The sequence below is a fragment of the Pseudoalteromonas sp. CST2 genome (genome assembly GCF_028599385.1).
GTDB lineage: Bacteria > Pseudomonadota > Gammaproteobacteria > Enterobacterales > Alteromonadaceae > Pseudoalteromonas > Pseudoalteromonas atlantica.
The window spans coordinates 346,028-403,698 of record NZ_JAQREO010000003.1 but is presented as its reverse complement, the minus strand read 5'-3'; the positions used below and the strand labels follow the sequence as shown (position 1 = coordinate 403,698).

Annotated in this window: 44 protein-coding genes and 2 pseudogenes (2 of these 46 running past the window's edge); 34 read left to right on the top strand and 12 right to left on the bottom strand. The window is 40.4% G+C overall.

All coding sequences use genetic code 11. The features are described 5' to 3' along the window. Together PSH41_RS06605 and PSH41_RS06600 are read right to left on the bottom strand one after the other, a co-directional pair. Positions 1-1,634, bottom strand: the 5' portion of a protein-coding gene (locus tag PSH41_RS06605; RefSeq protein WP_273588424.1) for a TonB-dependent receptor. 1,483 nt of this gene lie to the left of the window's left edge; only the first 1,634 of its 3,117 coding nucleotides appear in the window; its start codon is at positions 1,632-1,634; its stop codon lies off the left edge, out of view. 330 nt (positions 1,635-1,964) lie between these two features. Beyond that, the gene (locus PSH41_RS06600) at positions 1,965-2,810 is read right to left on the bottom strand and encodes a S1/P1 nuclease (RefSeq protein ID WP_273588425.1); all 846 of its coding nucleotides are present in this window, start codon (positions 2,808-2,810) and stop codon (positions 1,965-1,967) included. 233 nt (positions 2,811-3,043) lie between these two features. Here PSH41_RS06600 and PSH41_RS06595 point away from each other — a divergent pair, with 233 nt between their 5' ends. After that, entirely contained in the window at positions 3,044-3,925 is an 882-nt protein-coding gene (locus PSH41_RS06595; RefSeq protein ID WP_004588735.1) for a hypothetical protein, read from the top strand. Further along, positions 3,918-4,862, top strand: a complete 945-nt coding sequence (locus PSH41_RS06590) for a hypothetical protein (protein ID WP_273588426.1) — start codon at positions 3,918-3,920, stop codon at positions 4,860-4,862. Before PSH41_RS06595 ends, PSH41_RS06590 begins: the two co-directional genes overlap by 8 nt. A gap of 41 nt (positions 4,863-4,903) precedes the next feature. On the opposite strand, the gene ushA is transcribed toward PSH41_RS06590, so the two are convergent. Further along, a complete protein-coding gene (ushA, locus tag PSH41_RS06585; RefSeq protein ID WP_273588427.1) occupies positions 4,904-6,526 on the bottom strand; it encodes a bifunctional UDP-sugar hydrolase/5'-nucleotidase UshA in 1,623 nt (540 codons plus the stop codon). A 296-nt stretch (positions 6,527-6,822) separates the two neighbouring features. On the opposite strand from ushA, the gene PSH41_RS06580 reads away from it, so the two are divergent. Next, complete coding sequence (locus PSH41_RS06580) at positions 6,823-7,581, top strand: peptidylprolyl isomerase (RefSeq protein ID WP_273588605.1); 759 nt, start codon at positions 6,823-6,825, stop codon at positions 7,579-7,581. A 48-nt stretch (positions 7,582-7,629) separates the two neighbouring features. Here PSH41_RS06580 and PSH41_RS06575 read toward each other — a convergent pair whose 3' ends face one another. Then, the gene (locus PSH41_RS06575; protein ID WP_004588731.1) at positions 7,630-8,049 is read right to left on the bottom strand and encodes an MAPEG family protein; all 420 of its coding nucleotides are present in this window, start codon (positions 8,047-8,049) and stop codon (positions 7,630-7,632) included. A 168-nt stretch (positions 8,050-8,217) separates the two neighbouring features. On the opposite strand from PSH41_RS06575, the gene PSH41_RS06570 reads away from it, so the two are divergent. Next, positions 8,218-11,109: an insulinase family protein gene (locus tag PSH41_RS06570; RefSeq protein WP_273588428.1), complete on the top strand. Its 2,892-nt coding sequence runs from the start codon at positions 8,218-8,220 to the stop codon at positions 11,107-11,109. 116 nt (positions 11,110-11,225) lie between these two features. Here PSH41_RS06570 and PSH41_RS06565 read toward each other — a convergent pair whose 3' ends face one another. Beyond that, positions 11,226-12,608, bottom strand: coding sequence for a Na+/H+ antiporter NhaC family protein (locus PSH41_RS06565; RefSeq protein ID WP_273588429.1), 1,383 nt, complete (start codon positions 12,606-12,608; stop codon positions 11,226-11,228). Between the two features lie 286 nt (positions 12,609-12,894). Between PSH41_RS06565 and PSH41_RS06560 the strand changes: the two genes are divergently transcribed. Then, positions 12,895-13,395 (top strand): GNAT family N-acetyltransferase, encoded by a 501-nt coding sequence (locus tag PSH41_RS06560; protein WP_273588430.1) that lies wholly within the window; start codon positions 12,895-12,897, stop codon positions 13,393-13,395. Here PSH41_RS06560 and PSH41_RS06555 read toward each other — a convergent pair. Genes PSH41_RS06555 through PSH41_RS06545 form a run of 3 tightly spaced genes read right to left on the bottom strand, consistent with a single transcriptional unit; the run spans position 13,392 to position 16,818 of the window. Further along, a complete protein-coding gene (locus PSH41_RS06555; protein WP_024031907.1) occupies positions 13,392-14,000 on the bottom strand; it encodes a PqiC family protein in 609 nt (202 codons plus the stop codon). The genes PSH41_RS06560 and PSH41_RS06555 overlap by 4 nt on opposite strands. Next, on the bottom strand, positions 14,000-15,655 hold the full coding sequence (gene pqiB, locus PSH41_RS06550) for an intermembrane transport protein PqiB (RefSeq protein ID WP_273588431.1): 1,656 nt from the start codon (positions 15,653-15,655) through the stop codon (positions 14,000-14,002). Before pqiB ends, PSH41_RS06555 begins: the two co-directional genes overlap by 1 nt. After that, a complete protein-coding gene (locus tag PSH41_RS06545) occupies positions 15,652-16,818 on the bottom strand; it encodes a paraquat-inducible protein A (RefSeq protein WP_273588606.1) in 1,167 nt (388 codons plus the stop codon). The genes pqiB and PSH41_RS06545 overlap by 4 nt, the downstream gene beginning before the upstream one ends. Positions 16,819-17,024: 206 nt before the next feature. Between PSH41_RS06545 and PSH41_RS06540 the strand changes: the two genes are divergently transcribed. Then, positions 17,025-17,711, top strand: a complete 687-nt coding sequence (locus PSH41_RS06540) for a substrate-binding periplasmic protein (RefSeq protein WP_273588432.1) — start codon at positions 17,025-17,027, stop codon at positions 17,709-17,711. A gap of 24 nt (positions 17,712-17,735) precedes the next feature. Here the strand turns inward: PSH41_RS06540 and PSH41_RS06535 are convergent, their stop codons facing one another. After that, positions 17,736-18,557, bottom strand: coding sequence for a thioesterase family protein (locus tag PSH41_RS06535; RefSeq protein WP_273588433.1), 822 nt, complete (start codon positions 18,555-18,557; stop codon positions 17,736-17,738). A 241-nt stretch (positions 18,558-18,798) separates the two neighbouring features. Here PSH41_RS06535 and dnaK point away from each other — a divergent pair, with 241 nt between their 5' ends. The 9 genes from dnaK (at position 18,799) to PSH41_RS06490 (ending at position 28,105) form a co-directional block, all read left to right on the top strand. Then, the gene (gene dnaK / locus PSH41_RS06530; RefSeq protein ID WP_273588434.1) at positions 18,799-20,718 is read left to right on the top strand and encodes a molecular chaperone DnaK; all 1,920 of its coding nucleotides are present in this window, start codon (positions 18,799-18,801) and stop codon (positions 20,716-20,718) included. A 201-nt stretch (positions 20,719-20,919) separates the two neighbouring features. Then, positions 20,920-22,062, top strand: coding sequence for a molecular chaperone DnaJ (gene dnaJ, locus PSH41_RS06525; protein ID WP_024031901.1), 1,143 nt, complete (start codon positions 20,920-20,922; stop codon positions 22,060-22,062). 300 nt (positions 22,063-22,362) lie between these two features. Further along, complete coding sequence (gene ybaK / locus PSH41_RS06520) at positions 22,363-22,824, top strand: Cys-tRNA(Pro) deacylase (protein WP_273588435.1); 462 nt, start codon at positions 22,363-22,365, stop codon at positions 22,822-22,824. Between the two features lie 120 nt (positions 22,825-22,944). After that, positions 22,945-23,349: a DUF1761 domain-containing protein gene (locus tag PSH41_RS06515; protein ID WP_054981852.1), complete on the top strand. Its 405-nt coding sequence runs from the start codon at positions 22,945-22,947 to the stop codon at positions 23,347-23,349. Between the two features lie 57 nt (positions 23,350-23,406). After that, positions 23,407-23,775, top strand: coding sequence for a response regulator (locus tag PSH41_RS06510; RefSeq protein ID WP_273588436.1), 369 nt, complete (start codon positions 23,407-23,409; stop codon positions 23,773-23,775). Positions 23,776-23,931: 156 nt separating this feature from the next. Then, complete coding sequence (locus tag PSH41_RS06505; protein ID WP_004588717.1) at positions 23,932-24,183, top strand: hypothetical protein; 252 nt, start codon at positions 23,932-23,934, stop codon at positions 24,181-24,183. A 186-nt stretch (positions 24,184-24,369) separates the two neighbouring features. After that, a complete protein-coding gene (locus PSH41_RS06500) occupies positions 24,370-24,636 on the top strand; it encodes a CBU_0592 family membrane protein (RefSeq protein WP_004588716.1) in 267 nt (88 codons plus the stop codon). A gap of 171 nt (positions 24,637-24,807) precedes the next feature. Further along, complete coding sequence (locus PSH41_RS06495) at positions 24,808-26,532, top strand: ATP-binding protein (RefSeq protein WP_273588437.1); 1,725 nt, start codon at positions 24,808-24,810, stop codon at positions 26,530-26,532. A gap of 154 nt (positions 26,533-26,686) precedes the next feature. Then, positions 26,687-28,105, top strand: a complete 1,419-nt coding sequence (locus PSH41_RS06490) for a coniferyl aldehyde dehydrogenase (RefSeq protein WP_273588438.1) — start codon at positions 26,687-26,689, stop codon at positions 28,103-28,105. A 71-nt stretch (positions 28,106-28,176) separates the two neighbouring features. On the opposite strand, the gene PSH41_RS06485 is transcribed toward PSH41_RS06490, so the two are convergent. Next, the gene (locus PSH41_RS06485) at positions 28,177-28,902 is read right to left on the bottom strand and encodes a tetratricopeptide repeat protein (RefSeq protein ID WP_273588439.1); all 726 of its coding nucleotides are present in this window, start codon (positions 28,900-28,902) and stop codon (positions 28,177-28,179) included. 597 nt (positions 28,903-29,499) lie between these two features. Here PSH41_RS06485 and PSH41_RS06480 point away from each other — a divergent pair. The 7 genes from PSH41_RS06480 to PSH41_RS06450 all read left to right on the top strand — a co-directional run bounded on the left by PSH41_RS06480 (position 29,500) and on the right by PSH41_RS06450 (position 37,631). Beyond that, positions 29,500-30,360, top strand: coding sequence for a DUF6279 family lipoprotein (locus PSH41_RS06480; RefSeq protein WP_273588440.1), 861 nt, complete (start codon positions 29,500-29,502; stop codon positions 30,358-30,360). Positions 30,361-30,777: 417 nt separating this feature from the next. After that, on the top strand, positions 30,778-31,797 hold the full coding sequence (locus PSH41_RS06475) for an XdhC family protein (protein WP_273588441.1): 1,020 nt from the start codon (positions 30,778-30,780) through the stop codon (positions 31,795-31,797). A gap of 1 nt (position 31,798) precedes the next feature. Next, a complete protein-coding gene (locus tag PSH41_RS06470; RefSeq protein WP_273588442.1) occupies positions 31,799-32,407 on the top strand; it encodes a nucleotidyltransferase family protein in 609 nt (202 codons plus the stop codon). Between the two features lie 194 nt (positions 32,408-32,601). Beyond that, the gene (locus PSH41_RS06465; protein WP_248443886.1) at positions 32,602-33,090 is read left to right on the top strand and encodes a (2Fe-2S)-binding protein; all 489 of its coding nucleotides are present in this window, start codon (positions 32,602-32,604) and stop codon (positions 33,088-33,090) included. Between the two features lie 12 nt (positions 33,091-33,102). After that, the gene (locus tag PSH41_RS06460; protein WP_273588443.1) at positions 33,103-35,394 is read left to right on the top strand and encodes a xanthine dehydrogenase family protein molybdopterin-binding subunit; all 2,292 of its coding nucleotides are present in this window, start codon (positions 33,103-33,105) and stop codon (positions 35,392-35,394) included. Positions 35,395-35,478: 84 nt separating this feature from the next. Beyond that, positions 35,479-36,450, top strand: a complete 972-nt coding sequence (gene moaA / locus PSH41_RS06455; RefSeq protein WP_273588444.1) for a GTP 3',8-cyclase MoaA — start codon at positions 35,479-35,481, stop codon at positions 36,448-36,450. A gap of 143 nt (positions 36,451-36,593) precedes the next feature. Further along, positions 36,594-37,631, top strand: a complete 1,038-nt coding sequence (locus tag PSH41_RS06450) for a GGDEF domain-containing protein (protein WP_273588445.1) — start codon at positions 36,594-36,596, stop codon at positions 37,629-37,631. A gap of 8 nt (positions 37,632-37,639) precedes the next feature. Here PSH41_RS06450 and PSH41_RS06445 read toward each other — a convergent pair whose 3' ends face one another. Continuing rightward, positions 37,640-38,578 (bottom strand): LysR family transcriptional regulator, encoded by a 939-nt coding sequence (locus PSH41_RS06445; protein WP_004588705.1) that lies wholly within the window; start codon positions 38,576-38,578, stop codon positions 37,640-37,642. 120 nt (positions 38,579-38,698) lie between these two features. On the opposite strand from PSH41_RS06445, the gene PSH41_RS06440 reads away from it, so the two are divergent. The 5 genes from PSH41_RS06440 (at position 38,699) to PSH41_RS06420 (ending at position 47,993) form a co-directional block, all read left to right on the top strand. Beyond that, positions 38,699-39,865 (top strand): efflux RND transporter periplasmic adaptor subunit, encoded by a 1,167-nt coding sequence (locus PSH41_RS06440; protein ID WP_138579069.1) that lies wholly within the window; start codon positions 38,699-38,701, stop codon positions 39,863-39,865. A 9-nt stretch (positions 39,866-39,874) separates the two neighbouring features. Then, a complete protein-coding gene (locus PSH41_RS06435; RefSeq protein WP_248443882.1) occupies positions 39,875-43,027 on the top strand; it encodes an efflux RND transporter permease subunit in 3,153 nt (1,050 codons plus the stop codon). Beyond that, positions 43,020-44,429, top strand: coding sequence for a TolC family protein (locus PSH41_RS06430; protein WP_273588446.1), 1,410 nt, complete (start codon positions 43,020-43,022; stop codon positions 44,427-44,429). The genes PSH41_RS06435 and PSH41_RS06430 overlap by 8 nt, the downstream gene beginning before the upstream one ends. A gap of 14 nt (positions 44,430-44,443) precedes the next feature. After that, positions 44,444-45,472, top strand: a complete 1,029-nt coding sequence (locus tag PSH41_RS06425) for a zinc-binding dehydrogenase (protein ID WP_273588447.1) — start codon at positions 44,444-44,446, stop codon at positions 45,470-45,472. Between the two features lie 265 nt (positions 45,473-45,737). Beyond that, positions 45,738-47,993 (top strand): acyl-CoA dehydrogenase, encoded by a 2,256-nt coding sequence (locus tag PSH41_RS06420; protein ID WP_004588700.1) that lies wholly within the window; start codon positions 45,738-45,740, stop codon positions 47,991-47,993. Between the two features lie 180 nt (positions 47,994-48,173). Here PSH41_RS06420 and PSH41_RS06415 read toward each other — a convergent pair. After that, positions 48,174-49,141, bottom strand: a pseudogene (locus PSH41_RS06415) (integron integrase). Positions 49,142-49,400: 259 nt separating this feature from the next. Between PSH41_RS06415 and PSH41_RS06410 the strand changes: the two are divergent. From PSH41_RS06410 to PSH41_RS06380, 7 genes and pseudogenes are all read left to right on the top strand, one after another. After that, positions 49,401-50,351 carry an acyltransferase family protein gene (locus tag PSH41_RS06410; RefSeq protein WP_273588448.1) on the top strand — a complete coding sequence of 317 codons (951 nt, stop codon included), beginning with the start codon at positions 49,401-49,403 and terminating at the stop codon, positions 50,349-50,351. 359 nt (positions 50,352-50,710) lie between these two features. Then, positions 50,711-51,666 (top strand): annotated as a pseudogene (locus PSH41_RS06405) (transposase). 292 nt (positions 51,667-51,958) lie between these two features. Then, the gene (locus PSH41_RS06400; RefSeq protein ID WP_273588449.1) at positions 51,959-52,918 is read left to right on the top strand and encodes an oxidoreductase family protein; all 960 of its coding nucleotides are present in this window, start codon (positions 51,959-51,961) and stop codon (positions 52,916-52,918) included. A gap of 144 nt (positions 52,919-53,062) precedes the next feature. Beyond that, on the top strand, positions 53,063-53,695 hold the full coding sequence (gene upp / locus PSH41_RS06395) for a uracil phosphoribosyltransferase (RefSeq protein ID WP_004586497.1): 633 nt from the start codon (positions 53,063-53,065) through the stop codon (positions 53,693-53,695). Positions 53,696-53,704: 9 nt separating this feature from the next. Further along, positions 53,705-54,943 carry a uracil-xanthine permease family protein gene (locus PSH41_RS06390; protein WP_273588450.1) on the top strand — a complete coding sequence of 413 codons (1,239 nt, stop codon included), beginning with the start codon at positions 53,705-53,707 and terminating at the stop codon, positions 54,941-54,943. Between the two features lie 136 nt (positions 54,944-55,079). Further along, a complete protein-coding gene (locus PSH41_RS06385; protein WP_273588451.1) occupies positions 55,080-56,825 on the top strand; it encodes an HAD-IIB family hydrolase in 1,746 nt (581 codons plus the stop codon). Then, positions 56,818-57,671, top strand: the 5' portion of a protein-coding gene (locus PSH41_RS06380; RefSeq protein ID WP_029771978.1) for a hypothetical protein. It continues 370 nt past the right edge of the window; the window shows 854 of its 1,224 coding nt (coding positions 1-854); it begins with the start codon at positions 56,818-56,820; its stop codon lies off the right edge, out of view. The genes PSH41_RS06385 and PSH41_RS06380 overlap by 8 nt, the downstream gene beginning before the upstream one ends.

Sequence of the window (57,671 nt, the reverse complement as noted above, 5' to 3'; positions counted from 1 at the left end):
GCAGCTGCATCGTTTGGATCGTTAGTCGCTGCAGCATTATTGTAGTAAACACGGTCAGCTAAGCCATCTTCAAAATCATCGATTGAATCAAAACGATATTCACCTTCAGTATGCTGTACGAATAAGTTAAATACGTCTAACTCTTCAAACTCATAACCAGCAGTAATTGTGTGTTGGTCAAGGTAGTAAGTACCCGCTACTTTAAATGTAGTGGTATCGTAATCTAAATCATTTGATTGACGAGAGTCATCTGGACCAATGTAAACCGTACCACCATCTTCTGTACGAATTTGCATTTCGCCAAAGCTGCTAGCAGCATCAAGTGACTGTACAGTTGCATCTAGTTCTGATTTACCAATACGAACTTCAGTTGAAAAGTCATCTGACCAATCTGAGTAAACAGAACCAATAATTGATGTGAATTCTGCACTTTGGTCGTAAAAGTGGTTAGATAATGAAACACGGCTAGAACCAGTATCAGACTGTGAAACCGTATTACCATCGTTGTAGTTATAGATTAAGTTTGCACGGTGATCTTCGTTGATGTTCCAATCTAATTTAACTAAGATTTTTTCATCTTCAACCGGCATACTTGAAGGCATACCGCCAACGTCATAACCATATACAGATTGAGCTACACTTGTAATACGAGCAATATCATCTGCAGTTACACTGCCGCTGCTTAAACCGTCGTAGTTAAATTGTTGAACACCTTCAAGTTTTTCATATGAAGTGAATAAAAATAGTTTATCTTCGATTAACGGTAAGCCAACGTTAAAGCCATAACGTTTTTCGGTGTAGTTACCGTTATCAACGTCTTCGCCTTCAATTTCGTCGCCTTTGAATGAATCACTTGTGAAATCGTAGAAGATGCCACCGTGAACTTCATTACCACCAGATTTTGTTACCGCATTAATGTTACATGAGGTAAAACCACCGTACTGTACGTCAAATGGTGCTAGCTCAGCTGAAACTTGCTCAATTGAATCAAACGAGAAAGGGGCACGAATAGTAGGGTAACCGTTAGAGCTTAAACCAAAGTTATCGTTCATACGAACGCCATCTAGCGTTAAGCTGTTGTAACGAGGGTTACCACCACCACAGTTGATTGACCCGCGGCTATCATCAATTGTGATACGCGGGTCAATACGAATGATATCTTTTAAATCACGGTTAATAGCAGGCGTGTTTTCAAGATCAGTTAAAGTAAATGTAGACGCTGGGCCAGTACCACCAGACATAGAGCTGATAGGTGCACCTGTTACTACAATTTGCTCCATGCTTGATTGTGGCTCAAGTGCAGCATTTACTGGGTAATCGTTACCAATGTTTAGGATAATGTTATTAAATTCTTGATCAGCATAAACATCAGAATCAACGATTACCTTGTAAGGACCACCAACACGAAGGCCTTTAGCAGTAAAGTAACCTGCATCGTTTGCTTCTGTTGTTTTAACTGAGCCAGACGGTACGTGTAAAATTGTTATTTTGGTACCTGGAGCTGGGTTACCGTTTGGACCGGTAATTTGACCCTTAATCGCAGAGGTTGTTTCGTTGGCGAATGCAGCGCCACTTACACTTACACACGCAGCGATAGCAAGTGAGAGTGCTGTTTTTTGAAGTTTAGTCTTCATTTTCATTTCCCGTGAAAGTTATAATTAAATTGTTATTTTAAGTAGTATAAAGTCAGCAGTGTTGTTGAATTTATACTCTTGTAATATGCAAAATTAATTTGCACAATTTATACTTGTATACTTAACTAAATTTGGATTAATTACTTATTGTTATGTTACCGTCGTTATGTGACAGTATTATGAAATGCAAACTTTATAATTCCTTTTACAATTAATTATTTACATTTTGTAACTAATACATTTTTAGCTGTATTATTTTAGCTATACTCCAGACCGTGTATAAACATAAATTAATTCCCGTGTGTAGGTTTTTTATTTATAGGTTGATTGTTATTTTGTCGTTATTTTTAATTTTTTATTGTCATCTGACGAATCAAATAAATAGTTCAATACACCCGCAAGCCTAACGCCTGCTTTTTGCAAGCGCTGCTTAACAAGCGGATTGTATTTGAAAACATAACTATAGCTCACTTCATCACTGGTTGAGGTATAAATATCTTCGGCCAGTTTGTGAGATTCCATCAGCCAAGTAGTAGGGCTGCTGTTTAAGTATGTTTTAATTAATGCTGCATCGTCGGTATCTATAAACTTAGCGTATTCAGTGTAAGCTAAGTTTTCATTTTCTATTAATCCAGTGTCCCAAAGGCTATGCAAATTGGTTTCGTTGTCAAAAAAATCAACTTTAATTAAATTGCCGCCTCTATCTTCACTTCGCCCAGCATGAAATGGTTGATGGCTGTCGCCAACCAAGTGAACTAAAAACTTTAAAGCAAACTGTTTTTCATTAAGGGAAGAGGTAGATGACTGAAGTGTATTAATAGAGAAGTAAATACCTTCTAGAATATTTGTTACATCGTCTTTGCTGTGTGTATGTGCGTGATTTAGAGAAAGTGTTTTATTTTTAGGAAGGTTTATGTAGTGCCAGCGTGAAGATTTTTTACGCCAAAATAGTTCAGGACTAGATCGCATTTCATCTGCCCAAGTAGAAATTTGAGCTAGGGATTGTCCTTCTAATAGTGGCAACAGGTTATGCACTGTTTCATCACTCAAATGTTGCTCAGCAATATGCCCAACAATTCGATGACCATTTTGACCCCACGCATACGCTTTAGAAGTTGTAAAAACAGCACCAATTATTAACGTTGTTGCTACGAGAGTAGCAATTTTAATGCGCATCAATGTTTCCTGCATTTATTTTTATTCACCTATTAGCTGGTGTAAACATTGTGATTGTTTTTGCTAAATATAGAAAGGAGTCAAGAGTATTCATTATTTCTTATTCATAATCTCATTAAATCAATAAGTTATCTTTGATAGGTAAAATTACTTGTTGTAATAAGTAAATAATATTGTTCAAATAAAGCCTTAGTGTTGTTAGGTACATCTTATTGTTGGGGTTTGGAAAGGTCATGTTACATAAACTGTCGTTTGTTACACTTTTGTTTCTGGTTATGGTTGCTGCATGGTCTGTTGGAAAGGTGAGCGTTAAAAGTGATGAAATAAATTTTCCAGAACTAATAAAAACGTCAACACAATGTTATACAACAGCCAGTGAAAACAAAAATCAGCTTATTGTATTTACGCCATCGCAAAGCGTGGCAGAGAAGCTTACAGAGTCTCTATGCCTTGATACCGTGGTAACGAAACAATACGGTTCAGTTAAAGGTTACTGGGGTGACAGTACAACGGAAAGCTTCGATTTTGTCGGCAAAGGAATTGCAGACCTCGTACTTGCAAAAAATAATATAATGGATGCCTTTAATGCAGAGCTAACTTATAACTATCAATCTGTGGTGGGCTTTTCTGATTACACCGCATTTTTTATCTCCTCAAAAGAAAAACCACGCTTAACAAAACAATACTTTTTAGATAAGCGTATAGGCTTATTAGATTACCCTACAAGCCGCTCTGGCCATATACTTCCAAAGAAAATGTTTAAAGATTTAAATATCAACTTAGCCAATCTAGATATTACTTACGCCAGTTCGCACAGCGAGCTTCGTGACTTATTAGCTAATGGGCAGGTCGATATTATTGCGTCTTTTTGGAAAGAAAGTGATGCTGCTCGTTTTTCAAAAAATTATATAACCCCTTTAAGTAATAAAATTTCAGGTTCGCGCTGGTATCTAAAAATGCAGCAAAACAATACAGACCTTTTATGTGCTGTACAGCGTCATATTCTTGATATGTCAAAGGAGCAGACACTGAGTTATTACAAAGAGGCGCAATCGTATTGGGATTGCAGTTCAGAGCAGGTAACAGCTAAAGATGAGAGCGTTAAAAATGGATAAGTATAAATATGTTTTTTTTGGCTGCGCTGTTTTTATTATTAACTGTTTAGTGTTTTATGTGTCTGTAATTAATGAGCAGAGTGACGCTATTAAACGCCAAATTATTGAAACCGAAAGACAAGTTGCGCTGGATTTACCGTTAATTGCGCTCTCTAATGAGCTTTTAAAGCACTCGGGTAACCAACATGCAGTGCAAGACTACTTATTAAAGCTCAACGGCTATTTAGACAATAACCTTCGCTTAGTTAAAATTGTGCCAAAATCTGCTAAGCCTTTAACTTTAAAGCCAAACCAGTTTGTAAGAACACTCAAGTCGAGCACTACCCATGTCTCTTTAGTGTTTGAGAAAAACGCACAGTTTTGGTCAGAAAACAGGTTTTTAATTTGTTTGTTATTTTTGGTTTTGAGTATTTTATTTAGCAAATGGCTGAAGTCTATTATAGGTATGCCTGTAGATGCAAAAGGCCCATCACTGAATGCTGGTACCGACTTAGGAAAACCAAAAGAGCTGGCATTGATCATTGATTTAAACACTAAAACACTCAGTAATAGTTATATGCCTGAGGCTACAGTGTGTTTAGCTAACAAACCGTTATGCTTTTATTTAGCATTAATAGAGTTTTGTCGTGATAATAAAGATGTTGTGCTAAATCAAAATAAATACGTGCCAGATGAGCTTATAGAGCTTGCTAATAAGTACTTTTATAGGTTGATTGAGCTTGGACATACTATACGCAAGCGGCCAAATTTTAATAGCAGCTTAGAAAAAACACTCAGTGAGATTCGTGCAGCCCTAGACGAAGTCTTAAACGAACACCCTGATATGAAAGACATTTATTATCCGCCTAAAGCATATGGCGAGGGCTCCCGCTCACGTTTACACAGTTACGGTTTAATAAATATTGCAAAGGGAAACATAGAAATAAAAGGAAAGTAGTCAGCTACTTTCCTTAAACATTATCTTTTAATAACGTTTTGTTATTTAGGTGAAAACTGCGCAGCTTTAAGTGGACTATTTTGCGAGACAAAGGTTTTAAGTGCCTGGGCATCGGTTTCATCTGTGCTCACAAACCCTTTAAGTTTATTAATAGCAGGGTAACCGTCACCACCTGATGCGTTATAGCTATTTAAACTCATACGGTAAGTTTTATTTTCATCAAGTGGCTTACCATCAATGAGTACACTGACTAATTTGCCATTTTTACGGGTAAACGCTAATTTGTGATATTGCAAATAAGCACCTGCATCCACTGGGAAGCTGGTCACTGTTTCTAAGTAGTTCCATAAATCACGCCCATGCCAGTCCATGTAAGTAATGCGGTTTTTAAACGGGTGTACTTTTAAAATATCTTTATAGCTAATATCGCCAGCTTCAATAGAGCTTCTTATTCCGCCACCACTAATAAGGCCAAAGTCGGCGCCAACTACATTCATTTGTGCCTGTATAATCACACGCGCTAAATTAGTTTGTTGGTAACGTACCTTGTTTCTATCGCCCTCTAAACGCGCATCAACACTGCCAATTTTACCTGCAATTTGTTTTTCGCCTTTTGCTTGGTAACTTGCTAAAAATGCTTCTAGGGTCGGATCGGGTTTAATGTATTCGTTGGCTAATACTTGTTTACTAGACCCATCGGCTTGAATTTCATCAACATATAAATTAACTGGCAGCAATTTATAATCGAGTAAGGTGAGCTTTTCGTTCTCTAGCTTAAACTCTGCCTTACCCACATACTTGCCCCACTCATGTGCTTGCATAATCCATGTGCCGTTTTGCTGATCGGGCTTACACGCAAGACCGGGTTTAAAGTTATCATCATTTTTATTTTTAGCTGCCATACAAACCGGCTCTTGCGAGTGACCACCAATAATCATATCTAAGGTATTAGCGGGTAAAGAGCGGGCAAGTGTGACATCGCCCGGAGCATTAATCCCAAAGTTTGCATCTACATAATGGCCCATGTGAGTAAGTGCAATAGTGATATCGGGGTTGTATTGCTCCTTAATTTTTTTAGCGAGAGCTGCCGTCACATCAACAGGGTCTTTAAATTCTAAATGGCCAATATATTGTGGGTTAGCTATTTTAGCGGTGTCTGTAGTGGTAAGTCCTATAACCGCAATTTTTAAGTCCCCCTTTTCAAAAATTTTATAGCCTTGAAATGCGCTTTCCCCAGTTGCTTTGTCAAAAATATTTGCAGACAGTAAAGGAAAGGTAGCCCATTGCTGCTGCTTAGTTAAAACGCTCAGTGGGTTATCAAATTCATGGTTACCAATTGCCATGGCGTCGTAACCGAGTAACGACATCCCCTTAAAATCAGGCTCTGCGTGTTGTAAGTCTGACTCAGGTATACCGGTGTTAATATCACCGCCAGAAAGCAGCAATACTGCATGGCCTTGCTGTTGAGCTTTGTTACGTAAAGCGTCAATTAGCGTTTTACGCGCTGCCATACCATATTCACCTTTTTCGTTATGCCAAAAGCGCCCGTGATTATCGTTAGTATGTAATACCGTAATATACTGTGGGGCAGTGGAGGTGTTTAAAGGTGAGCTTGTACAACCTATAACAGATAAAATAACTGAAAATAAAATAATTATACGCATGAAATACCCATTTATTATGGTGTGCTTAATTTATTAGGCGGTTAGTTTAAACTAATTTAGCGATAAATAACGTACTTATTTTATACTTTTTTATATTCGAGTTTTAAAAGTAATATTAAATTATTAAATGCTTTTACACAAAGCGAATACAGCGAGTGTTATTTAAAAGAATATGTAATGAAGTGTAACTAAAAGGGTGTTAATTGTAGTTGTGCCTTCTAAATGCTTTTCCTTGGCGTATAGTGTGAATTAGTATTAACACTTAATTTAAATAAAAATAACAAAAAGGACTCATGATGAAAAAGTGCCTGATTGGCTCACTACTTGCATTTTCGTGCTTTACTAGCCAAGCCACTATTGTTGAAATGCAAACTTCGCACGGGGTGATAGAGCTTAACTTGTTTGATCAACAAGCCCCCAATACGGTTGCTAACTTTTTAAGTTATATTGAAGATGACGCATATAACCAAACCGTAATACACCGCTCAGTCAGCGACTTTGTAATACAAGGCGGTGGCTTTACATTTACCGACGAATTAGTGCCAATAACCACCAAGCCTACTGTTGTTAATGAGCCTGTTTTATCTAATGTGAAGGGCACAATCGCGATGGCTAAATTAGCCAACGATGAAAACAGCGCAACGAGCCAGTGGTTTTTTAATATGGTTGATAATAGCGAAGCGCTTGATACCCAAAATGGCGGTTTTACAGTATTTGGGCAAATTACAGCGCAAAGCCAAGCTACGCTCGATAATATTGCTGGATTGGTACACTGCGGCGATATCCCATTGGTTGATATAACCAGTGAACAATGCTCAAGTAGCGATGTCGCTCTGAGCAGCGCTAACTTTGTAACTATTAATAGTGTGGTGGTATTAGATGACGACCCGCTTTCATCTGCCAACTTAAACCCAACAGCCAATACATTAATAAGCCAAGACGATTCATCAGCAGAGGCTGGCTCATCAAGCAGTTCGGGTGGGAGTATGGGTGTTGGTTTTTGCTTAATTGCACTGCTTGGTGTGGGTAAACGCTTAAAACGCGCTAAATACTAATTATGTGTTAAACAGTAAATAAAAAAGCGGCTAATTAAGCCGCTTTTACTAAAATGCTAAAATTCGCCAAACAATCGCGAGCCATAAAGCAAACACACTGGCGCAGCCTAGTAAAAAAACATTAAAGCGCATTCTTACATTATTACTGCCAATATGAACAACCGTATGCACAATACGCGAAATAACAAATAAGCACGCAAGCGCAGTAATTAAGTAGCTAGCGCTGTTAAGTTGCAATGCAACAATACAACCGATATAAAAAAGCACTGGTATTTCAAACTGATTGGTAAAGTTTCTATCAGCTACGCGTACGGTATCGCCTGCGTTATCAAGGCGCATGGTTTTAAAATCGCTCAACTGTAATTGTTTGTTTTTTGCAGCAGCAAAGCGTCGCTTACCCATAATTAACATTACAACGAGCGATAACGTTACTTGTGCAAACATGGCAAGTATTATTATTTTTTCCATCCTATTTCCTTCGTTATTATTTTACTGACTTTAAGTATGCAGGTGTTTTTCACAATGTGTTACATAAATTAGTATTATTTTGTGGTAAACCCTTAATTGTTAGTGTTAATTTAGCTCTATTACGTTGTTTTGAGCGCATCCTAAGCGCAATTTTAATGGAAAAACATAATGAAAAAAATTCTTGGTTTTAGCGTCATCGCTTTAGCAGTTTTAAGTGGCTGTACTAATACATCATCTACCTCATCGGTTGCTAGTTCTTCGCAAAGCTCCTTACTTTCAGACACATTAGTTGTTAGCCCAAATGATACGCGCGAATATAAAACCCTTACCCTCGAAAACGAAATAGAAGTTATTTTAGTCTCTGATCCAAGCGCTGAAAAATCAGCAGCCTCGCTAAGTGTAGGCGTAGGCTTACTACACGACCCTATGTTGCAGCAAGGTATGGCACATTACTTAGAGCATATGCTTTTTTTAGGCACAGAGCGCTACCCCGATACAAAAGGCTACTCTGACTTTATGACCAAAAATGGCGGGGTAAATAATGCGTATACCTGGCTCGATATTACCAACTACATGTTTAAAATTAATAACGATGCCTTTGATGAAGCGCTAGACCGTTTTGCTGATTTTTTTAAAGCCCCTAAGCTGTATCCTGAATATACAGATAAAGAAAAAAACGCTGTAAATGCCGAGTGGTCAATGCGCCGCGAAATGGACTTTTTTGGCCAGTTTAAACTTGCCCGTAAAATGATGGGTGATCACCCGGCAAATCGCTTTTTAATTGGTAACCTAGAAACGCTAGGAGACAAAGAAGGCAGTCAATTACACAAAGAAACGGTCGACTTTTACAATAAATACTATTCATCTAACATCATGAAAGTGGCGCTTATTTCAAATTTGCCAATTGAGCAAATGGAGCAAAAAGCAAAAACTTATTTTGCCGATATCGAAAATAAACACATTGAAAAGCCAACCGTTACTGCAGAGCTTGATTTTGATAAAGCCGGTGGCAAAAAAGTATATTACTCACCTAATGAAGACGTAAAACAGCTGCAACTTGAGTTTACTATTAATAACAACAGCAGCGACTTTGCGGTTAAACCTAACCGTTATGTCAGTTATTTATTAAGTAATGAGATGCCAGGTAGCCCGGCACAATTACTACGCGACAAAGGCTGGGTATCGCAATTAACAGTGTCTCCTTCTCCTAGTCAGTATGGCAATTACGGCGCGCTTACTATTTCGCTAGAATTAACCGATGAAGGCATGAAAAACCGCGAAACAATTGTCGCAACTATTATGCAATACATTGAACTGATTAAAAAAGAAGGTGTAGATGCTAAGTACTTTAATGAAATTCGTACATCACTTAGCAATCAATTTAAGTTTTTAGAAAAAGGCGATGAGTTTAGCTATGTCAGCTCGCTAACTGGTAGCATGCAAGATTACCCATTAAATCATGCCATTGATGCGCCTTACTATTATGCCAAATTTGACGCAGAGGCGATAAACGAGGTACTTAAACAATTAAATGCCGATACGCTGCGCGTTTGGTATATTTCGCAACAAGAAGAAACCGACTCGCAACTGCATTTTTATGATGGTAAATACCGCATAGAAGATATTAGCGATGCCGAAATTGCTAGTTGGAAAACATCAAGCGAGTTTAAGCTTGCTTTACCAAGTGTAAATAACTTACTACCTGAAAGCTTCGCTATTAAAACAGCTGAGTGTAAAGAGCAAAAACACCCTGAACTGGCTTACGATAAAAACGGCGTAAAAGTATGGCGCCAAGCAAGCCAAAAATTTGCTGCCCAGCCAAAGGGGTTGGTTGAGGTATATATTAATACCCAACCAGGCTTAAATGATATTAATGCTGAAGTACTTTACTCAGTATGGGCCGACTTATATAACATACAACAAAGCCAACTAAGCACCGAAGCCGCCATTGCCGGCATGAGTGTAAACCTTGCGCCAAGTAATGGTTTAGTTTTATCAATGAGTGGCTTTACCGATAAGCAAGATGTACTTTTAAAACAAGCGCTAAGCGGGTTAAAAGCCGACGTAACGGCACAAGCATTTACCCAAGCAATTGATCGCTACAAACGTGGCTTGTTAAATCAGCAAAAGCAATTTCCGTATGCACAAGCATTTGGCGCCTACTCAAAACTTATCCGCACAGGCAGCTTTGATACACAGGCACTGATAAAAGCGGCAGAATCGTTAAGCGTTGCCGATTTAAACAAGCTAAAAACAGCCACATTTGCCACCAACGATTTACGTGTATTTAGCTACGGTAATTACAACCAACAAGATATAGAATCGATAGCCACTGAGTTAAGTGCCACTTTACCAAGCAATCATACATCGAGTGAGTTTGCACGTAGTAAAGCATGGTTACCACAGCCGGGCGAAACGAGAGTATTGCAAAAAGATATTGATGTTGCCGATGTGGCAGTTGTTGATATGACCGTTCACCCAGTGCCAGGATATAAACAAAAAGCGCAAGCTGCGGTGTTACAAAGCCACTTTAGAACCATTGCATTTGATAAAATGCGTACCGAAGAGCAACTTGCATACGCCGTAGGCGCGCTGGCTCGCCCAATAGAGGATTACTCGGCAATTGGCTTGTTTATTCAAACACCTGTTAAAGGGCCAAAAGAAATACAGGCACGTTTTGATCAATTCAAAAAAGAGTACGCGGTAGAGCTTGATAATATGAGCTTAGATACTTTTGCTCAACTTAAAAATGCCACGCTTGTATCACTAAAAGAGCAGCCTAAAAACCTAAGCGGTGAAATGGGGCCACTTATTACCGATTGGTATCGTGAAAACTTTAACTTTGACTCTAAGCAAAAGCTAATTGATGAAGTTGAAAAAGTAACGCTTGAAGATATTAAGCAGTACTACAAACAAACTATGTTAAACCCACAAGCCGCACGTTTAAATGTGCAGTTACGTGGTACTAAGTTTGTAGAAAGCGACTTTGCTGATTTACCAAATCAAATCAAAATTCAATCGCTTGAAACCTATTACAATGGTATTAAATTACAAAAATAAGCTATATATATTTATACAGCTAAATAATACCAATCCGCTTAATTAAGTATTATTGTGGATTGGTAAAACACCCCAATGTAGACTACATTGGGGTGTTTTATTTGTATTAACTTAATTTATGCCATAACAATAAAGCCGACAACGGCAAGTGCCGCGGCAATTAATGTATAAGGCAGTTGTGTTACTGCATGGCTCATTAAATTACAGCCAGAGCCTTGTGCTGCAAGTACGGTAGAGTCTGAGTAAAAACAGGCTTGGCTTCCAAATGATGAGGCCGATAACAACGCGCCAATAACCAGTGGAATATTTGCGTCAACGGCAGTTGCCAGTGGCATAACTATTGGGATCGACACAGCAAAAATACCCCAACTAGAGCCTGTAGCAAACGCTAACACTGCCATAGCAATAAATACCACCGCCGGTAAGTATTGGGCAGTCATGTACGGGCTCAAACTACCGATCACAAACTGCGCTAAGCCAATTAAGTCGCACACATCTTTAAATATAAATGCTGCTATTACAGTGCCAATAGCCGGTATCATGCTTTTAAAGCCATCAAGCATGCGCTCTACCATTTCGCTAAAGCTCATTAATTTTTGTAGTGCATAAAAAGGAAGCGTTACCGCCATAGTTGCCAATAAGCCTTTATATACATCTATTTCAAAGTAAACTGTAAAGGCTACTAGTAAAATTATAGGTAACAAAAAGTTGTGCAATTTTCCTTTAGGGTCGGCATCTTCAAAGCTTTCTTCTACTGCTTTTACAGCGTATTCGTCGGCTGTCTGAATATCACTAAATTGCGCAGGGTCTACAGTGGCCTGCTCAACGTGCGCTAACCTTTCGGCTTTTTTCATAGGCCCAATAGCAGGTATTACACCCAGTACCACTAACAAAACAACCAATACTGCAAACCAAGCGTAAAACATATAAGGAATGGCTTGAATATAAACCGCAATGCCTTTGCCTTCCTCGGCAATGCCGTTATCGACTAACAAGCCGCCAAAAAATACCGCCCAAGTCGATAAAGGGACAAGTACGCAAATAGGAGCCGCTGTTGAATCTACAACGTAGGCGAGCATTTCTCGGCTAACTTTAAATTTATCGGTAATGCGTTTCATCGTTTCGCCAACGGTAAGCGCATTTAAATAGTCATCAATAAAAATAACCACACCTAAACAAAAGGTCATAAATAAAGAAGAGCGTTTACCTTTAGTGTATTTTAGCGCTAATTTGCCAAACGCCGACGCACCGCCAGTGCGCACTAATAAAGCGATTAAAGCGCCAAAGCCTCCGCACACGAGTATTAACCAACCTATGGTTTCGTCGGTCATTACTTTAAGTGATGTGCTGGCAAAGTTAGCAAGCACCTGAGCTGGGTCGGCTATTACTAAGCCAACTAAAGCGCCAATAAGTAAAGATAAAATAGGGCGGCGTAAAACAACAGCCAATACCACAACCACCGCTGGTGGCAGTAAACTTAATGCAGAAGGTTCAAGCATTTAAAGATTCACAAAATTAAAAGCATATTTAAATAATAAATTGCTTAACAAAAACAAAGCAGGTAATAGTTATTACGTGCCAAGTCACTGCTTTTGCCGCGTAGGGTGCTTTGCTGTTATGTTAAATTAATAGCGAAAGGGAAGCGCGTTGGCTTTGGCGCCAGACGGTGCAAGAGAAGCATGCCGCTATTGTTGTGCCTGTAAAAACATCGGCGCAAAAATAATCCGGTTTTGTATTTCAGTCAATAAAAATTTACGTACAAAATAACTTTTTATAGGAGATAACGTGGAGGCCGTATTTAAAACCCAACGTTTATTATTACGCTATGCAAATGAGCACGATGCAGCCATGTTACTTACTTTGGTGAATCAGCCAAATTTTATAAAATATATTGGCGATAAAGCCATTTATACGCACAGCGATGCCAAGCGCTACATTGAGCAATCGTTTAGGGCAGCCCATAAACACCAAGGGTTTGGCCCTTATATTATTACTTTACACAATGGTGAAGTAGTAGGAGTTGTGGGTTTTTATAAACGCGATGTACTGCAACTGCCAGATTTAGGTTTTGCCTTGTTAACCCGTTATGAGAAAAACGGTTATATTTTTGAAGCGGCCAAAGCGCTATTACAAAATAGGCACACACTTGGGATAAAACAGGTCAGTGCTATCTGCGCAGCTAATAACACCGCATCTCAGTGTGTATTATTAAAGTTAGGTTTTAATAGGGTAGACAAGGCGGTTATTAATAATGATAAAACCGCCGTAATTATATATGGTTATTAAAGTCGCGCTTGCTCTATGGCTTTTGCTACGCTTAGGTTTATGTTTTGCCAAGTTTGCTCAAGGGTAGCCACTAAGCCATCGTAACCATCATCTTCTATTGGAACTACATGCGAAAAATTATGCACACTAATTAGGCGGCGGCCGGTTTCTGGGTGGGTGTAATATAAGCGCCACAGGCCAGAAATATCAGCGTTGCCTTGCATATCACCATTAAAGTGGTGCACTTCATATTCAAGCTCGTAAAACGTTTGCTGATCAAGCTCGGTAATTACCGGTAAGCCCTTAATGACCATCCAATTAGGCATTGCATTAAAAAGGGTTTGTTGCGCTGTAGCGGTTAGCATCACATCGGGCGATTCACCCCATAGGTTGTAATTTGCCGCATGAATTTGGTTGCTATCAATTTTCATTGCTATGCCCAAATTATTTAAAGCGCCTCTAAGGGCCACGGTTTGCACTCTTAATTGGGCATCAGTTTCTTTTACATGGCGTGATGATGAAGCAATGGGTTGTTCAAACTGATAATACTGCGTTGCGGTTTGAATTGACGCACTGCACCCTGCAAGGGTAATTAACACGGTTATGGCTAAAAATAAGTGTTTCATTATTGCTTCCTTGGTTGTGGATCAGCAGGGAGTGCTTTATCAAAAATAAACATATTAGGTTGTTCGTTTAAACCCCGTGTAAGCGGCTGAATTTCTTCACTTAAGCGTTTAAATTCAAGCAAGGTTTGCTGTAATTGATGATGAAACTCAGAGCCGGCCTGATAACTTGCCATGGTTTTATCAAATTGACGCATGGTCACTTCAAACTGCTCCATACTTTTGGTCATTTTATCAAAGTTACGGTTAAAGTCGCCGGGTAAGTTTTGGGTATCTTTTTGGCTTAATAAAGCACGCATTTCGTTAGCAAGCGCTTGGTAGTCGCTAAATGTAGCCTGCATTTGCGCTAGGCTGTCTTCAATTTTTAAATCGTTTACCTTGTTAAGCACATCCGAGACCTGATCGGCAAGCACCGTAATGCCGCTAGAAATACTCGGAAATACATCATATTGGGCAAGTTTTGCTAAATGCGCTTTTGGTGCGTCGGGGTATATATCAAAATCTACATACACTGCGCCAGTTAAAAGGTTGCCGGGTTTTAAAGAGGCGCGCATACCATTTTTTATCCAGCCGGTTAGGCTACTTTGCCAAAACTCTTTGGCCGCTGCGCTATCGTGATATAAACGACCATACTCTATTTTAATCAGTACCGGCACCGCTGTATTATGGTTTTTAAAATGTGCAGGTTTGCCATTAACAATAACGTTAGCGGGGGCTTCTACTACGGTACCAATTCGGGTGCCGCGATATTCCACAGGCGCGCCGGATCTTAGGCCACGTATAGATTGTTCAAAATCAATAATGTAGTAATCAAAGTCGTAAAAGCGCTCTTCTAGTGCTTCTTTGTAGCTTTGGCTTAGCGAAAAATTGTGGCCGTCTTGGGCTAAGTCGCCTGGGGCTTGTTGCTCTGGTAAGCCAACCGAAATACCGCCTTTGAGGAGTTTACTTAATGAGCCGGTACTTATATTAATACCATCGGCCGACAAATCTATTTCAATGCCGGCATTAACCCAAAATATAGAGTTAAGCGTTATGAGGTTTTGATAGGGTTCGTTAATAAAAATACCGTACTTCATTGCTTGGTTTTGCCAGTCAAAAGTAGCGGTTTCTATTTGGCCTATTTTGTAGTTTTTAAAAAATATCCCAGTGCTTACCTCCAGTACTTCAGCGTTGTAGCTGAGTAACTGAAAACGCCCACCTTTTACATCTTTACCAATAAGGGCTGGCTCGTCTTGTAATACAAAACGCTCTTTTAGTTTTTTACTCTCCCCCGGTGAAAACTCTAAATAAACACCCGACAAAAGCGTACTCATACCACTAATGCCAGTTTCGTCTATACGAGGTTTAACAACCCAAATTTTGGCATCGTCGGTGAGGAGCTCATTATAGTTTTTGTCTATTTGTGCGCGGGCAATAACGCTATCTTGCGAGTCAGAAAGGCGTATAGCATCAATTTGACCGATTTTAACACTGCGCACTTTTATTTCTGTTTTACCTGCAATAATGCCCTCTGCGTGGGGCATTTTTATATAAATAGTAGGGCCTACATTTGCTTGGTATTGATACAACATCCATATACCAACTAATAAGGCTATCAGTGGAATAATCCAAATAGCAGAAATTTTTGGTTTTGTTGTTACATTAGCCGTTTCGGTCATGCTTTATTCTCTGAATGTTTGTTTTTTGGTGTATCCCACAACAAGCGCGGATCAAACGCATGTGCAGCCATCATTTGGCATATTACCATAACAGTAAAAAATACAATGCCTAGCCCTGGGGTAATTGACATTAAGTTTCCTAGTTGCACTAAGGCAACGAGTATAGCAACAACAAATACATCGATCATTGACCATTTGCCAATAAATTCAGTAAGTTGATAAATTTTAGTATAGCCTTTTGTGTGCTTGTTAGCAGGTTTTGCCACCATAATGCATAAAAAGCTAAGCACAAAGGCTTTGGCCAGTGGCACCACTACGCTGGCCAAAAATATTATGGCAGCAATGGGGTAGGAACCACTTTTCCAAAGTGTTAGTACGCCGCCAATTAAGGTTGACGGTGACACATCACCCAGGCTGGTGGTGTGCATTATTGGTAATAGATTTGCAGGTATGTAACACAGCACAGAGGTCACTAACCAAGCCGTTGCTTTTTGAACACTGTTGGGGTTTCTTACATGGGTTTTAGTGTGACAACGCGGGCAAACATTACTTTTACACAGTTGATGGCATACGTGGCAAGCTTTAATGTTTTGATCAATAGCGCGTTTGGCATGTGCTGCGTCTTCAAGTGTTGTTGCTGGTTTAATATGTGCCCATAAGCGCGGCTTATTTAAATGAGCAAGCGCCGCAATATACATAATAACAAAGCCAATATATGCCCAAAAGCTGGTGCCAAAACTAATATCGGCAAGCGACATAATTTTAACCATGCTTACTAACACGCCAATTAAAAATATTTCAGACATGATCCACGGCTCAAGGGCCAAGGTAAACTTGAGCAATCGCCTAGCGATGGCCTCAGGCAAGGATTGCAAAAGCCCAAGATGCATAGGAATAAGGATGATCAGTAAGCTCATTGGCAGCGCAATAATGCTTAAATCAATAAATAAGCCAAGTAACTCACTGTCGTAATTAAATAAAATTCGGGCAGCATCGGGCAGGGTGATGGTTTGCGTTATGCCGCTGTTACTAAAAGAAATAAACGGGTAAAACATGCTGCTTAATAGCATTAGTAATGAGCCAATACTTAGCGCAACCACTTTCCTGTCGTTGTTTACATCGCCTTCGCACAACTTATGGTGACAATGCGGGCACACGGCCATTTGCTTATCGGCTATTGCGGGTATATCAATTATTAGGTCGCAGCACGGGCAAATTGTTTGCAAGTTATAACCATCAAAGAAGAATGTTTACGCAATTTTGCTATATTTAAGTTATTAATACAACGCGATTCATCATTAAGCGCAATAACAATATGTTAAGGATAGATGTGAGGCTGTTATTACTTTGCTTTATTAGCTGTTTTTTTATGAGCCCGCCAGTGTGTGCCGCTTGGCAAAAACAGCCAATTGTGATTGCTGCCAGTGCGACTATTCCTCCCTATGTAATAGAAAAAACAGATACGGGTATACAACTTAATATAATTAAAGCGGCACTTATTGAGCAAGGCTTAGATAATATTGTGGTTATTTACATGTCTAACAAGCGCGCCGAGCAGCAACTACATAGCGGTAATGTGGATATACTGCTTAATTACGCAGGAAATCGCGGCGCAGGTATTTACCCTAGTCAGCCTGTATTGAGTTACAAAAATGTGGCGGTATCACTTAAAAAGCGCAACTTTACTATTGAGACGATAAATGAACTAAACAATAAAAGTGTATTAGGATTTCAACATGCAACAGCTTATTTACCACCCCCATTTGCAAAAGGGGTTGCTCAGTTTGCAAGTTATGAAGAAGTAGTCAATCAGCGTGCGCAAGTCGATAGGCTAATGAAAGACTGGGTGGATGTAATTATTCTCGATGAGCGCATATTTCATTACTATAACAATGACTATGCACACTCATTACCTGTTAATATTCACCCAATTTTTCCAAAAGCCCCACGCCCTGCTTATTTTAACAACGCAGTGCTGCAAAAAACATTTGATAAAGGCCTGCTAACTATAAAAGCAAAGGGAAAATATCAACAAATAATGAGTGGTTACCACTAAGCTCATTAGTAAGCTAAGAGGTACTTAATCAAACAAAGCAACGGTTTGACGTGTCAAAGCAATTAGCTCCCCCGATTGCGACCAAATACAGCCATCTTCTAAGCCATAACCCCCTTTAGCATGATGTGTAATTGCTTCAAAGCCTAACCATTCACCCGGTGTAAGCGTTGGTTCTTGCACAAATTCTAAATACCACGACATGCTACTTGCAGGAGCCGGCTGTTTAAACATTTGTAATAATGTAGGAGGCCATGCATCGGTAAGGGCTATTATATGTGCTTCGGTAATTGCCTCTGGGGTATGTTTAAAGCGCATCCAGCCGCCTAAATGCGAGGTCTGTGCAGCGCTAAAAGGCATAGCGCCTTGTTGCGGACATAAATCAACATGTTGGAAAAACTCAGGCATTTGCCCTTCAATAAACGGCAATGTATGACGTGCATCCACAGGCTTTAATCTCATTTCTTTACTAACCGGTACATTAACACCCGATTGCCTATCAATAGCAAAACACGCTTGGACAATAACGCACACTTGTTCACTCTGAATCACTTTAGCTAATACCTGAGTACTGCTTTTACCTTGGCGTAAAATTTCAACTGACAATGAAAAAGGCGTGTCGGCAAGCAGCGGCCCAACAAAATTAGTGCTCAAAGACAGTAATCGTCTACTTGGGTCAATGTGTTTTCTGATTGCTTGATAAAGTAGTGCAGCAGAAAGGCCACCAAAAGCGGTTCTACCTTGGCACCAATTAGCAGGAAACTCCATTGTATTGCTGTTATTGGCAAGCGAAGCGGAAGAAGAGCTTGAAATAGCAGAGGCTTGTTTTAATAAGTCATCAAAATGCATCGTTAATATCCTTGAAATTATCATTATCAGACATATATAGCACATAACAACTGGTCAGACTAGTTGTGTTAAATAGGTGTATTTGGCGTAAAAAGCATCAAACCCTACTTTTATTAAGGTTTTTTGTTAAATAAATTACAAAAAATGAATTTTTTTTCATTTTTACAGTTGAATTAACTTTGTGGCATCCCTATTTACTAGTCATCGAACGTATTAACGAATTTGAAGTTGGAGAAGATTCATGGGTAAAATTATTGGAATCGATTTAGGTACTACAAACTCTTGTGTTGCAGTACTTGATGGTGATAAAGCACGTGTTATTGAAAATGCGGAAGGCGATCGCACAACCCCGTCTATTATTGCTTACACGCAAGACGGTGAGACTCTAGTAGGTCAACCTGCTAAGCGTCAAGCGGTTACTAACCCAACTAACACGTTATTTGCAATTAAGCGTTTAATTGGTCGTCGTTTTGAAGACGAAGAAGTACAACGCGATATCGGTATTATGCCGTTCAAAATCATCAAAGCTGATAACGGCGATGCATGGGTTGAAGCGGGCGGTGAAAAACGCGCTGCACCACAAATTTCTGCAGAAGTACTTAAAAAAATGAAGAAAACAGCAGAAGACTTCTTAGGTGAAGAAGTAACTGAAGCTGTAATCACAGTACCTGCATACTTTAACGATTCACAACGTCAAGCAACAAAAGATGCTGGTCGTATTGCGGGTCTTGAAGTTAAACGTATCATCAATGAGCCAACAGCTGCTGCCCTTGCTTACGGCATGGACAAAAACAAAGGTGAAAATGTTGTTGCAGTATACGACTTAGGTGGTGGTACTTTCGATTTATCAATCATTGAAATTGATGAAGTTGAAGGCGAGCACACATTTGAAGTACTTGCTACAAACGGTGACACTCACTTAGGTGGTGAAGATTTCGATAACCGCGTAATCAACTACTTAGTAGCTGAGTTCAAGAAAGACCAAGGTATCGATTTACAAAACGATCCGCTTGCTATGCAACGTGTTAAAGAAGCGGCTGAAAAAGCGAAAATCGAATTATCATCTGCACAATCTACAGAAGTTAACCTTCCGTACGTAACTGCCGATGCATCAGGTCCTAAGCACATGAACGTTAAACTAACGCGTGCTAAACTTGAGTCATTAGTTGAAGACTTAGTAACTAAGTCAATTGAGCCACTTAAACGTGCGCTAGCGGATGCTGATTTATCTGTAAATGATATTAACGATATCATTTTAGTAGGTGGTCAAACACGTATGCCACTAGTACAAAAAACAGTTGCTGAGTTCTTTGGTAAAGAGCCACGTAAAGATGTTAACCCTGATGAAGCTGTAGCAGTAGGCGCGGCAATTCAAGGTGGTGTATTAGCAGGTGACGTTAAAGACGTACTATTACTAGACGTGTCTCCATTATCGCTAGGTATTGAGACGATGGGCTCGGTAATGACCGCGCTAATTGAGAAAAATACAACGATTCCTACTAAGAAATCGCAAACGTTCTCTACAGCAGAAGATAACCAATCTGCCGTTACGATTCACGTACTACAAGGTGAGCGTAAGCGTGCTAGCGACAACAAATCTCTAGGTCAATTTAACCTAGAAGGTATTCGTCCAGCACAACGTGGTACTCCACAAATCGAAGTAACTTTCGATGTAGATGCGGATGGTATTTTACATGTATCAGCGAAAGATAAAGATACAGGTAAAGAGCAAAAAATCACGATTCAAGCGTCTTCAGGCTTAAGCGATGAAGAAGTAGAAAAAATGGTTCGTGATGCAGAAGCTAACGCGGAAGAAGATAAAAAGTTTGAAGAGCTAGTAGCAACTCGTAACCAAGCTGATGCAATGGTACACGGTACTCGCAAGCAAATTGAAGAAGCTGGCGATGCACTACCAAGCGAAGACAAAGATGCAATTGAAGCAGCTGTTGTTGACCTTGAAGCAGCTATTAAGAGCGATGACAAAACAGAAATTGAAGCTAAAACGCAAGCACTTGCTGAAAAGTCTCAAAAGCTAATGGAAATCGCTCAAGCTAAAGCGCAACAAGGTGGCGCAGATGCAGGCGAGCAACCACAACAGTCTGCTAAGCAAGACGACGATGTAGTTGATGCTGAGTTTGAAGAAGTAAAAGACGACAAGTAATTGTCAGCTAAGCTTCTAACTAGCCTAAACAACATGATTTGCTCAAGTTTTTAGGGTAGGATGAACTTTTGAGGCGCGCAGGCTACAGCTTGTCGCGCCTTTTGTATGTATTTAAGGTTTAAAATTTTCATGATAAATCGATGTGATTTATCGGTTTATCCCGCAGCCTAGCTGCAAATAGAAAAGAGTAGTGTGATAGATATGTCAAAACGCGATTATTACGAAGTTCTCGGCGTAAGCAAAGATGCAAGCGAGAGAGACATAAAAAAAGCGTATAAACGCTTAGCGATGAAATATCACCCAGATCGTACCGCCGGTGATAAAGATCTCGAAACTAAATTTAAAGAAGTAAAAGAAGCTTACGAGATTTTAACCGACGATCAAAAACGTCAAATGTATGACCAATACGGCCATGCTGCCTTTGAACAAGGCGGTGGCGGCGGTCACGGTGGCTTTGGCGGTGGTGGTCAAGGCGATTTTGGTGATATTTTTGGTGATGTGTTCGGTGACATTTTTGGTGGCGGTGGTGGCCGTCGTCAATCGCGTCAACAACGTGGATCAGATTTACGTTACAACATGGACCTAAGCTTAGAAGAAGCGGTCCGTGGTAAAGAAGTAGAAATAAAAGTACCTACATGGGTTAGCTGTAAGCCATGTGATGGCAGTGGTGCAAAGGCGGGCTCTAAGCCTAAAACATGTACTACGTGTCATGGTGCTGGCCAAGTACAAATGCGCCAAGGTTTCTTTGCTGTTCAACAAACGTGTCCAACGTGTCAGGGACAAGGTCAGATTATTTCAGACCCATGTGATAAGTGTCACGGCCAAGGGCGTGTTGAGAAAACGAAAACGTTGTCAGTTAAAATTCCAGCAGGCGTAGATACAGGCGATCGTATTCGTTTAACCGGTGAAGGCGAAGCGGGTATGCACGGAGCGCCGGCTGGCGACTTGTACGTGCAAGTATCGGTACGCGAACACCCAATTTTTGTACGCGATGCGAATAACTTGTACTGCGAAGTGCCAATTAGCTTTACTACCGCAGGTTTAGGTGGCGAAATTGAAGTGCCTACGCTTGATGGCCGTGCAAAACTTAAAATACCGTCTGAAACACAAACGGGCAAAATGTTCCGTATGCGTGGCAAAGGTGTTAAATCGGTTCGTAGTGGTGCTCAAGGTGACTTAATTTGTAAAGTTGTGATTGAAACGCCAGTTAACTTAAACGAGCGTCAACGCGAGTTACTTAAAGAGTTAGATGAGAGCATGGGCAAAGATAGCTCAAAAAACCGTCCTAAAGAGCAAGGCTTTTTTGACGGCGTTAAAAAGTTTTTTGACGATTTAACTAAGTAATTAGTTTTCGTAAAAACTAAAAAAACGGTGCTTGATGCACCGTTTTTTTTGGCTCAAATTCATGTTTTTTAACCATATTACTGGGCACGACTTAGCAATATTATAAAGTGCGTATACTCAATCGATTAATTCACTGAGCTATTTTGTTGCCTTGTGTAATTGATCCACATTGCTTTACCCTTTGTACCTATACCCTCGTCAATAAAAGGCTTTTTACGTATTTGCTATTAAGTTACTCTTCAAAATGATTAACCCTTATTGTAGATTAATAATGCGCTTAAAATAATGTGGCTAAATTGTATGACCCCGGCAATAGAATTACTGAAAAAACAAAATGTGCCTCACGATGTACTCAGTTATCAACACGATGCTAATACAACGCGTTATGGTCAAGAAGCCGTTGAAAAATTAAATCTTAACAGTGAGCAGGTATTTAAAACCCTCGTGCTTGAAACCAATGAAGGGCAGTTAATTGTTGCCGTTACACCGGTTTCCCAGCAAGTAAATTTAAAGCAATTGGCCAAACTCAGTCACGCTAAAAAGATCGCAATGGCAAGCGCGCCAAAGGTACAAGCCGCCACAGGGTATATTTTGGGAGGGGTTAGCCCGCTAGGGCAAAAAAAGCGCCTAACCACTTATATTCATTCAAGCGCTATGGCCTTTAATACAGTGTATGTAAGTGCAGGTAAGCGAGGGCTTGAGGTAGCGCTTTCGCCAACCGATTTAAAGGCACAAACGCGTGCCACCTATGGCGATTTTTAAAAGCCTCCACAAAAACCAACACGCCCTATACCATATATTTTAAAGGCGATAATTTGCTGCTTAGGGTATTTTTAACTACAGTCAAAATACCCTTGTACACTATGCATTATGGCAGTATGTATGAATTTTGCTGATGTTAATTTTTTTGCCGTGCTTGTGGCGGCGCTTTCCTCTTTTATGCTTGGCGGTATTTGGTATTCAAACGCTTTTTTTAAAAATGCCTGGTTAGAGTGTACAGGCCTTACGGAGCTTGATTTACAAACAGCAAAACCGGCGTTAATTTTTGGCGGCAGTATGGTACTTGCACTTTTGTCGGCGGTGGTGCTTTCATTATTTTTAGGTAAAGAGGCCGGAATGGGAGAGGGCGCCTTTACAGGTTTTGCCATCGGTTTGTTTTGGGTAGGTAGCTCGCTGGGGCTCAGTTACATTTATGAGCAGCGGCCAATCAAGTTATTTATAATTAATGCAGGGTATTACACATTACAATTTACATTAATGGGTTTTATTATAGGTGTATGGCCCTAAGAACGCTAGATAAGGCGCCACCTTTAAGCTAAGCGCTAAAATACAATAAAGATAATTATGAAAATATTAGTCGTTGATGATATGCCACTTATGCGCCACGTATTAATTAATATGTTAAGGCAGCTTGATTACAAAAATGTTGTGGAGGCAACTGACGGCCAACAGGCGTTAAAAATACTGCGTCAGCAAAAGTTTGATTTAGTAATAACCGACCTACATATGCCTAAAGTAGACGGTGTAAACTTGCTCGATAACATACGCCACGACCAATCCTTAGTCGATTTACCTGTTATTATGGTCACGTGCGAAGATAACGCTGATACAGTAAAACAAGTTATCAAAGCAAAAGTGTCGGGGTTTATTATTAAACCATTTAATATGAATGTGTTATCAGCGCAATTAAACCGTTTGTTTTTTAGAGATTAGCGAAACGCTTTTATGGCGTTTTATATCGTACCTATTATTTAATCTCCCGTGTTTTCTCCACCGTTTATTAGGCAGTTTGCCTAGCTTCTGTAACGTTTTTATTTATTAACTGCTAAAATACCAGCTTTGTATCTACGTAGGTATGTTAAGGAGTGTATGGCTAAGCCAAATAAAAAAGGGCCGACTAAAACAGTCGATATTTTTTGCTCTGCTTGCAAAGCGGCGCTGTTTAAATATAGAAAAGGTGGCAAAGGCGCTTTAGTAAAGTGTTTTATAGAGCGAATAACCCAAGATTACACAACTACACCGTGTATTTGCCCCCAATGCGAGCGCCCATTTGCGCGCCCAGCAATCATACGCGGTACACCAGCTTATAAAATAATTGGCGGTAAGGTTACCTTTAAATAACCCAATACGTTTAAAAATGTAATAACTACAAAAGCTTAGATTTGCTGCTTAGTAAGGCGGACAATTGACCTTGTACCAATAAACAAGCCTGATATACTCGCCCGGTTTTGCTGTTTCAATGATTGAAAAACACCCTCCCCAAGGATAGGGCCAGTTAGTTGGGTTTTTTAAGCAAAGGATAAACGTGTGATAGCACTGTTATTTGATATTGTAGGTATGGCGGGTACTTTCTTAGTTGTTGGTGCATTCTTTTTATTACAACTTAATAAAGCATCCCCAACGGGGTTATTGTACAACATAATGAATTTAACAGGGGCAATTTTGCTGTTAATCAGTTTGTGTTACAACTTTAACCTTGCAAGCTTTGTAATTGAGATTTTCTGGATTGCAGCTTCACTGATCGGCTTATACAAGTACGCTAAAAATAAGCCTCAATTAGCCACTAACTCGTAATTTTAGTACCGCTAATGATGTTTACTGTTGCGAGTCAGTACAGACTTGCAGCAGTTTATAAATAAATTAAGATTTATTGTATTTGTTAACACAAAGTTTCTGTTGTTAGCGCCCATAACCCGTTAAACTAGCGCCCTTAAATTTTATAGCTATTTTGTTGTGAGCTAGGGCATGTTCTCCTTTTCTAAAAAACTTCTTTTATCTTTTGTTGTACTGATAGTGCTATTGTCGGTCGTGTTTTGCTATGGCCGAACTCATTATTATAATCAGGCCGAGCAAAAAGCAGCCCAGCAAGCAACTCAGTTAAAGCATTATATTGATGCTGAGCTTGCGCGTTTTTCAAAAATTCCTCAGCTTCTTACCTATAACAATGAGGTTATTGATTTTTTAGGTGCGGCGCAAAATAACGAAAAAAAGATTAATAACTACTTAGCTGATATACAACAAGCCAGTGGTGCCTCAGATATTTATATTCTTGATGAACAAGGCGCTGTGATTGCAAGCAGTAACTGGCAGGCCGATCATAACTTTTTAGGCAGCGATCTGTCGTTTAGACCGTATTTTAAGCGCGCATTTGCAGGTGAAAAAGTAGCGTATTTTGCCGTAGGTATGCGTACAAAAGAGCGAGGCATCTATTTTTCACAAGCCATTTATAACAATAATCAAGCGGTAGGGGTTGTTGTTTTAAAAGTTAATGTGAACAAATTTGAAAGTGACCGTGAGCTTTTAAATACCGCCAAAGGCAGCCACTTTTATGTGCAGCTAGAAGATAGCGTAATTGCTATTTCAGATATGGAAAATTGGCGCCTGAATACGTTTTCTACACTCGATATTACTCATCGTCGAGATATCGCTCAGCGTCGTGCGTATTTAGATTATCAACCTAAGCTGATTGCCCATTCAAATTACACATCACAAAGGTTACTGTTTAGCACAATTGATGAGCATAACTATTTATCGGTAGAGCAAAAATTACGCTTTTTGAACGCATCGGTTACCGTATTAGTAAATGTATCTAATGCTAATATTGCCCAATTACCGGCTTTATTTGGCTTTGTGGTAATTTATGCGCTTATTATTGCCCTAGGGTATGTTGTTTTAAGGCGCTTTGTTGGCGTTAAAAAGCTTGTTTATTCCCATCACAGTGTCAGTCAGGAAATTAGTGCACGTACTAATGCTTTTAAAGCACAGCAAGATGCGCTTGTACAATCAACTAAGCTTGCAACAATTGGCCAGCTTAGCATGGGCTTTAACCACGAAATTAATCACCCGCTTAATACCATTAATACTTACTTAGCCAGTGCTAAACGCTTGCTAGCTAAAGGAAAGTTTGAAGCCCTAAACGAAAATTTACAGTTTATAGAATCCTTAGTAGCAAGAGTGCATAAAATAGTTGCACAGCTAAATTATTTTTCTGATTCTGCAAAAGTGATTATTAGCGAAGTGCCATTAAGTGAATCAGTAGCCAAGGCACTTGAGATTAATAAAAACCAGCTAAAGCAGGACAATATAAGTGTTTTACCGCCTAAAATTGACAGCCAATTAAACGTGCTAGCAGATAAAGCGGCCCTTGAAGAAGTGTTAGTTAATTTAATATCGAATGCCAGCCAAGCAATGCAAGGGTGTATTACTCGCGAGTTGAGTATTAGGGCCAATTATCTAAATAATAGTGTGCAACTGTGTATTGAAGATACCGGTCCGGGTATAGAAGTGCACGATATAGACACTATTTTTGAGCCTTTTTACAGTACTAAATCGGTTGATGGGCTAGGGCTTGGGTTGTGTATTTCTAAGCAAATTATTAGCGCGCTTAATGGCACGCTAAGCGCACAGAACCGCGAGCAAGGCGGCGCTAAATTTATTATTACGCTTCTTTGTGAGCCGCTAACGAGCTAAATAAAAGTAATTTAAGGGCTAAATTATTGAGCGAGTAGTGATTAATTGTGGCTATTTGTTCCTACAAAAACGGTAATTTTTAGATAGTTAGTGTTATTGCTCGAAAATCAGAACGGCGTTATAGTCGTAGCAAAATGATACACGAGTAGCACCTTTGGATACTGATAGCACACACACACCGTCGCTCAGCGATACGTTTAATGAGCTGCAAAATAGCTTTTTAGCCCAGTCGTACCTCCCGATAGATAAGCGTATCGTATTATTAAAAACACTGCACAAACGCATTGTTAGTAATGAACAAGCGCTTATCGATGCAGCATCAAAAGACTTTGGCTACAGAACCGCGTTCGATACGTTACTTGGCGATATTTTGCCAACGGTTCAGGGTTTAGCGCACATAATTAAAAAACTGCCAAAATGGGCAAAACCCAGTAAGCGCTCAACTAGCTTAAGTTTGTGGCCATCAAAAGTGAGTGTGACTTACCAGCCACTTGGTGTAGTTGGTGTGATTGCACCATGGAATTACCCAATACAATTGGCATTAGTGCCTGTTATTACCGCCATTGCTGCGGGTAATAGAGTTATGCTTAAGCTCAGCGAATTTACCCCGCATACTAATGCAGTCATCGAAAAAATATTTGCAGACGAGCTACAAGCGCACTGTAAAGTGGTGTTAGGGGCAAGCGATGTAGCGAGTGAGTTTTCTGCACTGCCATTTGCACATCTGCTGTTTACTGGCTCAACGTCAGTGGGCAAGATGGTTATGAAAGCGGCCAGCGAAAATTTAACCCCTGTTACCTTAGAGCTTGGTGGTAAGTCGCCGGTGATCATTACTGAACAAGCTAATATTAAAAAAGCAGCGCAAACATTATTGTTTGGTAAAATGGCTAATGCGGGGCAAATTTGTGTAGCCCCAGATTATGTATTTGTACCTAAGGCCCTTGAGCATCAGCTGGTGCAGCAATTGTGCGAGCTTTATAAAAAGCACTTTAAAGACGGGGTTGAAGGCAAAAACTTAACGTCAATTATTAGCGATGCGCATTACACTCGCTTAGAAGGGTATTTAACACAAGCACAGCAGTTAGGTGCGCAAGTTATTAAGCCGCTAGATCAAAACCAGCAAGACAAACAAAAGCATAGAATGGGTTTGCATATTGTTACCGCACCTAGCGATGATATGACGCTAATGCAAGATGAGTTATTTGGCCCCATTTTGCCTATTAAAACCTACGAAAAGCTCGATGAGGCAATTAGCTACATAAAAGCGCATAATCACCCTTTAGCGCTATATATTTTAGGCCAAGATAAGCACGCTCAAGATTACATAATGGAGCAAACATTAAGTGGTACAGTTGCTGTAAACGATGCCTTAGTGCAGGTGACAGCGGACGATGTGCCATTTGGTGGCGTTGGGCATTCAGGAATGGGGCATTATCATGGTAAAGAAGGGTTTTTAACCTTTAGTCATGCAAAAAACACCTTGGTGTCTAGCTCGTTTAACCCGCGTACCGCGCTTTTACTCAAACAGAGCAACCTTATTATTAAGCTGCTTAAATTTTTATATATTAAGTAAATTGGTATAAAAAAGGGCTAATGCGAGATGCATTTGCCCTTGTTAAACGCTCAGGTTTAGCTAGGCGCAAATTAAAATAAGCGACCTTCACCGGCGTACGTGCCTGCGAGTATTTTTTCGTAGATTTTGTCGGCTTTTTCTTTTGCTTCTTCTACTTCTTTGGGTAGCATTTTACGCTCATCTAGCTTACGGCTATGGCTTGCTTGCATGTTGCCGTTATATTCTGCAATGGTATTCCACACATACGACTTCTCTAAGTCTTTTGGCATGCCTAGGCCTTCAAAATACATGAGCGCCAGATTAAATTGCGCCAGTGAGTAGTTATTAGCCGCGGCTTTTTCGTACCACGTTCTGGCTTGTTTATAATCGCGCGTTACGCCCTCGCCATTTGCATACATAACACCTAAATTAAATTGTGCGGCGGGGAGGTTTTTTTTCGCTGCTTTTTCAAATAACGTAACCGCCATTTGCTTATCAAGCTTTACGCCTTTGCCTTCATCGTATAAAACCGCTAGCGCAAACATTGAGTCAGCGTGATTTTTTTTAACGCCTTCTTTATAAAGCTCTGCCGCTTTAAAGTAGTCGCGTGTAACACCATAGCCGCCCTCGTAAAGTTTACCTAGTTCGTAAATACCAGGAGCAAAGCCTTTATCAGCTAAATATTCAAATTCTTTTAGTGCCGTCGCAAACTCGCCTTCGTTGGCAGCTCTTATACCGTCTTCAAGAGTTGCATGTGCAAATGGGCTTGAAAGCAAAACGCCAGTGAGTATTAATGCTTTTAAATTAAACTGTGACATAGCCATGTCTCCAATAGGTAATAGTTGCAATGTGTATGTATAAAAACCTGTTTTATTGCAACACTTTGTACTTACTATTTAATAGCCACGTATAAAATGGTGCAAGTGCTTGGGGTTAAGTGAAATACTAACGCTTTGGTGATTATATGCTCGTTTAACACTTAGCCAAGCTGTTGTGGTAATTATAGCTTAAATAAGCAATTATATTGCTAATAATGCGCTGTTTATAAGCGTAAGATACAGATATTACAGAAAATTTAAAGCAGTAAAAAAGCGCAAGCCAAGGCCTGCGCTTTTAATGTCATATTAACCGTCACTAATATGAGCAATGTAGCAAGTAGAGATGAACTTTTATGCTATTACTTGGGTCGAGTAAATAATAGCCATTAAGCAGTCACGCGCTTAAAACAAAATGTCAGCATCCATGCTGTATTTCTTCCTTGGGCACTGAGGTCGTTACACTTTGTTTATGCGATTAATTATTATTTAGATTTGATGGTGTGTCAACAGTAAATAATAATTATTATCAATTGAAGTAAATTAACACCTTTGCGTATTTATGTGAGAGTTTGAGAGAAAGCGTTAGTTGAGGATTTCATGTTTAAAATAAAAAATATAAAAGTTTCGCGCGTAGCCATTGCGCTCAGTCTGCTATTTTTGTGTAGTTGTTCGGCTTCGTTTACTTATAATAACTTAACGTGGCTTTCATCGTTTTGGGTAGATGACTACATTGACCTAAATAAGCAGCAAAACAAGCAACTTAAAAATATTATTAACTCAACCCAGCAGTGGCACCGCACCACGCAATTACCCGCCTACAAGCAAGATATCCTAAATTTAAAAGGGTTATTTAATCAGCAGTTAGACTATCAGCAACTAAAGTCGCAAGTGGTATTGGCCAGAGCTCATTTTCAAAACATTCTTGAACACGCGCATATACCGCTCGCGCAGTTAGGGCTTACGCTTTCTTATGCGCAGCGCGAAGAGCTTATTGCTAATATCCAAACGCAAATTAACGAAGAATACGAAGAGTTTACTGAATTAACAGCGCAGGAGCGCAAAAGCGAACGCCTAGAAAGGCAGCTCGATTACTACAAGCAATGGCTAGGAAAGTTAACCCCTGTGCAAACGCAGCTTATTACCCAAGCTAACAATGCTCATTATGACTCTTCATTGCTTTGGCATCAGTACAAGCAAACGCGTTTAAATGCAGCGCAGCAAGTACTTTTAAATAAAGCGCTCAGTGAGGCTGAATTTGTAAAACAATTAAGCTATGTAATTACACAGCGAGAAGCGTATATGAGCGAAGAACTATTAGCCAGTAATGATGCAAACTTAGCGCTCTATGTAAACCTACTTATTGAGCTAAATACCACATTGAGTGAGCAGCAACGCGAGAGTGTAAATGATGAGTTTGATGAGCTGATTAATACGCTCACCGATTTAATTGAAGATTAATGCTTATTTAAGCCAAGGCTCACATTAGGCAAAAAGCTAACATATTGTTTGCTAATTAAGCATGTGTAACTTTTTATAAATTATACGCTTATTAAGGAAGTTAGGGCATTTTGCACTGCAGTGGATGAATTTACAGCAGGGCGTTTGGTTTTTAGTCAGGGCAAAGCCTATGAAGGCGATTTAATTGCACCTAGAGTGAAAAATTTCAATCCAAACAGGTCACCTCGCCCTCGATAAATGCTAAGATAATATTTCATATTTAATAACGTCCTATCTGATCGATTTTAAAATATATCACGTACGCTTCATGCTTATTTGTTGCTTGATTATCCTCGTTATATCTAACAAATGAAGCAAAGCGACACCATGGTGATAATTAAAACGCGCGCATATTAAGGTTTGTAATGGCTGCAGCTAATGGTTACTGATTTAAAAGGAATGCTCAATACGTGGTATCCGCTTCGTGATGAACAACAATGGGTGCTCGCAACCTTGTACCAAATTGAAGGGTCTAGCTATCGAAAATTGGGCGCGATGATGCTTATTTCAAGCCTTGGCCAGCGCTTAGGCATGCTTTCGGGTGGCTGTTTAGAGGCTGATATTCAGCGCCACGCCAAACAGGTTATGACCTCATTACATTCTAAAACTATTACCTACGATGCAACCGATGAAGACGACTTAACATTTCAGCTAGGAATTGGCTGTGGTGGTGTGGTGCATATTATTTTGCAAAGCGTTAATAGTGAAAATGCATACTTACAACTAGATAGCATGTTTAATGCGCTTAAAAATAAGCAATCGGGGCACTACACACAGCAAATTAAACCTTTAGTGGCAAAGGGGTCTGGCGTTTTTAAAACCGTGGCGCAGCAGCACAACTTATCTTTAAACCGCAAAGCAACGCTTTTAGAGCAAGATAAAGTCCAACGTTTAGAAGTGGCTATTTACCCCAGCGCACATTTATTAATTGTTGGCGGTGGCGCTGATGCGATACCGGTATACGCGTTTGCTAAACAACTCGGGTGGATGGTAAGTGTATGGGATAGCCGAGCTGCAAATGCTAAAAGAGACTACTTTAAGCAGGCCGATAATATTTTGCGTTGCCCAGCTGCGCAGCTTAAACAATTTTGCGAACAGCACAAAGTGGATGCCGCTGTTTTAATGGCCCACAGTGTAGAGCTTGACTCACAGGCGTTAGCCGCACTTGAGCAAAGCCAACTAAAGTACATGGGGTTACTGGGGCCTGCACATCGCCGAGCGCAAGTGTTTGAACATGCAAATACAACGGTAAATAAGGTAGTAGCGCCTGTATTTGGTCCTGTTGGGCTTAATTTGGGCGGCGACTCGCCAGAGAGCATAGCTTTATCGCTCATTAGCGAAATTCATGCGGTATTTGCTAATACAGATGCTACATCGTTAAGTAATTGGGGCAACTAAGGTGCGCATAGCAAAGGTTATTTTAGCCGCTGGGCAATCGTCGCGCTTTAACGGCTGTAAGCTTATAGCCGATGTAGGTAATAAACCAATGATTTGCCGCGCCGTAGATACCTTACAAGGTGATGACACATTACCCATATACGTTATTAGCGGTGCTTGGCATGCGCAAATTGAACACGCGTTACGTGGCTATAACAATGTTGAAATACTGCATAACCCACACTGGCAAATAGGCTTAGGAAAATCCATTGCGCTGGCAACACACACTATAAGTAAGGCGCACTCATTAGAGGGGATTTTATTTATGCTGGCGGATCAGGTTGAGCTTAGTGCTACACACATAAATACTTTAATTACTCATTTTAACAACAACCCGTCGCGCTGGTGCGCTGATTATGGCGAGCGCCTTGGCGTACCTGCTGTATTTCCTACCTGTGATTTTAAAACACTCGCAGCGCTAAATTGCGATAAAGGCGCTCAACATTTACTGCGCGATACACAGGTTGACGTTAATACCATTTTACTTAAGCAGGCAAGCACAGATATCGACACTCAACAGCAATTAAAGCAGTTTATTAATAATAACAACAACCTAACTGTAAGCGAATAAACTAAAAAATATAGCCTAAACTTTAGGTTAAACGTTCAAAACGAGATTAAATTTTTAACAGTTATACCAGTGCGCATTTTAAATGTGCGCTGCAATGCAAAGCGTAATAGTTTCAACGTACGGTGGTATAAAAAGTAACGTGTATGGGTCATGCGTTACTTTAATTTTATTTAGGCTTAATCAAGGGGCAAGCTATGGTGACGTTTACAGTTAATGGCAAAGAGGTTAAATCGCAAGCAAGTGCAGATACACCTTTGCTGTGGGTTATTCGCGATGAAATAGGGTTAAAAGGAACTAAGTTTGGTTGTGGTATTGCTATGTGCGGCGCATGTACGGTGCACCTAGACGGACAAGCAACGCGCTCGTGTGTATTACCCGTGGGCGCAGTGGCAGGAAAAAACATTACCACCATAGAAGGGCTCAATAATGAGCATCCGCTGCAAAAAGCGTGGGTCGATGAGCAAGTGCCTCAGTGTGGTTACTGCCAATCTGGGCAAATTATGCAAGCTGCTACGTTATTAGCAGACAATCCAAATCCAACAGATCAAGAAATAGTAAATCATATGAATGGCAACTACTGCCGCTGTATGGCGTACAAGCGTATTAAATCGGCTATACAACGTGCAGCTGATGAATCGCAAAGTGCAGTACAAATGTTTAACCCCAAAGAGCTAGACGTGTAACTGGAGCCAACAATGAAAAAACTATTTCAAAAAAATACCGAAACCGTAGACTTAAACCGTCGCTCTTTTATGATTAGTACAGCAACTGCTGGCCTGGTTATGGCATTTGCTCCGGCTTTATTTTCAGGTGAACTTAGCGCCAAAGAGTCGATTGCACAACAATCGTTTTCACCCACAATTTGGTGGACTATGAACCAGCAAGGTGAAGTAGTCGTTAGTATTGCCAAAGCTGAAATGGGCCAGCACGTAGGCACCGCCTTAGCGCGTATTGTGGCAGATGAGCTTGAGTGCGACTGGGATAAAGTATCAATCACGTATGTAGATACTCACGAAAAGTGGGGCTACATGGTTACAGGTGGCTCGTGGTCTGTATTTCAAAGCTTTAAGCCGCTTTCACAAGCTGGCGCTGCGGGGCGTATAGCCCTTATAGATGCAGGGGCTAATATGCTTGGGGTTAAACCTGAGCAGTGCCACGCAAGTAAAGGGCGCATAATTGCAGGCGATAAATCGCTCAGTTATGCCGATATTGTTAAAAATGGTGAGTTTAACCGTACCTTTAGCAGTGAAGAAGTTGCAAAACTGCCGTTAAAGCCTGCCAATAAACGCCACTTAACGGGTTTAAAACAAGACTTTAAAGCGCTTGATATTCCGGCAAAAACAAATGGTACTGCCGTATACGGCATAGATGTAGAGCTTGAAGGCATGGTGTATGCGCGCCCTGTGATCCCACCAACACGTTATGGTAGTGAAGTGACACAGGTGGACGATAGCGCTGCAAAAGCAATAAAAGGCTACAAAGGGTTTGAGATTTTAAACGACCCGAGTAATACCGTACAAGGCTGGGTGGTAGTTTTAGCTGACAATTACCCCAGTGCTATTAAAGCGGTAGATGCGCTAAAAGTTACCTATAAAAAAGGGCAAACAGCTAATGTTACAGAGGCCGATATACAATCCCTCGGCGAAAAATTATGTAACGATAGCAACGCTGGCACCTTATTTGTTAATGAAGGTGATACCGCTAAAATGCAGGCTGAGGCAACGCAGTCGCTTGAGTCAATGTACAGCACAGCAACAGCAAGCCATTATCAATTAGAGCCGCTTAACGCGGTGGCAGAGTTTAAACAAGACAAGTGGATTATCCATACCGGTAATCAGTGGCAGTCTTTAACACTACCTGCATTGGCCAAGGCGTTAGAGGTTGAACAAAATAACGTTATTATTCGCCCTTATTATTTAGGCGGTGGATTTGGGCGTCGCTTGTTTGGTGATTGGACTGTGCCTGCAGCATTAACAGCGAAAGCGATTGGCAAACCCGTAAAACTGGTATTTACGCGCGCAGACGATAGCTTATTTGATCAATCACGCTCTGCCTCTACAGCTAAATTAACAGCTTCGTTTAATGAAAATGGCCAGCTCAGTGCAATGGAGCATGCTTTTGCAGCAGGTTGGCCAACAAAAGCAATGGCACCTGGCTTTTTATCACCTGGGGTTGATGGCAAAGGTAAGTTTGATGCATTTTCAGCCTCTGGAGCCGATCACTGGTACAGCATGGATAACCACCGTGCCCGCGCAATTAATAACGAATTAGCGCAAAGCACATTTACCCCTGGTTGGCTTCGCTCGGTAGGCCCTGGCTGGATAGCATGGAGCCTAGAGTCTTTTATCGACGAAATAGCGCACAAACAAGGGATTGATCCGGTTGAGTTTCGTTTATCAATGCTCGATGGCAAAGGTAAACAAGCAGGTAAAGCCCCTGAAAGCGTAGGCGGAGCGCTGCGCTTAAATGCGGTACTTAAAAAAGTGTCAGCGAAGGTCGCAAATGTTAAGCTGGGTGAAAATGAGGGCATTGGTTTTTCAGTAAGTTCAGGCCAAGAGCGTAATATGCCAGCGTGGATTGCCACAGCAGCCCATGTGCACGTAAATAAAAGCGATGGCAAAATTACGCTTAAGAAGCTTTACGCCGTGGTAGATGCAGGTTTAATTGTTCACCCTGATGGTGCACTAGCCCAGCTTGAAGGTTCGTTATTGTGGGGCACAAGCCTTGCGTTACATGAATCAAATAATTACCAAAACGGACAAGTAGCAGCCACTAACTTTAACACTTACTTACCACTTAGAATGCAAGATGTGCCCGATATGGACATAGAGTTTGTACAAAGTGATGAGTTTCCAATGGGCTTAGGTGAGCCTGGAGTAATTGGGGTTGCGCCAGCTATTGGAAATGCGGTATTTAATGCAGTTGGTGTGCGGTTACGTAATTTACCCATGAAACCCAATGAGCTTAAAGCAGGTCTTACGGCCTAGTTAAGTGCTAACAAAGCGCGTAAGGCACAGGCTTTGCGCGCTTTGAACTTAGCGATGAATTATTAAAATGTTAAAGGCTTTTTTATGCTAGTCGACCCAGCAGGGCGAAAATTTAGTTATCTACGTTTATCTATTACTGATGTATGTAATTTTAAGTGTGTGTATTGCTTACCGGATGGTTATCAATGCGATCACGACCGAGACTTCCTTTCACTTAACGAAATTAGCAATACAGTAAACGCCTTTGCTCATCATGGCATATCAAAGTTACGCATTACTGGCGGTGAGCCAACCCTCAGAAAAGATTTTATAGATGTAATTCGTGCGGCAAAAGACACCCAAGGTATTACCAAAATAGCCGCCACTACAAATGGTTACTCAATGCATAAACATGTTAAAGATTGGGCACACGCAGGGCTCAATGCAATAAATGTTAGCATCGACAGCCTAGACCCACGTATGTTTAATACCATTACCGGCAACGATAAGTTTGCCACGGTTATGCAAGGCATAGACACGGCCCTAAGGAGCGGCTTAGATTCAGTAAAAATAAACAGCGTACTCATGAAACAGTACAATGGCCGTGCCCTTGAACCTTTTTTAGCGTATTTAAAGCACAGACCCGTAACGATGCGCTTTATTGAGTTAATGCAAACAAACGACAATAAAGCATTTTTTGATGCTAACCATATATCGGGGCAATCCATAAAAGAGCAGTTGCTTCGCACTGGTTGGCAGCCCATTATACGCGATGTAACGGCGGGGCCTGCGCAAGAGTTTTTCCATCCTGATTATTTAGGCAAAATAGGGTTAATAATGCCTTACAGTAATGACTTTTGTGCTACCTGCAACAGGTTAAGAATTTCATCACTGGGGAAACTGCATTTATGTTTGTTTTCTGAGCAGGGTATATCACTTAGAGAATACATGAGTGATAACACTAATCAGGCATTAATTGATCAGTTAGCGCGTTACATAAAAACAAAAAAACCAACGCACTTATTGCACCAAGGTAACACTGGGGTCACTACAAACTTATCTATGTTAGGCGGGTAAAGGCGTAAGTGTAGTGTAATTCGCTACTGAGTTTGCTGTTTTCGCTACATAGTTTAATAAAATGACTGTTTTTACCTATTTAGCTACTTGTTATATTTAATTTTAGGGTTACACTGAATTTTTTATTATTTTAAGTTTTTTGAATGGATATAGCAGCACTTAGTAGTACTAAATCATTAAGAAGAAACGTTCTGAAATGGATGTGCTTGTGTTTTGGTTTTGTCTCATTGTTTTTTGCTGCGTTTAATATTTTTTTAAATAACTTTGCGTTATTAGGCTATTTAGAAATAGCGCTCACTGTATTTTGTGCCTACACCTACCACCGCTTAAACACACACGCACTAGAAGTATGGCAATCTGTTGTTATGTGCATATTTGTCACCTTTGTTATTGTATTAGGTAATTATTTAGCAAAGCCAATAAATGGTTTGTATGTGTGGTCGTTTGCGTTACCTGTGTTGTATTACCTACTGTTAGGTAAGCGCTATGGCATTGTATTATCGGCTTTGTTATTTGTACTCCAGGGGGCCATATTATTAACCAAAGCATCGCAACTTCCTCTAACGACGCTTAACTTCAGTTTAAATCTTGCCTTTGTTTATATCAGCATTTGGGCCATTTCTCATGTATTTGAAGGCAGTCGTGCTTTATCGTCTAAGCGGCTGAAAAATCTGGCCTTGTTAGACCCACTTACTGGGGCTGCAAACCGTTTATCAATGAACCATTACTTTGCAGTAGAGCTTAAAGATAAGTCGCAACTTTATTTGTTTTTACTCGACCTAGACTTTTTTAAACAGGTTAACGACACCCATGGCCACGCAGTAGGGGATAAAGTGCTGATTGAAGTCGCCACTTTATTACGGGTTGTATTGGCAAAAGGGTATGTATTTAGAGTAGGCGGGGAAGAGTTTGCTTTACTACATTCTTTTGCGTCACAAAGTGATGCATTGGCAATGGCCGAAACCATAAGAGAAAAACTCAACAATACGGCATTTGAGATTGATGGGCTAAAAATAAATGTAACTGCCAGTATAGGCGTTGTTAAGTATCGCCAAGGCGACACGCTTGAAAAGTTTGTAATTAAAGCAGATAAACAACTGTATAAAGCAAAAGAATATGGCCGCAATAAAGTGTACTTTCAAGCAAATGCCAACCTGATTGAAGAGCCTCAAATAGCCTAAATACGAGGCTAGTACATTTGCTCAAAATTGGGGATGTTGTTTTCCCAAATTGGTTTGTCTTTACCTAGGTATTCTCTCACTGCATCAAAAAATAAACGTGTTCTTACCGGTAAGTCTCTGTGTGGATACACCGCATACATATGGCTAAACTCTTTTAACTTAACATCCGTTAAAATGGGCACCAATTGACCTTGTGTAATTTCTTTATCGATAATAAATGCTGGCGCAACAAAGTAGGTAGTCCCTGAAATAGCTTTCATTAGCAGTACTTCAGCGTCGTTTGCTCTGTACACGCTTTTTATTTTTAGCTCGCACGGCTCACCTTTACTATCGTAGTAATCTATGGTTTCTACGCGCATAGCGTTACTTGCATAACTTGCAGCGGGTAACTGCACCAGCTCCTCTATGGTTTGTGGCATACCATAGGTTTTTATAAATTCAGGGGCGGCTACAATAAGCAGCCTGTTACGGGCAATTTTACGGGCAATTAATGAGGAGTCTTTAGGCTCACCAATTCTAAATGCTAAATCAAACCCTTCAGATACAATATCAACTAGCCTATCGTCTAAACGTAGCTCTACTTCTACTTGTGGAAAACGTTTTTGAAAGTCGTTAAGCACAGGTTGTAAATAACGCCGACCAATTAATGTTGACGAGGTAACCTTTAACACACCGCGTGGCTCTAAGTGGTAGTTTTCGGCCATACGTACGGTTTCACCAAGTAGCTCTCTTAGCTCTGACGCTTTTTTAATCATTTCTGCGCCCGCCGCCGTTAACGAAAACGAACGGGTGGTGCGGTTTAATAACCTAACGCCTAGCTCGTCCTCTAATCGACTGATTTGTTTAGATATTACAGAGCGGTCTATGTTTCTTATTTCTGCAGCTTTGGCAAAAGAGCCTTGTTCTACCACTTCAAGCAGCATTAAAAGCCGGCTTGTTGTATCCATTATGATCACCCAATAAATGTTATTGATGCCATTTTGGCATTAATGAATTTATAAATCTATGGTTTTTGTCCGCAAGTATAGTCCGTAACATGCCAGGTAAATAAATAAAGGAGCGTCTTCATGAATAAACATTTAATTGCTGCTGCATTAGCTGCGGCAACTCTATCCTTAGCGGGCTGTGCCGATGAGAGCGCACCTAATGCGCAGCAACAACAATTACAACCTATCGATGTAGCACAAGTTTTAATTAAACCAGTACAAAGCTGGCACACTTACACCACGCGTTTAGAATCGCCGCAAGAAGTTGCGCTGATGCCGCGTGTATCTGGGGTGATTGATAGCATTGAATTTAAAGAAGGTGATGTTGTTAAGCAAGGCGATGTGTTGTTTCAACTTGACGAGCGCCCTTTTGCAGCGGTTGTAGCAAGCCTAGAAGCGCAAATACACAGCGCAGAAGCAGCACTTGAGCAAGCAAAAAGTGAAGACAAACGAGCAGTGCGCTTATTAGAGCGTAAAGCTATTTCAACAGAACAAGCACAGGCGCGTACCTCAACGCTTCGCCAGCGCGAAGCACAACTTGCAGCGCTGCAAGCACAGCTTACCTCCGCAAAGCTCGATTTAGAATTTACTTCAGTGGTTTCGCCGATTGATGGTGTTATCTCACGCGCAAATATTACCAAAGGTAATAACGTATTAGCGGGTCAAAGTGTATTAACGTCAATTGTTTCTAATAAAGCAATGTATGCCTACTTTGATGTTGATGAGCGTACCTGGAATAGCGCCTTTAACGATGTAACCGCGCAAAGCCGCCAAACAGTTGTTATGCAAAAAGTAGGGCAAAAAGAGTTTGCTTACCAAGGCTATATTAACTTTATTGATAACCAAATTAATTCAGCAACGGGCACTTTACGTGTACGTGCGGTATTTGAACAAGATAACAATCAACTACGTGCAGGCTCTTTTGCTCGCGTTAAATTGGCAGCAAACGAAGTGAGCGAAAAAGTAATTATTCCTGAGCGTGCTATTGGCACCGATTTAAAAAATCGCTTTGTATTAACCGTTGGCGAAAACAACGTGCTTGAATACAAATTAATAGAAGTAGGCGAGCGCTATGGTGCGTTACGTGCTGTTACTGCTGGCCTAAACGAAGGCGATATTATTGCGGTAAATGGCCCTGCACGTGTAGGCCCAGGTATGCCTATTTCGCCTAATACAGTCACAATTGATACCGATGGGGTTGCCTTTACACTGTCAAACGACAACGCCCAGTTAATGGCTAAGCAATAAGGTTTATCGATGAAATTTTCACACTTTTTTATTCAGCGACCAATATTTGCAGCCATGCTGTCGTTGGTTATTTTAATTGCTGGTGGTATATCACTGTTTCAACTTCCTGTAAGTGAATACCCAGAAGTTGTGCCACCCACTGTTGTGGTAACAGCAAATTACCCAGGTGCTAACCCTACCGTTATAGCGCAAACTGTGGCAACGCCGCTTGAGCAAGAAATTAACGGCACCGAAAACATGCTGTATATGTTTTCGCAAGGTACCAGCGATGGCCGCATGACATTAACGGTAACGTTTGCATTAGGCACCGACCTAGACCGTGCACAAGTACAAGTACAAAACCGTGTAAACAGTGCATTACCACGTTTGCCCGAAGAGGTGCAGCGCTTAGGTGTAGTAGCCGAAAAATCATCACCCGATTTAACCATGGTGGTGCATTTATACTCGCCTGAAAACAGCCACGACACAGCGTACTTATCTAACTATGCCGACATTCATATTAAAGATGAAATTGCCCGTTTACCGGGTGTAGGCGATATTCGTTTATTTGGTGGTGGTAAGTACTCTATGCGTGTCTGGTTAAACCCAGATGCATTAGCAGCGCGTGAGCTTACAGCCACCGATGTTGTGGCTGCTTTGCGCTCGCAAAATCAGCAAGTTGCAGCGGGTAGCTTAGGTGCACAGCCAATTTCTAACGACAGCCAATTTCAAATTTTGTTAAACGTAAAAGGGCGTTTAAACAGTGTTGAAGAGTTTGAAAAGGTCATTATTAAAGTGGGCGAACAGGGGCAATTAACGCGTTTGTCTGATGTAGCCCGTGTTGATTTAGGCCAAGATACCTATGCACTTCGTGCAGAGCTTGATAACCAGCCAGCACTTGCAATGCCAGTGTTTCAGCGCCCAGGTTCAAATGCAATTGAGCTCTCTGATCAAGTACGCGAAACCATGGCGCGTTTATCACAAGATTTTCCGGCAGGGGTTGAGTACGACATTGTTTACGACCCCACTGTGTTTGTACGTGGTTCAATAGATGCGGTTATAGCAACGCTACTTGAAGCCATTGTATTAGTTGTAATTGTGGTTATTGTATTTTTACAAACGTGGCGCGCGTCTATCATTCCATTGATTGCGGTGCCAATTTCGTTAATTGGTACGTTTGCTGTAATGCAATGGCTAGGCGTGTCTATTAATACACTTTCGCTGTTTGGCTTGGTACTGGCAATCGGTATTGTAGTTGATGATGCGATAGTTGTTGTTGAAAACGTAGAGCGAAATATAGAACAAGGGCTTTCGCCTTTAGAGGCAACACGTGTTGCTATGAGCGAAGTAACCGGGCCAATTATTGCGATAGCGTTAGTGCTGTGTGCGGTATTTATTCCTACTGCATTTATTACCGGTTTATCGGGTCAGTTTTATAAGCAATTTGCACTAACAATTACTATTTCGACTGTTATTTCGGCGTTTAACTCCTTAACCCTATCGCCTGCGCTATCGGCATTATTATTAAAATCGCACGATGCAAAACCAGATGCATTCACGCGTTTACTTAATAAACTGTTTGGTGCGTGGTTATTTAAACCGTTTAACCGCGTGTTTGACCGTGGTGCTAAAGGCTACGAAAAGCTGGTACAAAAGCTTATACGTATGAGCTTTATTGTTATGGTGGCCTATGTTGCGCTGGTGGGCGGTACAATTAAATTGTTTGATACCGTACCCGGTGGCTTTATTCCACAGCAGGATAAGCAATATTTAGTTGCGATTGCGCAACTGCCAGATGCAGCCAGTTTAGACCGTACCGAAGATGTGCTCTCGCAAATGCAAAAAATAGCATTAGAAGTACCAGGTGTTGCACACACCGTGGCGTTTCCAGGCTTATCGGTAAACGGTTTTACTAATAGCCCTAATAGCGGCATTGTATTTACGCCACTTGAGAGCTTTGATAAACGTACCGACCCTAGTCAATCAGCGATGGCAATTGCCGCGCAGTTAAATCAGCGTTTTGCAGCTATTGATGAAGCGTTTGTGGCTGTATTTCCGCCGCCACCAATTCAAGGTTTAGGCACAACAGGTGGCTTTAAGCTGCAAATTGAAGATAGAGCAAATAAAGGCTTTGATGCACTATTTAATAGTTTGCAAACCATTATTGGTAAGGCTCAGCAAGACCCCGCGTTAATGGGCTTATATTCAAGCTTTCGCATTCAAGTACCGCAAATGGATATTGATATAGACCGCGAGCAAGCGCTTATTCAAGGTATTCCTCTTGATGAAGTATTTGACGCATTGCAAATATACCTAGGCTCTGTGTATGTGAATGATTTTAATATGTTTGGGCGTACTTATCAGGTTAATGCGCAAGCTGATGCTGATTTTCGTCTTGATCCTGAGCAAATCCTTAACCTAAAAGTACGTAACAGTGCAGGAAATATGGTGCCGCTTGGCTCGGTACTTACAGTTACACCAACAATAGGGCCTGACCGTGTAATGCATTACAACGGCTACCCAAGTGCAGAACTAAACGGCAGCCCAGCCCCCGGTTATAGCTCTGATCAGGCACAAACTGCTATTGAAACAATATTAGCCGACAACCTGCCAACAGGTATTGAGTACGAGTGGACAGAAGTAACGTACCAACAAGTACTGGCTGGTAACACCATGGTTTATGTATTCCCATTAGTTGTGTTGCTTGTATTTATGGTGCTTGCTGCGCAGTACGAAAGTTTACGTTTGCCACTGGCCATAATATTAATTGTACCGATGACTATTTTCTCAGCACTATTAGGTGTGTGGTTTGTAGGCTCAGACAATAATATATTTACTCAAATTGCATTAATTGTACTGGTGGCACTCGCCTCTAAAAACGCCATATTAATGGTAGAATTTGCCCGCGACCAACACGGCGGTGGGTTAACGCACTTTGAGGCAATATTAGCGGCGTGTCGTATGCGTTTACGCCCAATATTAATGACCTCAATTGCCTTTACAGCAGGGGTTGTACCTTTGGTACTTGCAACCGGTGCAGGCGCCGAGATGCGCCACGCAATGGGTAACGCGGTGTTTGCAGGCATGATAGGGGTAACGGTGTTTGGCTTATTATTTACACCTGTGTTTTATATGTTAGTTGTGAAAAAGCAGCAAAAAGCAAAGGGGTTATCGCATGACTAATTTTATCGCTAAACCTATCAAAACGCGCTTAACGTTAAGTGCTGTGTTAGTGGCTGCTTTTTTATCTGGTTGCGCTAGCAAAATAGATACACAAAGCGAGCAAAACGCTATTAACGATTTTGTAGCTCAAGCAAATATTGCCAGCAATGTTGCCATAGCAGATGAAACAAATTGGTGGCACAAGTTAGAATCAAAGCAGCTAAATGCTTTGGTTAATAGCGCACTTGCCAATAACTACAATTTGCAAACAAGCCAATTAACGCTTAAAAGTACTCTTGCCCGTCTTGGTGAGCAAAAAGCGCAATATTTACCCCAAGGCGGGGTAAATATTGGCGCAGCACGAAGCGATGCACCGAGTGTGTTTGACCGTCAATCGAGTGCTAACATAGCGCTTGATTGGCAGTTAGATTTATTTGGCCGTATTACTGCTTTGGTTGATGCTGCAAATGCATCGGCCATGAGCCAAGCCGAGCAAGTACGTTCACTGCAAATTGAAGTGGTATCGTCTGTTGTTAAAGGGTTTGTAAGCTATCAAGGTAATGTTGAAAAACAACACATCATAGCCATGCAAATTAACGCATTAGAGCAAAGCATTGAGGTACTTCAAGCACGTGTAGATGAAGGCGTTGCCAACGAGCTTGACCTAAACCGTACGATGGCACAGCTTAGGCAGCAAGAAGCCCTAATGCCCGCTATTGAGTATGCTAAATACAGCGACTTATCAACTTTAGCGGTGCTTACAGGTAAGCTTGCGCAAGACATTGCGATAGACAATGAGCAAAACCTGCTTGAGCAAAGCTTTAGCGTTGCGCTTAAAAATGCCAATAGCGCCATTGCCCTTCGCCCTGATATAAGCCGTGCATTGTATGATTTTAGCCAAGCTAACAGCTTAAGTGTGGCGGCAAGTAAAGCCTTACTACCTGATATTAGCTTATCAGCCTTTGCAGGCGTAGTAAGCATAGACAGCACGGGCTTAAAAAACACTGATCAGCAATGGCAAGTAGCACCCCAATTGCAATGGTCAATATTAAGTTACCCCGCACTCCTTGCCCAGCGCGACGCACAGCAGTTTTTAAGTGAAGCTGCCTTCAGCGACTATCAGCAAATAGTATTAAATGCGGTGACTCAAAGTGAACTTTCATTGCAAATGTTGGTCAATCAACAACAGCAAGAGCGTTATGCTAAACAGCGCTATGGCTTTGCAAATAAAGCATTTTTACAAGCACAGGCGATGTACGAAGAAGGCCAAATACCGTACTTAGAGTTGTTAGATGCACGCCAGGATGTTTTAATGGCACAAGAAAACGCTGTTGACACAACTATTGCTACATTGCTTGCTAAAGTGAATGCTTATCAGGCATTTAACGGCCAATGGAGCTATGCACTGAGCAGTACAAAATAGGTAGAGTTAATTGAATGAGCAATACTGAATTATCACATCAAGGCAGCACCTTACAAACAATGCGCGCTGTTGTTTTATCACAACCAGACGAGCAAATACGCTTGCAAGATGTTGAGGTTGATATACCCGAGTGCGCCGACAACGAATTGTTGGTAAAGCTTGAGTATGTAGGCCTTAATCCTGCTGATGCCTATTTTGCTAAAACGGGATTTTGTAAGTGGCAATACCCTCATATTTTAGGCCTAGACGCCGTTGGTGTGGTAGTTAAAGCTAACAAAGGTGTGTTTCCTGGAGTTGGCGAACGAGTAATGTGGCATGCCAATATTGGCGAGCAAGGGGTACTGAGTGAATACACCACGGTACCTAACTTTGCTGTATCGGTTGTGCCCGATGGGTTGTGCCCTGCAAAGGCTGCTACGTTACCGTGCGCTGGTATGGCCGCCCTTATTAGCTTAGATAAAATTGCCATTACGGAGGGCGACCAAATCCTAATCGAAGGTGGCTCTGGTGCGGTAGGGCAGTTTGCCATTCAATATGCTAAACAACGCGGTGCCGATGTATTTACCACCGCTTCAAAGCGTAATCACAAGCTGGTAAAGCAGCTAGGTGCCGATGTGGTATTTGATTATAACGACAAAAAGTTACGCGACAAAATTCGCCGCGAGCTTGGCCCGCAAGGGTTTGATGCTGTAATTGATACTATGGGCGGTGAATCAACGCTTAGAAATATTGAATTAATGCGTTTTTGCGGGCGTATCGCGTGTTTAAACTCGCTGCCTCATTTTGATCAAGATTTAATGTACCACCGAGCGCCTAATATTAGTGTGGTGTCTATTGGTGGTGCGTGGCTTGCCAATAGTTTATGTGCACAGCAGCGCTTAAGTTTTATGGGCAATTTATTGCTTGAAGGCGCGCTATCGGGCGATATTAAAACACCGGCAATCACTGCGGTTGACTTTACTGCTGACTCAGTCAGTGCTGCCTTAAATAACCAAATAGCGGGTGGCTTTACAGGCAAACACGTTGTGCAAATAAGTAGTTAACGTTGCCCACCTTATTTTAAAAACGCAGCCCAAGTGGCTGCGTTTTTTTATGCCTAAAAAATAGCTTTTTATGAGTATGGGGCTTAATTGTTGCCAAATAGAGGTATTTCAGCGCACAAGTGTAAGCCTTTTAGTTTCAACAGTTTACGTCACCGTAAAGAAAATAAATTGAAAAAACTGTTAATTAATTGAATAGAGTAATTGATCTAAACTGATTTTTATGACGTAATGTAGGTATTATTTATCTGGTCGGATGAGTTCAATCATGAGTTTACGTACAAAATTAAAAAAAGTATTACCAAGTATTTCAATCACTGAACAAGAAGCGCTAGACGCGGGTGATGTGTGGCTAGAAGGGTCTATCTATCAAGGTAAGCCAGATTTTAGCGCACTACGCGATGTGCCGGCTGCTACCCTAAGTGCAGACGAGCAAGCATTCTTAGATGGCCCAGTACAAGAGCTACTAGGCATGATTGACGATTCAGTTATTCAAAACGGTATTCACTTACCAGATGACATATTAGAATTTTTGAAAAAAGAGCGTTTCTTCTCGCTTATCATTCCTAAATCGTTTGGCGGTTTAGAGTTTAGCCCTTATGCAAACTCGACTATTGTGGCAACCATTGCGACAAAAAGCTCTGCAGTAGCGGTAACTGTTATGGTTCCTAACTCTTTAGGCCCAGGTGAATTATTACTTCACTTTGGTACACAAGAGCAGCAAGCGCATTACTTACCGCGTTTAGCAAACGGCAGAGACATTCCATGTTTTGCTTTAACAAGCCCTGAGGCAGGCTCTGATGCAGGTGGCATTCCAGATATTGGTACTGTCACCAAAGGCATGTACAACGGCGAAGAAGTACTTGGCCTTGAGATCACATGGGATAAGCGTTATATCACACTGGCACCAATCGCTACGGTACTTGGTTTAGCATTTAAAGTAGTGGATCCAGAAGGTTTACTAGGCGGCAAAGAAAACTTAGGTATTACCTGTGCGCTTATTCCTAAAGATCACCCAGGTGTAGAGCTTGGCAACCGCCATGACCCAATGGGTATTCGTTTTTATAACGGTACTACACGTGGTAACAAAGTATTTGTACCAATGGACTTTATTATTGGCGGCCAGAAAAACATCGGTCGTGGTTGGCAAATGCTGGTTAGCTGTTTAGGCGCAGGGCGTGGTATTTCATTACCTGCACTAGGTGTAAGTACATCACAAGTGGCGTTTAAATCAGCATCTGAATACGCAGCAGTGCGTGAGCAGTTTGGTTTAGCAATTGGTCAATTTGAAGGTATTCAAGAAAAACTAGCAGACATTGCAGGTAAAACATACCTACAAGAAGCAATGCGCGTACTGACAACTGAAGGCCTAGGCATGGGCTTAAAACCATCGGTTGTTACAGCAATAGCTAAATACCACATGACCGAGCTTGGCCGCGACGTATTAGATTCTGCAATGGATATTCAAGCGGGTAAAGCGATTCAAAATGGTCCACAAAATACCCTTGCAAGCGGTTACGTAGCACAGCCTATTGCAATTACAGTAGAAGGCGCGAACATTCTTACACGTAACCTGATGATTTTTGGACAAGGTGTTATGCGTTGTCACCCTTATTTACAATCTATGGTTGAATCAATCCATAGTGAAGATAAAGGTGCAGATAAAGAGTTTAACGGCATTTTGCGTAAAACAATTGGTTACAGCACAGCAAATAGCTTACGTGCGTTCCGTTTAGGTGTTTTACCATTTACTGCAAGTGCAAACTCTGCATTACCAGAAGTACGTGAATACGAAAAAGCCGTGCATAAACTATCTGCAAAATTAGCAGTGTATGCTGACTTCTCGTTACTCGTACTTGGCGGTAAGTTAAAGCAGGCTGAAATGCTATCAGCACGTTTAGGCGATGTAATGAGCTTTTTATACGCGGCAATGGCGTCAATTAAGTATTACGAGCAAAAAGTAGCAAGCAGCGAGCGCGAACAAGCAGCGCCGTACTTCCACTACGCGACACGTTTTGCACTGCAAAGCGCTGAAGAAGCACTGCATAAGTTTTTAGATAACTTCCCTGCAAGTGGTACTCGTAAGTTTATTCGTTTTGTAACAATGAACTACTCAACTAAAATGCCAAAAATTAGCGACGACTTAATTCGTGAATTAGCAAAACAAGCACAGCTTGATACCGCATTTAAAGCGCAAATTACGCATTTAGTTAAGCCTGTAGAAGGTGACGGTCATCACATTAACGAGCAAGCTTATAAAGCTAAAATGGCATCACTTGTTGAACTGGCCAAAGTTAAGAAAGCGCTGCGCGCTAAAACGATTAAACCAGGTACACGTTTTGCCATTACGCTAGATAACGCATTAGCGGCAAATGTAATTACTGCGGATGAACATGCGCAACTAATTGATTACAACAAAAAGCGTGAAAAAGCGATTCGCGTTGATGAGTTCGACTTTGACATGAACTTATTAGATGACAACGCACAACCAGTTAACCCACTTAAAAGTGTAGTTAATCAATAAAATTCAATGATGCAAAGCGCCCGCTGTATCGGCGCTTTTATTCTTGATTAAAAAAATTAGTGTGGAGCCTCGTTTGTTTAAAAGCAAGCGGGGCTTTTTTATGTGTTTTTTAAAGTAGAGATAGATAGCGGTATTGATTTGTAAGCGAGTTTGTAAGTGCAGAGGTTTAAAAATAGACACTTATAATCTTGTAAAAGGGCTGATAACTCCGTTGGCACCTTGTTGCAATACATGAGTATATATTTGTGTGGTTTTAACATCAGAATGGCCAAGCTGAGCTTGAACAGTTCTTATATCGGCACCATTTTGCAGTAGATGAGTAGCAAAAGAGTGTCTTAATGTATGAGGTGTTATTATTTTTGTTAACCCTGATTTTTGGACGGCTTTTTTAATCTCTTTTCTAATACAGAGTGATGAAAATGATGTCGCCTTATTTCACCACTTTGAGAGTCTGAACTTAATATATGAGAAGGAAATAAATACTGCCATGCAAGCGATTTTGCGGCACTTGGATATTTTTTTGTTAAAGCATATGGCATCCATACGCCAGAATATTCCGTATTATTTAAATCCAGTTTTAAATAGTCATCAACGTTCAAAATTTGATTTCTCAGCATAGGAATTAGCTCTGTGGCCAGCGTTACAATACGATGTTTATTTCCTTTGCCATTCCATACTTGAATACATTTATAATCAAAATCAATATCTTTCACCCTTAATTGCACCGCTTCCATTACTCTTAAACCACTTCCATACATAAGGGCTGCGACTAAATAATGGCGCTTATTTAAATGAGCCATCAACATTTTAACTTCCTCAGGGGTCATCACGACAGGGAGCTTTGCTTGTTTTTTACTACGGGCAAAATTTAAATTTAATTAAAGTTCGTTTTTTATTATATGTTTGTATAAAAATGACAATGAATTGAGTGCAGTGGCTTGCGTACGTGGTGCAACGTTTTGCTTTAACACTAAATGTTCTAGGTAGCGTTCGACTTCATTGTCACCCATTGAGGCGGGATGGCGTTTATTATGAAAATAGATATAAGATCCAATCCATCTTAGGTAGGTATCGACGGTGCGTAATGAATATTGACGAACTAGCATATATTCAGCTATGTAATTTAAAAATGGGGAACGTGTTTTCATATTACCATCAATAGGAGTGTTGTTTTTATATACAGCATAGGTGTAATGCGCACATATTCAAGAAAATGAGCGTCGAGCGCGTTATGTATTTTATTAAGGGTTTGAGCGCTAATAAAAAATTATATGTAGCAATGTGTTAAGTTATTTGGTAAAAAGATTTATTAAATACACAAGCGTGGCATAGGCAGATACATGCGTGAAGAGCGCACTATAAAATTGTTAGTCGCCTTCGCTGAAAAACTTAATTTTGAAGGGTTAAATGAAAAGAAATATAGCTTTAGATATTCTTAAATTATCAATGGCTTTAATGATTGTTGGGCTTCATGCAGGTTTTCTCGGTGATATTACCTCATTAGGGAGTTTTCTTACTGTTAACGGCATATTTAGAATAGCAGTGCCTGTTTTTTTTCTTATAAATGGGTTTTATTTTTATCCTGTTTTATTAAAATATAGTCACGTCAATTGGTTTAAACGAGTTTTTATTTTACATGTTTTTTGGACTGTATTTTATTCATATTTTTGGCTAAATAACCCTGACTTTCCATTTATCATTATCCTTCTAAAAAATATTATCATTGGTTATTATCATCTATGGTATATCCCTGCGATGCTTGGTGCTGGATTTCTTGTGTTTGTGGCTAAGAATCTTTCATCTTTGTTTCTAGTTTTTTCTGTTTTATTAACTTTTCTATGTGGTGTATTAATACAGTATACTGCTACCTACCACCTCCTTGGCGATAATAGTTTGGATAAAATTTTATCGTATCAATTTATTTATAGAAATGTATTATTTTTTGCTTACCCATTTTTCTGTTTGGGATTTTTAATTAACAAACATCTTTTACACAAATATTTTTCATTTAAATTAATTCTTATAGTTATTGCTATTGGGGTAATCGCCCTAATAACTGAGTCTTATCTTAATTACTATCAAACCACCAGAGATGGTGGGTTTGATATGTTTTTTTCTTTAATAATATTGTGCCCTTTTATTTTAATTTTATTTTTAAAAATAAATATTCCAAATGAAAGCAAAAAAATAGCCTTATACTCAACTTCAATTTATTTTATTCATTTATTTATATTGAATTTGTATCGTGAATATACGGAACTAAACGGAACACTTTTGACATTGACTACTATAGTTAGCTCGGTATTCTTTTCTTACTTTATTATTAAACTAAATAAAAGATTGAAATTTATACTGTGAGAAGCTAGCAAAGCTTGGGCCTAACGTTACCCGAACTAGGTTAGAATAATAATTAATTTATGGAGTTATTATCCATACAAGTTGCTTAAAAGAGCAAATGACAGTTGGTTTTTTCCCCTTCCTCGCTTATTTTAGCCAACAATTATTTGCCTCTTCGCAAGGCGTTAGCATGATTCTCACTGTCAAGTTAAGCACACTGATCCTTGCCTAACTTTTTAAGCTATTATTACTTCATCTCGAATTAGGAATAATCTTGACACCCATCCTATAGGAATAATCTTGACACCCATCCTAAATTTTGCTCTTTTTGAAGTTAAAGGCTAGCTTTTATTTAGTGCAAAAAATAAGCAGAGTGTCATATGGCAATTGTAAGAAAGCGACAAGTAAGTTTGGTTGATACAAAATACTATCACTGTATTTCACGGTGTGTTCGTCGTGCATTTTTATGTGGCGAAGACCGTTTCACTGGTCAATCTTACGAGCATCGACGAGGATGGGTTGAAGATAAGCTGGGTGAATTAGCTAGGGTATTTTGTATTGATGTGTGCGCTTATGTCGTAATGAACAATCACACCCATTTAGTACTGTATGTAGATGATAAAAAGCAAATAGGCTGAATGATAAAGCGATTGTTATTCGCTGGCATAAACTCTGAAAAGGCACATTGTTAACGCAAAAATTCATACAAGGCGAGAAGCTAAGTAAAGTTGAACTCATTTTTTTCAATCAAACGGTAAAACAATACCGAGAACGTTTAGCAAGTATCAGCTGGTTTATGCGCCTGTTAAATGAAAATATAGCGCGTAGAGCAAATAAAGAAGATAATTGCACAGGGAGGTTCTGGGAAGGTAGGTTCAAATCGCAAGCTTTACTTGATGAAGCCGCAATTGCAGCGTGTATGGCCTATGTAGATTTAAACCCCATTAGAGCCAAGATGGCTAACACGCCAGAAGAGTCAGACCATACCAGCGCTCAAGTACGCTTAATATGCGCAAAAGAAGGCAAGCAGCCAAAACAACTACTTCGCTTTGCAGGTATGCCACGTCAAGTAATGCCTAAAGGGCTGCCGTTTGAGCTTAAATCGTACCTTGAACTCGTTGAGCTAACAGGGCGAGTAATGCGGGAGGATAAGCAAGGACATATAGATAATATGACCCTTCCTTTGTTAGAAAGGCTTAATATATCATCAGAAAACTGGTTAAAACTCACCACACAATTTACGCGCGTATTTCATGGTGCAGTGGGCAGGCCTGCCTCACAAGAAGGGTATTGCGAAAACTTAAACCGAAAGCGGCGAGCGAATATCAGTAACTGAGCAAAGTTATTCGCTTAGAGCCAAATCACTTTTTGAGCACTCCAACTAGATAATGGAGGGATTTTTGTGGCTGCCATTTGGGCTTTAATTAGTAATACCTCTATTTTAAAACTCAAATTATTTTTGGACAGTTAAAAAACATAAATTCACTAGTTAACTTTAACTTTATGTAATTTACTATGTAGAAATTAAGGTGGGTGTCTAGTTAAGAAATGGGCTTATGGATGCTATCGTTTTATTAAAAATACCTTCTAATGTTAAACTATAAAAAACTTAATGACTTAATATAGCTATGGCATTTTACCTTCCTCTTTTACAGCCTCATTTTAAACACATTGAAATGGGCGATACGATAACCTCGCTTTGGAGCGGGTGTGGCAGTATTGTTGAGTGCATGCTTGATGCTGAGCCATGTGTTATTAAAGCGATTAAAATACCAAGCCACATAAACCATCCAAAAATTAAGCAAAGCAAATTTGCATTAAAAAGAAAGCAGCAGTCTTATAAAGTTGAATATAATTTTTATAGGTTATACAGCGCGTACTTACCGACAAGCGCTAAAAGTATTACCTGTATTAACGCAATTAATGATGGTGACGATTATGCGTTAGTATTTAAAAACTTTACTCAATATGGTTTTGCTCAAGCAAGCTCCCAGCATATAAAGGCAATACTAAACTGGTTAGCATTTTTTCATGCCTTTAATTTAAATAAGCCTGCAAAGGGCTTATGGCAACAAGGGAACTATTGGCATTTGAGCACACGGCCCGATGAGTTTAATAAATTAAAACAAAGCGCTGACAAAAAGTCCGATATTAAAAATGCGGCTCATAAAATTGATAAAATACTGCAATCATCACACTACAAAACCTTGATACATGGCGATGCTAAGCTCGCCAATTTTGCTGCAAATGAGCAAAGTGAAATACTCGCTTATGACTTTCAGTATGTTGGGGCTGGGGTAGGGATTTGCGATGTAATGTATTTTATGACCAGCTGCTTAAGCGACGAGCAATTACATACCTGCGCCGATGAGTATTTACATTACTATTTTAGCCAATTAAAAAATGCGCTTTTAGTGTTTCAACCGCAAATAAATGCCGATGACGTAATTGCAAAGTGGCATGCATTATGGCCATTAGCTTGGGCCGACTTTTATCGATTTTTAGCGGGTTGGAGCCCAACTCATTTTAAAATAAATAGTTACATGATGGCGCAAGTAAATTTAACGTTATCAGATAACAATTTATAAACATAAAGTAGTGTGTCGCTTGCATAAATATCAAGCAAATCAATACATTTTGGCACGATCTATGAAAACTTATTTAAAATTGCAGGTCAAATGACCTTTTTTAATATAAAATACCGCCAATTCTTGTATCAGTAGGTTTTTATCATGTCAATTCACGTAATTTCACACCCTCTAGTTCAACACAAATTAGGCTTAATGCGCGCTCACGGTATAAGTACTAAAAGCTTTCGTGAATTATGCTCTGAGGTAGGTACCTTATTAACCTACGAAGCAACTAAGAACCTACAGTTAGAAGATAACGAAATTACTGGCTGGGACGGCAACAAATTAAAAGTAGAGCACATTAAAGGCAAAAAAATTACTGTTGTGCCAATTTTACGCGCAGGCCTTGGCATGATGGATGGCGTAATGTCATTACTCCCAGCGGCTAAGGTAAGTGTAGTGGGCCTTGAGCGTAACGAAGAAACGCTTGAGCCAGTACCTTACTTTGAAAAGTTAGTAGGCAATATTGATGAGCGTTTAAGCTTAGTTATAGACCCAATGCTTGCAACTGGCGGCTCTATGATTGCTACTATCGATATGCTTAAAAAAGCCGGCTGTAAAGACATTAAAGTAATTGTACTGGTTGCTGCACCTGAGGGCGTTGAAAAAACATTAGCCGCTCACCCTGATATTGAGATTTTTACTGCCTCAGTTGATAGCCATTTAAATGAAAAGGGTTACATTATCCCAGGGCTTGGCGATGCAGGTGACAAAATTTTCGGTACGGTTTACTAAGGTTTAACAGTGCAAAATAATTCTACATTTTCTATAAAAACCATTTTAACCGGCGCCCAAATGTTGTTTGTAGCATTTGGTGCGTTAGTGTTAGTGCCTTTATTAACGGGGCTTGACCCAAGTGTCGCTTTGTTTACAGCGGGTATAGGTACTTTATTATTTCAGGTAGTGACGAAAGGCAAGGTGCCTATATTTTTAGCGTCATCATTTGCGTTTATTGCGCCTATTATTGCCTCAGTACAAATGTGGGGCGTACCAGCCACCATGGGTGGTTTAATGGCAGCGGGCTGTGCTTATATGCTGTTAGCGCTATTGGTTAAATTTAAAGGGGTGGCAACACTTCATAAAATTTTGCCGCCTGTGGTCGTCGGCCCCGTTATTATGGTGATTGGTTTAGCCCTTGCACCGGTTGCGGTAAATATGGCAATGGGTAAAAGCGGCGACGGCAGTATTGAACTTATTGCTTACGATAAAGCTATTATTATTTCGCTGTTTTCTCTTGTTGTAACACTTATTTTTGCTGTGTTGGGCAAAGGTGTATATAAGCTGATCCCTATATTAGCGGGTGTTATATCGGGTTATGTTTTATCACTGGTAATGGGTGTGGTTGAATTTGGTAGCGTAAATGAAGCGAGCTGGCTGGCTGTACCAAACTTCACATGGCCCGAATTTAAGTGGCAAGCAGTTCTCTTTATGGTGCCTGTAGCCATTGCACCTGCTATTGAGCATATTGGCGATATGATGGCTATTAGCCAAGTAACCAATAAAGACTTTTTAAAAAAACCAGGCTTACATCGCACCTTATTTGGTGATGGCTTAGCCACTGCCGCTGCCTCTTTATTTGGTGGCCCGCCAAACACTACTTACTCTGAAGTAACTGGCGCAGTGATGCTTACCAAAAACTTTAACCCTAAAGTAATGATGTGGACTGCCATTATTGCTGTGGTACTGGCCTTTGTGGCAAAAATGGGCGCTGGTTTACAAACTATTCCTGTACCTGTGATGGGCGGCATAATGATTTTGTTATTTGGCTCAATTGCGGTAGTGGGCTTAAATACGTTGGTTAAATCTGGTGATGACTTAACTGCACCCCGTAATTTAAGTATTGTGGCACTTATATTAGTATGCGGTATTGGCGGTATGCACATAGGTGGTAGCCAATTTAGCTTAGAAGGGGTTAGCTTGTGCGCCATTTTAGGTATTGTACTTAACCTAGTATTGCCAAAAGCTGAACCAGAAACTGATTAATTTTGCACTGTATGTAAAATTTACGCACCAAAATAGCGCATACTAATTGCGCTATTTTTGTAAGTTGCTAATAATTAAATAAAAATAATAGTGGTCTAGTACCTGCATTTGTTACTTCATAATATAAGGAGTTACTATGTCAGAGGCCAGTATTGTGGATATAACCCCATTTTTAGCAAAGCACCAATTGCCTTTAAAGTATCAGTACCTTAGTGAGCAATTTTTTATCCCGCTTGCACACGATATTCTAGAATCAAAAAAAAATAACACCCCTATTTTTGTCGCCATAAATGGATGCCAAGGCTCAGGAAAAACCACCCTCGCAGATTTTTTAGTTACTTGGTTTAGTAACAACACGCCGTTTACCAGTGTCGCGCTTTCTATTGATGATTTTTACTTATCTAAAGCACACCGCCAAGGACTTGCCAAAGACGTACACCCATTATTTGCCACACGTGGTGTGCCTGGCACCCACGATGTAGGGTTAATGAATACCACCATAAGCCGATTACTTGCAAAAGAGGTTGGTGTGCCTTTGCCTAAATTTGACAAGCATCACGACGATTGCAGCCCCGAGCAAACATGGCAATGTAACAATAAACCCATTGATATTATTATTTTAGAAGGCTGGTGCGTAGGTAGTGAGCCACAACCGTTATTTTCTTTAAGTGAGCCTATAAACGAGTTAGAAACACAGCACGATAAAGAAGGCGTGTGGCGTCGTTGTGTAAACAGTTGCCTTGCAAATGAATACAAAAGTGTGTTTAGTAAAATAGATTACACGGTGATGCTCAAAGCGCCGAGCTTTGAAGATGTATTCAAGTGGCGACAAGAGCAAGAGCAAAAGCTTATTGCCGCTAAGGGCGAGGGCGATGGCACCATGAGTGATGAGCAACTGGTGCACTTTATTTCTCATTTTGAGCGTATTACTCGCGAAAACTTAAACACCCTAAGCGCTAAAGCTAACGCCCTTATAGAGCTTGATAGTAATCGCGATATTAGTGCTATGCACTTAACCAGCGACGATACGCTGCAACCTATTATATTTACCGACTTAGATGGTACGTTACTCGATCATGCCGATTACAACACTAAAAATATTAGTAGCTTGCTGCAAGACTTACAAGCAGCCCACATTCCTGTGGTGTTTAATACGAGTAAAACATTTTGCGAAGTGGTTGAACTTAAAAACGAGCTTAATATTCAACAGCCTTTTATTGTTGAAAATGGCGCGGCGGCTTATTTACCCGTAGATTATTTTGAGCTTAAACCCATTGGCTGCACGCAAGTAGGGGCGTATTGGTGTTATGCATTTGCATCACCCTTATCTAACTTACTTAGTGATTTAGACTCCTTAAGCAGCGAATATAAATCGCATTATAAGTTATTTAGTGATTTATCGAGCGAGCAAATATCATCCCTCACTGGGCTTGATGAAGCGCAAGCAAGGCGCGCTCAAACACGCGATTTTTCAGACCCACTTTATTGGCACGGAAGCGATGAATTACTAAATGCGTTTGTAAACGATGTTAAAGCTCTCGGCTACGACATAAAAATAGGCGGGCGGTTTATACATATTGCTAAAAACACCGATAAAAGCGCTGCACAGCAGTGGTTAGTTAAACAAATTTCACAACATTTTAGAAAGCCTCTCACGGTAATTGCACTAGGTGATAGTGACAACGATAAGCAGATGCTAGAGCAAGCTGATATCGCCATTATCATACATAACCCAAGCAGTAAAAAGCCGGTTAAGTTAACACATAACAAGGCGCGTTATTCGAAATCGCCCGCTCCACTGGGTTGGATTGAAGAAATAACCACATTGCCTTGTATTAGCAGCATTTTAAATACTATTGAGGAGCGAAAATCACATGGCTGATTTTTATCAAAATGGCATCATCACAACCTTACACAATATCGCCGATAGACCGGTAGAAGCGCTTGAAGAAGAGCTAATTAGTTTTAGTAAGCAACGGCCAATGGGGTTAATACTCCCTTCGTTGTTTAGTGAGCTTGAAGGCCCAGCGCTGCAAAACATTGTAAAAGAACTCAGAGAGGTTCCTTATTTATCGCAAATTACCATAGGTTTAGACAGGGCAGACGAGTCACAATACCGCCATGCTTTAGGCTTTTTTAAAGAGCTTAACCAAAACCACAAAGTGCTTTGGAACGATGGTCCTCGTTTGCAAGCGCTTGATAAAGAATTACAAGAGCTAGGCGTTGCACCGCGTGAGCTTGGTAAAGGCAGAAACGTGTGGTATTGCATGGGTTATAAATTGGCCACCTCAGAGGTAGAGTCGATAGCACTGCACGACTGCGATATTTTAACTTACGACAGAGGTTTGTTAGCGCGCTTAATTTACCCTGTAGCACACCCTCGTTTTAATTATGAATTCTGTAAAGGCTTTTACCCACGTACTGCAAACGGCAAAATTAATGGCCGAGTATCGCGCTTATTAGTAACGCCGTTATTACGCTCGTTCAAAACTATTTTAGGCAATACCGACTACCTAGAATATATGGATACCTTTAGATACCCGTTAGCAGGGGAGTTTTCGTTTAGACGTGATGTGCTAAATGATATTCGTATTCCGAGTGATTGGGGCCTTGAAATTGGCGTACTAAGTGAAATGTACCGTAATTATTCGCACAATCGCTTATGCCAAGTGGATATTGCTGATAACTACGATCATAAGCATCAGGAACTTTCTCTTGATGACCAAAA

What these genes read in the sequence shown, in the direction of transcription:
- PSH41_RS06595 (WP_004588735.1), top strand. Translation starts at nt 3,044, where the DNA reads ATGTTACATAAACTGTCGTTTGTTACACTTTTGTTTCTGGTTATGGTT.
- PSH41_RS06445 (WP_004588705.1), bottom strand. Translation starts at nt 38,578, where the DNA reads ATGGATACAACAAGCCGGCTTTTAATGCTGCTTGAAGTGGTAGAACAA.
- PSH41_RS06400 (WP_273588449.1), top strand. Translation starts at nt 51,959, where the DNA reads ATGGCATTTTACCTTCCTCTTTTACAGCCTCATTTTAAACACATTGAA.
- PSH41_RS06555 (WP_024031907.1), bottom strand. Translation starts at nt 14,000, where the DNA reads ATGAAACACTTATTTTTAGCCATAACCGTGTTAATTACCCTTGCAGGG.
- PSH41_RS06575 (WP_004588731.1), bottom strand. Translation starts at nt 8,049, where the DNA reads ATGGAAAAAATAATAATACTTGCCATGTTTGCACAAGTAACGTTATCG.
- PSH41_RS06505 (WP_004588717.1), top strand. Translation starts at nt 23,932, where the DNA reads ATGGCTAAGCCAAATAAAAAAGGGCCGACTAAAACAGTCGATATTTTT.
- moaA (WP_273588444.1), top strand. Translation starts at nt 35,479, where the DNA reads ATGCTAGTCGACCCAGCAGGGCGAAAATTTAGTTATCTACGTTTATCT.
- upp (WP_004586497.1), top strand. Translation starts at nt 53,063, where the DNA reads ATGTCAATTCACGTAATTTCACACCCTCTAGTTCAACACAAATTAGGC.
- dnaJ (WP_024031901.1), top strand. Translation starts at nt 20,920, where the DNA reads ATGTCAAAACGCGATTATTACGAAGTTCTCGGCGTAAGCAAAGATGCA.
- PSH41_RS06465 (WP_248443886.1), top strand. Translation starts at nt 32,602, where the DNA reads ATGGTGACGTTTACAGTTAATGGCAAAGAGGTTAAATCGCAAGCAAGT.
- PSH41_RS06495 (WP_273588437.1), top strand. Translation starts at nt 24,808, where the DNA reads ATGTTCTCCTTTTCTAAAAAACTTCTTTTATCTTTTGTTGTACTGATA.
- PSH41_RS06385 (WP_273588451.1), top strand. Translation starts at nt 55,080, where the DNA reads ATGTCAGAGGCCAGTATTGTGGATATAACCCCATTTTTAGCAAAGCAC.
- ushA (WP_273588427.1), bottom strand. Translation starts at nt 6,526, where the DNA reads ATGCGTATAATTATTTTATTTTCAGTTATTTTATCTGTTATAGGTTGT.
- PSH41_RS06580 (WP_273588605.1), top strand. Translation starts at nt 6,823, where the DNA reads ATGAAAAAGTGCCTGATTGGCTCACTACTTGCATTTTCGTGCTTTACT.
- PSH41_RS06535 (WP_273588433.1), bottom strand. Translation starts at nt 18,557, where the DNA reads ATGCATTTTGATGACTTATTAAAACAAGCCTCTGCTATTTCAAGCTCT.
- PSH41_RS06440 (WP_138579069.1), top strand. Translation starts at nt 38,699, where the DNA reads ATGAATAAACATTTAATTGCTGCTGCATTAGCTGCGGCAACTCTATCC.
- PSH41_RS06425 (WP_273588447.1), top strand. Translation starts at nt 44,444, where the DNA reads ATGAGCAATACTGAATTATCACATCAAGGCAGCACCTTACAAACAATG.
- dnaK (WP_273588434.1), top strand. Translation starts at nt 18,799, where the DNA reads ATGGGTAAAATTATTGGAATCGATTTAGGTACTACAAACTCTTGTGTT.
- PSH41_RS06450 (WP_273588445.1), top strand. Translation starts at nt 36,594, where the DNA reads ATGGATATAGCAGCACTTAGTAGTACTAAATCATTAAGAAGAAACGTT.
- PSH41_RS06570 (WP_273588428.1), top strand. Translation starts at nt 8,218, where the DNA reads ATGAAAAAAATTCTTGGTTTTAGCGTCATCGCTTTAGCAGTTTTAAGT.
- PSH41_RS06565 (WP_273588429.1), bottom strand. Translation starts at nt 12,608, where the DNA reads ATGCTTGAACCTTCTGCATTAAGTTTACTGCCACCAGCGGTGGTTGTG.
- PSH41_RS06410 (WP_273588448.1), top strand. Translation starts at nt 49,401, where the DNA reads ATGAAAAGAAATATAGCTTTAGATATTCTTAAATTATCAATGGCTTTA.
- PSH41_RS06420 (WP_004588700.1), top strand. Translation starts at nt 45,738, where the DNA reads ATGAGTTTACGTACAAAATTAAAAAAAGTATTACCAAGTATTTCAATC.
- PSH41_RS06600 (WP_273588425.1), bottom strand. Translation starts at nt 2,810, where the DNA reads ATGCGCATTAAAATTGCTACTCTCGTAGCAACAACGTTAATAATTGGT.
- PSH41_RS06480 (WP_273588440.1), top strand. Translation starts at nt 29,500, where the DNA reads ATGTTTAAAATAAAAAATATAAAAGTTTCGCGCGTAGCCATTGCGCTC.
- PSH41_RS06485 (WP_273588439.1), bottom strand. Translation starts at nt 28,902, where the DNA reads ATGTCACAGTTTAATTTAAAAGCATTAATACTCACTGGCGTTTTGCTT.
- ybaK (WP_273588435.1), top strand. Translation starts at nt 22,363, where the DNA reads ATGACCCCGGCAATAGAATTACTGAAAAAACAAAATGTGCCTCACGAT.
- PSH41_RS06475 (WP_273588441.1), top strand. Translation starts at nt 30,778, where the DNA reads ATGGTTACTGATTTAAAAGGAATGCTCAATACGTGGTATCCGCTTCGT.
- PSH41_RS06510 (WP_273588436.1), top strand. Translation starts at nt 23,407, where the DNA reads ATGAAAATATTAGTCGTTGATGATATGCCACTTATGCGCCACGTATTA.
- PSH41_RS06430 (WP_273588446.1), top strand. Translation starts at nt 43,020, where the DNA reads ATGACTAATTTTATCGCTAAACCTATCAAAACGCGCTTAACGTTAAGT.
- PSH41_RS06435 (WP_248443882.1), top strand. Translation starts at nt 39,875, where the DNA reads ATGAAATTTTCACACTTTTTTATTCAGCGACCAATATTTGCAGCCATG.
- PSH41_RS06460 (WP_273588443.1), top strand. Translation starts at nt 33,103, where the DNA reads ATGAAAAAACTATTTCAAAAAAATACCGAAACCGTAGACTTAAACCGT.
- PSH41_RS06545 (WP_273588606.1), bottom strand. Translation starts at nt 16,818, where the DNA reads ATGGCCGTGTGCCCGCATTGTCACCATAAGTTGTGCGAAGGCGATGTA.
- pqiB (WP_273588431.1), bottom strand. Translation starts at nt 15,655, where the DNA reads ATGACCGAAACGGCTAATGTAACAACAAAACCAAAAATTTCTGCTATT.
- PSH41_RS06515 (WP_054981852.1), top strand. Translation starts at nt 22,945, where the DNA reads ATGAATTTTGCTGATGTTAATTTTTTTGCCGTGCTTGTGGCGGCGCTT.
- PSH41_RS06540 (WP_273588432.1), top strand. Translation starts at nt 17,025, where the DNA reads ATGAGCCCGCCAGTGTGTGCCGCTTGGCAAAAACAGCCAATTGTGATT.
- PSH41_RS06590 (WP_273588426.1), top strand. Translation starts at nt 3,918, where the DNA reads ATGGATAAGTATAAATATGTTTTTTTTGGCTGCGCTGTTTTTATTATT.